This is a genomic window from Streptomyces sp. NPDC042638 (genome assembly GCF_040647235.1).
GTDB classification, from domain to species: Bacteria; Actinomycetota; Actinomycetes; order Streptomycetales; family Streptomycetaceae; genus Streptomyces; species Streptomyces rameus.
The window spans coordinates 55,351-108,555 of the sequence record NZ_JBEZBT010000010.1; the positions used below are offsets into that span (position 1 = coordinate 55,351).

The 53,205-nt window shown below is 73.1% G+C and carries 41 protein-coding genes, 1 tRNA gene and 1 pseudogene (1 of these 43 only partly in view); 26 read left to right on the forward strand and 17 right to left on the reverse strand.

Features of this window, described 5'->3' with window-relative positions:
* On the forward strand, positions 1-107 hold the 3' portion of the coding sequence (gene selA / locus AB0B40_RS11425) for an L-seryl-tRNA(Sec) selenium transferase (protein WP_362263771.1). It extends 1,378 nt beyond the left edge of the window; only the last 107 of its 1,485 coding nucleotides appear in the window; its start codon lies off the left edge, out of view; its stop codon occupies positions 105-107.
* Positions 107-1,795, forward strand: a pseudogene (locus AB0B40_RS11430) (GTP-binding protein); the annotation flags it as partial. The gene selA and the pseudogene AB0B40_RS11430, both read left to right, overlap by 1 nt.
* 83 nt (positions 1,796-1,878) lie before the next feature.
* Here AB0B40_RS11430 and AB0B40_RS11435 read toward each other — a convergent pair.
* Positions 1,879-1,971 (reverse strand) — tRNA-Sec (locus tag AB0B40_RS11435).
* 37 nt (positions 1,972-2,008) lie between these two features.
* Between AB0B40_RS11435 and selD the strand changes: the two genes are divergently transcribed.
* The gene (selD, locus tag AB0B40_RS11440; RefSeq protein ID WP_345059908.1) at positions 2,009-3,022 is read left to right on the forward strand and encodes a selenide, water dikinase SelD; all 1,014 of its coding nucleotides are present in this window, start codon (positions 2,009-2,011) and stop codon (positions 3,020-3,022) included.
* Between the two features lie 6 nt (positions 3,023-3,028).
* On the opposite strand, the gene fdh is transcribed toward selD, so the two are convergent.
* Positions 3,029-6,289 (reverse strand): formate dehydrogenase, encoded by a 3,261-nt coding sequence (gene fdh / locus AB0B40_RS11445; RefSeq protein WP_362263772.1) that lies wholly within the window; start codon positions 6,287-6,289, stop codon positions 3,029-3,031.
* A gap of 214 nt (positions 6,290-6,503) precedes the next feature.
* On the opposite strand from fdh, the gene AB0B40_RS11450 reads away from it, so the two are divergent.
* Complete coding sequence (locus AB0B40_RS11450; RefSeq protein WP_362263773.1) at positions 6,504-7,094, forward strand: DUF4232 domain-containing protein; 591 nt, start codon at positions 6,504-6,506, stop codon at positions 7,092-7,094.
* Between the two features lie 91 nt (positions 7,095-7,185).
* On the opposite strand, the gene nrfD is transcribed toward AB0B40_RS11450, so the two are convergent.
* Both nrfD and AB0B40_RS11460 read right to left on the reverse strand, forming a co-directional pair.
* A complete protein-coding gene (gene nrfD / locus AB0B40_RS11455; RefSeq protein WP_345059899.1) occupies positions 7,186-8,118 on the reverse strand; it encodes an NrfD/PsrC family molybdoenzyme membrane anchor subunit in 933 nt (310 codons plus the stop codon).
* Between the two features lie 218 nt (positions 8,119-8,336).
* On the reverse strand, positions 8,337-9,350 hold the full coding sequence (locus tag AB0B40_RS11460; protein ID WP_362263774.1) for a 4Fe-4S dicluster domain-containing protein: 1,014 nt from the start codon (positions 9,348-9,350) through the stop codon (positions 8,337-8,339).
* A gap of 580 nt (positions 9,351-9,930) precedes the next feature.
* Here AB0B40_RS11460 and AB0B40_RS11465 point away from each other — a divergent pair.
* On the forward strand, positions 9,931-14,190 hold the full coding sequence (locus tag AB0B40_RS11465; protein ID WP_362263775.1) for a HAMP domain-containing protein: 4,260 nt from the start codon (positions 9,931-9,933) through the stop codon (positions 14,188-14,190).
* Between the two features lie 157 nt (positions 14,191-14,347).
* Positions 14,348-16,714 carry a SpoIIE family protein phosphatase gene (locus tag AB0B40_RS11470; RefSeq protein ID WP_345060094.1) on the forward strand — a complete coding sequence of 789 codons (2,367 nt, stop codon included), beginning with the start codon at positions 14,348-14,350 and terminating at the stop codon, positions 16,712-16,714.
* Positions 16,715-16,732: 18 nt separating this feature from the next.
* On the opposite strand, the gene AB0B40_RS11475 is transcribed toward AB0B40_RS11470, so the two are convergent.
* Complete coding sequence (locus tag AB0B40_RS11475) at positions 16,733-17,182, reverse strand: ATP-binding protein (protein WP_345059890.1); 450 nt, start codon at positions 17,180-17,182, stop codon at positions 16,733-16,735.
* A 272-nt stretch (positions 17,183-17,454) separates the two neighbouring features.
* Positions 17,455-17,628 (reverse strand): CsbD family protein, encoded by a 174-nt coding sequence (locus AB0B40_RS11480; protein ID WP_345059887.1) that lies wholly within the window; start codon positions 17,626-17,628, stop codon positions 17,455-17,457.
* A 159-nt stretch (positions 17,629-17,787) separates the two neighbouring features.
* Between AB0B40_RS11480 and AB0B40_RS11485 the strand changes: the two genes are divergently transcribed.
* Positions 17,788-18,210 carry a MarR family transcriptional regulator gene (locus AB0B40_RS11485; RefSeq protein WP_345059884.1) on the forward strand — a complete coding sequence of 141 codons (423 nt, stop codon included), beginning with the start codon at positions 17,788-17,790 and terminating at the stop codon, positions 18,208-18,210.
* Positions 18,211-18,263: 53 nt separating this feature from the next.
* Positions 18,264-20,015: an MFS transporter gene (locus tag AB0B40_RS11490; RefSeq protein ID WP_345060092.1), complete on the forward strand. Its 1,752-nt coding sequence runs from the start codon at positions 18,264-18,266 to the stop codon at positions 20,013-20,015.
* On the opposite strand, the gene sph is transcribed toward AB0B40_RS11490, so the two are convergent.
* From sph to mgrA, 4 genes are all read right to left on the reverse strand, one after another.
* Positions 20,012-20,995 carry a sphingomyelin phosphodiesterase gene (sph, locus tag AB0B40_RS11495; protein WP_362263776.1) on the reverse strand — a complete coding sequence of 328 codons (984 nt, stop codon included), beginning with the start codon at positions 20,993-20,995 and terminating at the stop codon, positions 20,012-20,014. The genes AB0B40_RS11490 and sph overlap by 4 nt on opposite strands.
* Before the next feature lie 129 nt (positions 20,996-21,124).
* A complete protein-coding gene (locus tag AB0B40_RS11500; protein ID WP_345059878.1) occupies positions 21,125-21,748 on the reverse strand; it encodes a DedA family protein in 624 nt (207 codons plus the stop codon).
* Between the two features lie 95 nt (positions 21,749-21,843).
* The gene (locus tag AB0B40_RS11505) at positions 21,844-22,026 is read right to left on the reverse strand and encodes a hypothetical protein (RefSeq protein WP_345059875.1); all 183 of its coding nucleotides are present in this window, start codon (positions 22,024-22,026) and stop codon (positions 21,844-21,846) included.
* 124 nt (positions 22,027-22,150) lie between these two features.
* Positions 22,151-23,194, reverse strand: coding sequence for an L-glyceraldehyde 3-phosphate reductase (gene mgrA / locus AB0B40_RS11510; protein ID WP_362263777.1), 1,044 nt, complete (start codon positions 23,192-23,194; stop codon positions 22,151-22,153).
* A gap of 209 nt (positions 23,195-23,403) precedes the next feature.
* Between mgrA and AB0B40_RS11515 the strand changes: the two genes are divergently transcribed.
* The 3 genes from AB0B40_RS11515 (at position 23,404) to pgm (ending at position 27,687) form a co-directional block, all read left to right on the forward strand.
* Positions 23,404-24,936, forward strand: coding sequence for an MFS transporter (locus AB0B40_RS11515; RefSeq protein ID WP_362263814.1), 1,533 nt, complete (start codon positions 23,404-23,406; stop codon positions 24,934-24,936).
* 158 nt (positions 24,937-25,094) lie between these two features.
* Complete coding sequence (locus AB0B40_RS11520) at positions 25,095-25,934, forward strand: chitosanase (RefSeq protein ID WP_345059869.1); 840 nt, start codon at positions 25,095-25,097, stop codon at positions 25,932-25,934.
* Positions 25,935-26,046: 112 nt separating this feature from the next.
* Positions 26,047-27,687, forward strand: coding sequence for a phosphoglucomutase (alpha-D-glucose-1,6-bisphosphate-dependent) (pgm, locus tag AB0B40_RS11525; protein ID WP_362263778.1), 1,641 nt, complete (start codon positions 26,047-26,049; stop codon positions 27,685-27,687).
* A gap of 45 nt (positions 27,688-27,732) precedes the next feature.
* On the opposite strand, the gene AB0B40_RS11530 is transcribed toward pgm, so the two are convergent.
* From AB0B40_RS11530 to AB0B40_RS11540, 3 genes are all read right to left on the reverse strand, one after another.
* A complete protein-coding gene (locus tag AB0B40_RS11530) occupies positions 27,733-28,650 on the reverse strand; it encodes an SGNH/GDSL hydrolase family protein (RefSeq protein WP_362263779.1) in 918 nt (305 codons plus the stop codon).
* Positions 28,651-28,817: 167 nt separating this feature from the next.
* Entirely contained in the window at positions 28,818-29,087 is a 270-nt protein-coding gene (locus AB0B40_RS11535; protein ID WP_345059862.1) for a DUF5133 domain-containing protein, read from the reverse strand.
* Between the two features lie 167 nt (positions 29,088-29,254).
* The gene (locus AB0B40_RS11540; protein WP_362263780.1) at positions 29,255-29,818 is read right to left on the reverse strand and encodes a putative immunity protein; all 564 of its coding nucleotides are present in this window, start codon (positions 29,816-29,818) and stop codon (positions 29,255-29,257) included.
* Positions 29,819-29,975: 157 nt separating this feature from the next.
* On the opposite strand from AB0B40_RS11540, the gene AB0B40_RS11545 reads away from it, so the two are divergent.
* The 13 genes from AB0B40_RS11545 to AB0B40_RS11605 all read left to right on the forward strand — a co-directional run bounded on the left by AB0B40_RS11545 (position 29,976) and on the right by AB0B40_RS11605 (position 46,737).
* Positions 29,976-31,592 (forward strand): adenosine deaminase, encoded by a 1,617-nt coding sequence (locus tag AB0B40_RS11545; protein WP_362263781.1) that lies wholly within the window; start codon positions 29,976-29,978, stop codon positions 31,590-31,592.
* Between the two features lie 413 nt (positions 31,593-32,005).
* A complete protein-coding gene (locus tag AB0B40_RS11550; RefSeq protein ID WP_345059856.1) occupies positions 32,006-32,530 on the forward strand; it encodes a hypothetical protein in 525 nt (174 codons plus the stop codon).
* A 398-nt stretch (positions 32,531-32,928) separates the two neighbouring features.
* Positions 32,929-35,061 carry a hypothetical protein gene (locus AB0B40_RS11555; RefSeq protein WP_345059854.1) on the forward strand — a complete coding sequence of 711 codons (2,133 nt, stop codon included), beginning with the start codon at positions 32,929-32,931 and terminating at the stop codon, positions 35,059-35,061.
* A gap of 140 nt (positions 35,062-35,201) precedes the next feature.
* Complete coding sequence (gene pelF, locus AB0B40_RS11560; protein WP_345059852.1) at positions 35,202-36,713, forward strand: GT4 family glycosyltransferase PelF; 1,512 nt, start codon at positions 35,202-35,204, stop codon at positions 36,711-36,713.
* On the forward strand, positions 36,710-38,104 hold the full coding sequence (locus AB0B40_RS11565) for a hypothetical protein (protein WP_362263782.1): 1,395 nt from the start codon (positions 36,710-36,712) through the stop codon (positions 38,102-38,104). The genes pelF and AB0B40_RS11565 overlap by 4 nt, the downstream gene beginning before the upstream one ends.
* Before the next feature lie 53 nt (positions 38,105-38,157).
* Positions 38,158-39,159, forward strand: a complete 1,002-nt coding sequence (locus tag AB0B40_RS11570) for a GDP-mannose 4,6-dehydratase (RefSeq protein WP_345060498.1) — start codon at positions 38,158-38,160, stop codon at positions 39,157-39,159.
* Between the two features lie 40 nt (positions 39,160-39,199).
* Positions 39,200-39,913, forward strand: a complete 714-nt coding sequence (locus AB0B40_RS11575; RefSeq protein WP_345060496.1) for a sugar phosphate nucleotidyltransferase — start codon at positions 39,200-39,202, stop codon at positions 39,911-39,913.
* A 6-nt stretch (positions 39,914-39,919) separates the two neighbouring features.
* Entirely contained in the window at positions 39,920-40,819 is a 900-nt protein-coding gene (locus tag AB0B40_RS11580) for an NAD(P)-dependent oxidoreductase (RefSeq protein WP_362263783.1), read from the forward strand.
* Positions 40,816-41,487 carry a spherulation-specific family 4 protein gene (locus AB0B40_RS11585; RefSeq protein WP_345060492.1) on the forward strand — a complete coding sequence of 224 codons (672 nt, stop codon included), beginning with the start codon at positions 40,816-40,818 and terminating at the stop codon, positions 41,485-41,487. The genes AB0B40_RS11580 and AB0B40_RS11585 overlap by 4 nt, the downstream gene beginning before the upstream one ends.
* Before the next feature lie 38 nt (positions 41,488-41,525).
* Positions 41,526-42,179, forward strand: coding sequence for a 1,4-alpha-glucan branching protein (locus AB0B40_RS11590; RefSeq protein ID WP_345060490.1), 654 nt, complete (start codon positions 41,526-41,528; stop codon positions 42,177-42,179).
* Between the two features lie 857 nt (positions 42,180-43,036).
* Positions 43,037-44,893 carry a M1 family aminopeptidase gene (locus tag AB0B40_RS11595; RefSeq protein ID WP_362263784.1) on the forward strand — a complete coding sequence of 619 codons (1,857 nt, stop codon included), beginning with the start codon at positions 43,037-43,039 and terminating at the stop codon, positions 44,891-44,893.
* Between the two features lie 85 nt (positions 44,894-44,978).
* Positions 44,979-45,821: a lysozyme gene (locus AB0B40_RS11600; protein ID WP_345055455.1), complete on the forward strand. Its 843-nt coding sequence runs from the start codon at positions 44,979-44,981 to the stop codon at positions 45,819-45,821.
* Between the two features lie 364 nt (positions 45,822-46,185).
* The gene (locus tag AB0B40_RS11605; protein ID WP_345055457.1) at positions 46,186-46,737 is read left to right on the forward strand and encodes a molybdenum cofactor biosysynthesis protein; all 552 of its coding nucleotides are present in this window, start codon (positions 46,186-46,188) and stop codon (positions 46,735-46,737) included.
* Positions 46,738-46,832: 95 nt separating this feature from the next.
* Here AB0B40_RS11605 and AB0B40_RS11610 read toward each other — a convergent pair whose 3' ends face one another.
* The 3 genes from AB0B40_RS11610 to AB0B40_RS11620 form a co-directional block, all read right to left on the reverse strand.
* A complete protein-coding gene (locus AB0B40_RS11610) occupies positions 46,833-47,963 on the reverse strand; it encodes an aromatic acid exporter family protein (RefSeq protein ID WP_362263785.1) in 1,131 nt (376 codons plus the stop codon).
* 173 nt (positions 47,964-48,136) lie between these two features.
* Positions 48,137-49,312, reverse strand: coding sequence for an AI-2E family transporter (locus AB0B40_RS11615; RefSeq protein ID WP_362263786.1), 1,176 nt, complete (start codon positions 49,310-49,312; stop codon positions 48,137-48,139).
* 421 nt (positions 49,313-49,733) lie between these two features.
* Positions 49,734-50,195, reverse strand: coding sequence for an ANTAR domain-containing protein (locus AB0B40_RS11620; RefSeq protein ID WP_345055463.1), 462 nt, complete (start codon positions 50,193-50,195; stop codon positions 49,734-49,736).
* A 244-nt stretch (positions 50,196-50,439) separates the two neighbouring features.
* On the opposite strand from AB0B40_RS11620, the gene AB0B40_RS11625 reads away from it, so the two are divergent.
* A complete protein-coding gene (locus AB0B40_RS11625; RefSeq protein ID WP_362263787.1) occupies positions 50,440-51,177 on the forward strand; it encodes an MgtC/SapB family protein in 738 nt (245 codons plus the stop codon).
* A gap of 40 nt (positions 51,178-51,217) precedes the next feature.
* Here the strand turns inward: AB0B40_RS11625 and AB0B40_RS11630 are convergent, their stop codons facing one another.
* Positions 51,218-51,712, reverse strand: coding sequence for a DUF1360 domain-containing protein (locus AB0B40_RS11630; RefSeq protein ID WP_362263788.1), 495 nt, complete (start codon positions 51,710-51,712; stop codon positions 51,218-51,220).
* A 157-nt stretch (positions 51,713-51,869) separates the two neighbouring features.
* On the opposite strand from AB0B40_RS11630, the gene AB0B40_RS11635 reads away from it, so the two are divergent.
* A complete protein-coding gene (locus AB0B40_RS11635) occupies positions 51,870-53,147 on the forward strand; it encodes an FAD-dependent oxidoreductase (RefSeq protein ID WP_362263789.1) in 1,278 nt (425 codons plus the stop codon).
* Positions 53,148-53,205 lie beyond the last annotated feature (58 nt).

The window sequence follows — 53,205 nt, forward strand, 5'->3', positions numbered from 1 at the left end:
GCGGCCGCGACCGGCCGCCCGGGGACGAGCAGGCCCCGCGGGGCGGGGGCGAGCGGTCCGCGGGGAGGACGACGGCGGACCGGCGTCCCGCGGAACGGCGGGCGTGATGCGCGTCCTCGCCACCGCCGGCCATGTCGACCACGGCAAGTCCGCCCTGGTGCGCGCCCTCACCGGCATGGAGCCCGACCGGCACGAGGAGGAGCGCCGCCGGGGTCTCACCCTCGACCTGGGCTTCGTGTGGACCAGCCTCGCCGGAGACCGGCTCGCCTTCGTGGACGTACCCGGGCACGAGCGGTTCGTCGCCACCATGCTCGCCGGTGTCGGACCCGTCCCCGCCGTACTGTTCGTGGTCGCCGCCGACCAGGGCTGGCAGCCCCAGTCACAGGAACACCTCGCCATCCTCGACGCGCTCGGCGTCCGCCACGCCGTCCTCGCGGTGACCCGCAGCGACCTCGCCGACCCCGAACCGGTACGCGCCGACGCCCTCGAGCGCCTGGCCGCCACCTCCCTCGGCACGGTCGCGTCGGTCGCCGTCAGCGCGGTCACCGGCGCGGGACTGGACGAACTCCGTGCCGCACTCGCCGGCCTGGCGGGCGAACTGCCCGACCCCGACACCGGGGCCGACATACGCCTGTGGCTCGACCGGGCCTTCACCGTCCACGGCCACGGCACCGTGGTGACCGGCACCCTCGGCGCCGGCACCCTGCGCGTCGGCGACCGGTTGGTCACCGCGGACGGGTCGGCCGTGCTGCGGGTGCGCGGCCTGCAGAGCCTGCACGAGGAGCGGACGGCCGTCGGCGCGGTCGCCCGCGTCGCCGTCAACGTGCACGGACCCGGAGCCGACACCCTGCGCCGCGGGCAGGTGCTGCTGACCCCGGACCGCTGGCTGCGCACGGAGGTGGCCGACGTACGGATCACCGGAGAGCCGGCGGCCGACCTGCCCCGGTGCGTCACCCTGCACATCGGGACGGCCGCCGTGCCGGTGACCGTCCGCCCGCTCGGCGAGGACACCGCCCGGCTGACCCTGAGCCGGGGACTGCCGCTGCGGACCGGCGACCGCGCCGTGCTCCGGGAGCCCGGCGGCAGCCGCACCCCCTGCGGGGTCACCGTCCTGGACGTACGGCCGCCCCGGCTGGCCCGCAGAGGCGCCGGGCGGGCCCGCGCGGCCGAGCTGGACGCCATGGACGGCCGTCCCGACGGCCTCGCCGAACTGCGCCGTCGCAGACTCGTCCGGTGCGCCGACCTGCGGGCGATGGGGATCCCGGCGCCCGGGGACCCCGTCGCGGGGGACTGGCTGGCCGACGCCGCGCACTGGAGCGACCTCCAGGACCGGCTGGCCGACCGGGTCGACGAACACGCCCGCGCCCACCCGCTGGAGCCCGGCCTGCCCACGGAGGCGGCCCGCCGGCTGCTCGGGCTGCCCGACCGCGCCCTGGTCGACGCGCTGGCGGCGGCACAGCCCCGGCTCCGCGCCCGCCAGGGGCGCCTGTACCCGGCTGACGCACTCCGGCCCGCCCTGCCCGCACCCGTCGGCGCGGCCGTGGACGCCCTGCGCCGGGACCTCGCCCGCACCCCGTTCCGGGCCCCCGAGGCCGGGCGCCTCACCGAACTGGGGCTGGACCGCAGGGCGCTGGCCGCCGCGGCTGCCGCCGGGGCCCTGCTGCGGATCGCCGACGGGATCGTGCTGCTGCCCGGCGCGGACGCCGACGCCGCCGCCGTCCTGCGCACACTGCCCCAGCCGTTCACGCTCAGCGAGGCCCGGCACGCGCTGGACACCACCCGCCGGGTGGCCGTACCGCTGCTGGAGTTCCTGGACGCCCGGGGACACACGGAGCGCGTCGACGACCAGCGCCGCCGCTGCCGTACGGCGGAGGGGAACGGAGGCGGACGGGAATCGAACCCGCCTGCCCGAGATCCTCGGGCACCTCGGTTTTGAAGACCGGGAGGGCCACCAGGCACCCACACGCCTCCACCGCTCGCCAGACTAGTGCCCCGGGAGACCGCCGCCATGACATCGACACCGGCCCGACAGACCTCCGTACGGCTCACCCAGTTCGCCCACGGCGGCGGCTGCGCCTGCAAGATCCCGCCCGGCGAACTGGAGGACGTGGTCGCCGGACTGACCGTGCCGCCGCTCGCCGGCGGTGACACCCCGCTGCTCGTCGGCCTCGCCACCGGCGACGACGCGGCCGTGGTCACCCACCGGGGAACCGCCCTGGTGTGCACGGCGGACTTCTTCACCCCGGTCGTCGACGACCCCTACGACTGGGGCCGGATCGCCGCTGCCAACGCCCTGTCGGACGTGTACGCGATGGGCGGCCGGCCCGTGCTCGCCGTCAACCTGCTCGCCTGGCCGCGCGACCGGCTCCCGTTCGACCTCGCCCGCGAGGTGCTGCGCGGCGGACTCGACGTCGCCACACAGGCGGGCTGCCACGTCGGCGGGGGACACAGCATCGACGACCCCGAGCCCAAGTACGGCATGGCCGTCACCGGCATCGCCGACCCCGAGCGGCTGCTGCGCAACGACGCCGGCCGGCCGGGGCTGCCGCTGTCCCTGACGAAACCGCTGGGCCTCGGCGTCCTGAACAACCGCCACAAGGCCACCGGCGAGCGGTTCGAGCACGCCGTAGCCACCATGGCCGCCCTCAACCGGGAGGCGTCCCTGGCCGCGCTGGACGCCGGGGCCGAGTGCGCCACCGACGTCACCGGATTCGGTTTCCTCGGCCATCTGCACAAGCTGGCCCGGGCCTCCGGTGTGACCGCCGTGGTCGACACCGCCGCCGTCCCCTACCTGGAGGGCGCCCGGGAGGCCGTACGCGACGGGTACGTCAGCGGAGGCACCCGGCGCAACCTGGAGTGGGTCACGCCGTTCACTGACTTCGGGGACACCGACGAGGACACCCGGCTGCTCCTCGCCGACGCGCAGACCTCCGGCGGGCTGCTCGTCGCCGGGGAGGTGCCCGGAGCGCCGGTGGTGGGAGAGCTGGTGCCGCGCGGGCCGCACTCCGTCGTACTCAGGTAGTCCCGCTCACGGCTGCGTCCCGGTGTGCTCGTCGATGCCCGCCCGGATCCGGTACGCCCGCACCAGCGCCACGCTCGCCGGGCCCCGTGGGCGTCGTCCCGGGCGGATGTCGACCGCGAACGCCTTCGTCTCCTGGATGTGCGTGTTCGGGTCGAGGGACAGATGCAGCAGCTCGTTGGCGGCGTCCCCGGTGCTGTAACCGTTCGGGCCCCAGTGGTACGGCAGCCCCACCTGGTGCAGCCGGCGCCCTTGCACGGTCAGCGGGATCATCCGGTCGGTGACCAGCACCCGCGCCTCGATCACACCGCGCGCGCTGACGATCGTCGCCCACCCCGTGTGCGCCAGCCCCCGCTCGGCGGCCAGTTCCGGCGACACCTCGCAGAAGAACTCCGGTTGCAGTTCCGCCAGATACGGCTGCCAGCGGGACATACCGCCCGCCGTGTGGTGCTCGGTGAGCCGGTAGGTGGTGGCGACGAACGGGAACACCTGGGAGCCCGGCTCGTCACCGCTCGGCTGGTAGCGGTTGTCGGGGTGCGGTCGCAGCAACTGCCGTACGGGGTTGCGCTGCTGCTCGTGGACGAGGTTCCGGAACGGGGAGTCCTGCGGCTCGTAGTGGGCCGGCAGCGGACCGTCGGTGAGCCCGGACGGCACGTACAGCCAGGCCTTGCCGTCGGCCTGCATGATGAACGGGTCCGTACCGGACAGGGCCTCGGGCCCGGTGGCGTCGTCGGGCGGCTCGTGGTCCGGCGTCTTGTCCTTCTTGAAGTCCGGGACGTCGTGCCCCGTCCACTCCCCCTTCTCCGCGTCCCACCACACCAGCGCCTTGCGCTCACTCCACGGCCTGCCCTCGGGGTCGGCGGAGGCGCGGTTGTACAGGATCCGGCGGTTGGCCGGCCAGGCCCACGCCCACTCTGCCGCCACCCAGTCCTGCTCCCGGCCGGGCTTGCGGCGGGCCGCCTGGTTGACCCCGTCGGCATAGACACCGCAGTAGATCCAGCAGCCGCAGGCCGTCGAGCCGTCGGGCCTCAGCTGCTCGTAGGAGGAGAGCGGAGCGCCCCCGGCGTCCCGGCCGTTGATCTCGGCGAGCACCGCCTCCGCGTCGGGTTCGGCGATCCTGCCCTTCGTCGGGTAGTCCCAGGCCAGGTCGAGCACCGGCCGGTCCATCTCGTCCCGCGACCCGGCCAGCCTGTCCCGGATGATCCGCCCCAGGTGGTAGGCGAACCACAGGTCGCTGCGTGCCTCGCCGGGCGGCTCGACCGCCTGGTGGTGCCACTGGAGCATGCGCTGGGTGTTGGTGAAACTGCCGTCCTTCTCGGTGTGCGCGGCGGCCGGCAGGAAGAACACCTCGGTGCGGATGTCCTCGGTGCGCAGCTCGCCCGTCTCGGTCTCGGGGCCGTCCTTCCACCAGGTCGCCGACTCGATGAGCGAGAAGTCGCGGACGACCAGCCAGTCGAGGTTGGCCATGCCGAGCCGCATCAGCTTGGCGTTCGCGTTGCCCACCGCCGGGTTCTCGCCGACCAGGAAGTAGCCCTTGCAGACACCTTCCAGCTGGGCCATCGTCGTCTCGTACGTCGAGTGGGAGCCGGTCAGCCGGGGCAGGTAGTCGAAGCAGAAGTCGTTGTCGGCCGTCGCCGCGTCACCCCAGTACGCCTTGAGCAGGCTCACCAGGTACGCGCGCATGTTGCCCCAGTAGCCCTTGTGCGCCGCCTCGGCCCGGACGTAGGCGTCCAGGTCCTCGTTCTGGTGGGCGTGCGGCATCGGGATGTAGCCGGGCAGCAGGTTGAACAGGGTCGGGATGTCCGTGGAGCCCTGGATGGAGGCGTGCCCGCGCAGGGCGAGGATGCCGCCGCCCGGCCGGCCGATGTTGCCGAGCAGGGTCTGCAGGACCGAGGCCGCCCGGATGTTCTGCACGCCCACCGTGTGCTGCGTCCAGCCGACCGCGTAGGCGAAGGCCGTCGTCCGGTCGCGTCCGGAGTTCTCCGTGACCAGCTCGCACACCTGCCGGAACAGATCCCGCGGCACCCCGCAGACCTGCTCGACCAGCTCCGGTGTGTAACGGGCGTAGTGCCGCCTGAGCACCTGGAACACGCAGCGCGGGTGCGTGAGCGTCTCGTCCCGCTCCGGCTCGCCCTCGCCGATCACCGGGCCGCCGGAACCATGGGCCTCGCCCCGCGCGGCCTCGGTCAGGGAACCGGCGCCGCCGGTGCGCGCCCCGTACTCCTCGTCGCGCTCGCCCGAGGCGGCCTGGATCTCGGTGCCCTCGTACTGCCAGCTGGTGTTGTCGTAGCTGCGGCTGTCGGGGTCGAGGCCGGAGAAGACACCGGCGAGGTCCTCGGTGTCCCGGAAGTCCTCACGCAGGATCACCGGCGCGTTGGTGTAGGCCACGACGTACTCACGGAAGTACTTCTCCTGCTGGAGCACGTAGTTGACGATCCCGTTGAGGAAGGCGATGTCCGTGCCCGCGCGCAGCGGCACGTGCACGTCGGCGAGCGCGCTGGTGCGGGTGAACCGCGGATCGACGTGGATCACCTTCGCACCGCGGGCCTTGGCCTCCATCACCCACTGGAACCCGACCGGATGGCACTCGGCCATGTTCGAGCCCTCGATGAGGATGCAGTCCGCGTTCTGCAGGTCCTGCTGGAAGGTGGTCGCGCCGCCGCGGCCGAACGAGGTTCCCAGACCGGGAACGGTGGAGGAGTGTCAAACACGCGCCTGGTTCTCGATCTGGATCGCTCCCAGCGCGGTGAAGAGCTTCTTGAGCAGGTAGTTCTCTTCGTTGTCGAGCGTCGCCCCGCCGAGGCTCGCGATGCCCAGGGTGCGCCGGGTGCGGGCCTGGTCGACCTCCCACTGCCAGCCGGCCCGGCGGGCCTCGATCACCCGGTCGGCGATCATGTCCATCGCCGTGTCCAGGTCCAGCCGCTCCCACTCGGTGCCGTGCGGACGCCGGTAGAGGACCTGCTGCTCGCGGGCGTCGCCGGTGGTCAGCTGGAGGCTGGCCGCGCCCTTGGGGCACAGCCGCCCGCGCGAGACGGGGGAGTCCGGATCGCCCTCGATCTGCGTGACCCGGCCGTCCTGGACGTACACGTTCTGGCCGCAGCCGACCGCGCAGTACGGGCAGACGGATTTCACCACCCGGTCCGCCGTGGCCACCCGGGGCGTCAGCCGCGCGCTGCGCCCGCTCTTGGCGGCGGCGCCCCGGCCGAGCGGATCCGTGCCGGTGAGCTGGCGGTACACCGGCCAGGAGTCGATCCATGTGCGCACGCCCACGACTCCTCCTTCCGCTCGCCTCCCCGATTTTCCCGCACCCGCGGGATCTCGGCATCTCCTGCCGCGGACGGGAGTACCCCCGCCGGGTGTGGCCAAACAGCCACGGTGGGGCGGGCCTTTCCCGTTCCGCCGCGAACTTTTCCGGCACGTCCCGCATCTCACCCGATGTGCAAGGCGAGCCATGGAGTCCAGACCGAAGGGAAGAACGCTCACCATGACCCATCAGGACCAGACCCACACGACCGGGGCCGCCGCCGTCCGGCGGTCCGACCGCCGCCGGCGCCTCGCGCGGGCGGCGCTCGCCGTGACCACCGTGGCCGGACTCGGGACCGCCGGTGCCGGGGTGGCACAGGCCGCCGGCGCCGCGTCCGCGACGCCCACCTGCTCCGTGGCGGGGCTCACCGCCTCGTTCGGCCGGACACTGGGCGGCGGCATGAACCACCAGGGCGTGGTGGTGCGGCTCAAGAACACCGGCTCCCACACCTGCCTGCTGCGGGGCTACCCGGGCCTCGGGCTGGAGAACTCCGCCCACCGGACGCTGCCCTCGACCACCCACTGGGGCGACACCTGGTACGCGAAGAGCCCCGCCAAGACCACCCTGACGCTCCGCAAGGGCCAGAGCGCGGAGGCGGTCATAGCGTGGACGCACGCCAACACCGGAACCTCCGGCGCCGTCCACGCCGCCTACCTCCAGGTCACGCCGCCCGCGGCGACCAGCCACAAGACGCTCAAGTTCCCGGAGTGGGTCGACCACGGCGACCTCCGGGTCACCGCGCTGGCGTACCGGATCCACGTCAACCCCTGACCACGACGGCCGCGTGAACCGGACGTGTGCCACGCCCCGTGCCGCGACGCTCGCGGCACGGGGCGCGTGACCTGGCCGCCCCGCGTCGTCGTCAGGTGCTCCGGCTGTCGCCCGGTGGGCGCGTGACCTGGCCGCCCCGCGCCGTCAGGCGCTCTCGCTGGGGTGTGACGGTGTACGCGGGGTCTTCGGCCGAGGCGACGCCGGCGTGGAAGACGCCGAAGCGCAGGGCCGCCGAGCCCGCGAGCAGCGCGCAGCCCGCGGCCACGGCGAGGCGCCGGTCCCGCCCGCCGGCCACGGAGAGCACCGCGCCGCCCGTGGTCAGCAGTTCCGCGGCGCGCATCAGCAGACCCGGGCCGCCCTGCTCCAGGGGCTCGGCGGCCAGGCCCATCCGCCGCTTCATCGTCCGGACGGCACCCAGCTCCAGGGCGGCCCCGAGGACCGCCAGCCGGCGGGCGGGCCCCGCCTGAGCGGGCGGGGCCGCGGCCAGGGCCAGGCCCGACGCCGCGGTGGCGGCCGAGCCCGCGAAGACGAACGGCAGTTCGCGGTAGCCCTCGTGCCAGGACGGCACCGCCGTGTCCGCCAGCAGCACCGCGGTGTACGTCGCCACGGCCGGGCCGAGGACGGCGGAGGCCAGTGTGGCGGCCGAGCCCAGCGGCCGGTACCGCCCCGCCACCTCGGTGGCCGCGGCGGTCAGCGCCAGCGGCGCGTACCCCGCCACCAGCCACGAGCCGACGCTCATCGGGGACGTCGGCTTGAACACCCGGAGCATGTTCAGGAACCGGGAGGGCCGGCCCAGGTCGTGGACGAGCGCCGCCAGGGACAGCGAGATGGCCCCGGCCGCCCCCAGTTTCGCCGGCACCGCGAGCCCCGGCCGCCCGGTCAGCTGACCCCCGGCCGCCAGCAGCGAGGACGCCCCGGCCAGCCCGCCGAGGTACAGGTACCCGGCGATGTCCAGCGGCTTCCACGTCGGCTTCTTGAGCACGGGTGCGCCGTAGTACGACGAGAACTCGGCGTCCGGCACCATGGACCGCTCGCCCCTGCGGCCCCGGCCCCCGCGACGCTTGCCGGGGGCACCGGTCACCGCCTCCCGGCCGGGCCGCGCGCCCCCCACGCCGTCCCGGGCGACGTCCGACCCGGGGGCCGCGGTCCCCTCGCGGAACGGGCGGGAGCCGTCGCGGTCTCCTCGCGCCACCGTCCGGAGCCGTCGCGGACTCCTCCAGAACCCTCCGGAACCGTCCGGTGTCATCGCGGCCTCCTCACGAAGCTCCCGACCGCCAGGGCCACCAGGGAAGCGGCGGCCACGGCCGCGTGCCGCCACATGCCGGGCAGGTCCCGCGTGGTGACCACCGGGTCCGGGGGCAGGCCGTAGACCTCCGGCTCGTCCAGCAGCAGGAAGAACGCGCCGGCGCCGCCGACCCCGTCGTCGGGGCTCTCGCCGTACAGGCGGGCGTCGGTCACCCCGGCGGCGTGCAGCTGCGTCACCCGCGCCCGCGCCCGCTCCCGCAGCTCCTCCAGCGGGCCGAACTGGATGGACTCCGTCGGGCACGACTTGGCGCAGGCCGGCTCCAGACCGACGCCGAGCCGGTCGTAGCACAGGGTGCACTTCCACACCCGGCCGTCGTCCTTGCGCTGGTCGATGACGCCGTACGGGCAGGCGGGCACGCAGTAGCCGCAGCCGTTGCAGATGTCCTCCTGGACGACGACCGTGCCGAACTCGGTGCGGAACAGCGCCCCGGTGGGACACACGTCCAGGCAGGCGGCGTGCGTGCAGTGCTTGCACACGTCGGAGGACATCAGCCAGCGCAGTTCGGTGCGGCCGTCGGGGGAGACGGGGGAGATCTGCCCGGCGGGCGCCTCCACCGCGGGAGCGGGAGAGGCGGAGGCCGCCGGGGAGCCGGGGGAGGCGGCATCGGTGCCGAGCCGGGAGGCGGCGGCGAAGATGTCCACGTCGTCGTGCGCGACACCGGGCTCCTGCCCGCCCAATGGCTTGCGCTGCTCCACGAAGGCCACGTGCCGCCAGGTGTCGGCGCCGAGACCGCGCGTGTTGTCGTAGGACATACCGGTCAGTTCGAGGCCGTCCTCCGGGACCGCGTTCCACTCCTTGCAGGCCACCTCGCAGGCCTTGCAGCCGATGCACACGGAGGTGTCGGTGAAGAAGCCCACCCGGGGCGGGGCGTCCGGGTAGCCCGACGCCCCGGCCACGTCCGGCTGGGGGCCGTACAGCGCGTTGCCCCGTCCGTCCTCGGCGTCGCCCATGCCGTCCCTCCTCGTTCCCGGCCGCTCGGCCGCCCCGGGCACCGGCCCCTCCGGATGTCCGGAGGAATGAGGAATGAGGAGACGTCGGCCGGACGCCCTCGGCACGGGCGTGGTTTCCGCCGCTTCGCCGAGGCACCGGGCGTTCGCCCTCCGCCGGTGTCGGATCCCTCACTCCGTGTGCCCTGTTCCGAGCCTGGCACGGGTGCCCCCGCTCCGCGCGCCCGAAACGGCGATCGCGCACCGGCACCGCACCGCACCCGCCCGGCCGGGCCCGGGGGCCCACCGGCGGAGCGCACCGCGGTGCCTCCCGACTCCCCGGTAACCGTCCGCCAAACCCAGGCGCCTACCCCGCCGACGCGACCTCACACCCGCCCCGGGCGTTGAAATCCCGCGGGCGCGGAGGGTTGGCCGATTGCTTTGTCCCAGGCCGCGAGGGTGGGTTAACCTGCGGCGTATTTTCTCATCATGCAAATCCGTGAACTGCGGAAATGCACACACCAACGGTCGGGCGCAGTCTGCTCCCGGCCGCGGTTCCGAGTCCTCGCGGCGGGGGCTCCTGGGGAGTGGATCGAGGGTGCGCATGGCCGGCAAGGCGACCGGGACGATCGAGGCCGTTCCGGGTGACCACGAACTGAGAAGACTGCTCGCGGGCCTGACCGCGGTGCGCGACGGAGACTTCGGCACCCGGCTGCCGGACGACTCCACCGGGCTCATGGGCGACATCGCCACGGTCTTCAACGGCATGGTCGACCAGTTGTCCGTGTTCACGTCGGAGGTCACCCGCGTGGCCCGCGAGGTGGGCACGGAGGGCACCCTCGGCGGTCAGGCGCAGGTGCCCGGCGTCTCCGGCACCTGGGCCGACCTGACCGACTCGGTCAACGCGATGGCGGGCAACCTCACCACCCAGGTCCGCGACATCGCGCAGGTCGCCACCGCCGTGGCCAAGGGCGACCTGTCCCAGAAGATCGACGTGCCCGCCCGCGGCGAGATCCTCCAGCTGAAGGAAACCGTCAACACGATGGTGGATCAGCTCTCCGCGTTCGCGGACGAGGTGACCCGGGTGGCGCGCGAGGTGGGCACCGAGGGCCGCCTCGGGGGCCAGGCGCAGGTGCCCGGCGTCGCCGGTGTCTGGCGGGACCTGACGGACTCGGTCAACTTCATGGCCGGGAACCTGACGGCGCAGGTGCGCAACGTCGCCCAGGTGACGACCGCGGTGGCGCAGGGTGATCTGTCGCAGAAGATCACGGTGGACGCGCGGGGCGAGATCCTGGAGCTGAAGAGCACCATCAACACGATGGTCGGACAGCTGTCGGCGTTCGCGGACGAGGTGACCCGGGTGGCCCGCGAGGTGGGCACCGAGGGCCGGCTCGGCGGACAGGCGGACGTCAAGGGCGTCAAGGGGACCTGGCGGGACCTGACGGACTCGGTCAACTTCATGGCCGGGAACCTGACGGCGCAGGTGCGCAACGTCGCCCAGGTGGCCACCGCGGTGGCGCAGGGTGACCTGTCGCAGAAGATCACGGTGGACGCGCGGGGCGAGATCCTGGAGCTGAAGAACACCATCAACACGATGGTGGACCAGCTGTCCGCGTTCGCGGACGAGGTGACCCGGGTGGCCCGCGAGGTGGGTACCGAGGGCCGGCTCGGCGGACAGGCACAGGTCCGCGGGGTCGCCGGCACCTGGAAGGACCTCACCGACAACGTCAACGTGATGGCCTCCAACCTCACCGGTCAGGTCCGCTCCATCGCGCAGGTCGCCACCGCCGTGGCCAAGGGCGACCTCTCCCAGAAGATCACCGTCGAGGCCAAGGGCGAGGTCGCCGCGCTCGCCGATGTGATCAACACCATGGTCGACACCCTGTCGGCGTTCGCGGACGAGGTGACCCGCGTGGCCCGTGAGGTGGGCACGGAGGGCCGGCTCGGTGGCCAGGCGCACGTGCCCAACGTGGCCGGCACGTGGAAGGACCTCACCGACAACGTCAACTCGATGGCCAACAACCTCACCGGGCAGGTGCGCAACATCGCCCTGGTGACGACGGCCGTGGCCAAGGGCGACCTGTCCAAGAAGATCGACGTCGACGCCCGCGGGGAGATCCTCGAACTGAAGACGACCATCAACACGATGGTCGACCAGCTCTCCGCCTTCGCCGACGAGGTCACCCGCGTGGCCCGCGAGGTGGGCACCGAGGGCCGGCTCGGCGGACAGGCCGAGGTCGAGGGCGTCTCCGGCACCTGGAAGCGGCTCACCGAGAACGTCAACGAACTCGCCGGCAACCTCACCCGGCAGGTCCGCGCCATCGCCGACGTCGCCAGCGCCGTCGCCGAGGGCGATCTGACCCGCTCCATCACCGTCGACGCCTCCGGCGAGGTCGCCGACCTCAAGGACAACATCAACTCCATGGTGGAGTCCCTGCGCGAGACCACGCAGGCCAACCAGGAGCAGGACTGGCTCAAGACCAACCTCGCCCGGATCTCCGGCCTGATGCAGGGCCACCGCGACCTGCCCGTCGTCGCCGAACTCATCATGGACGAGCTGGTGCCGCAGGTGTCCGCCCAGTACGGCGCCTTCTACCTCGCCGAGGACGGCGCCTCCGGGCCCGAGCTGCGGCTCGTCGGCTCCTACGGCCGGCCCGAGGAGGACAGCCGGCCCGTCCGTATCGCGTTCGGTCGCTCGCTGGTCGGCCAGGCCGCGCGCAGCCGCCGTACCATCGCCGTCGACCAGCTGCCGCCCGGCTACGTCACCATCTCCTCCGGGCTCGGGCGGATCGAGCCGACCGAGCTGTTGCTGCTGCCCATCGTCTTCGAGGACCAGGTCCTCGGCGTCATCGAGCTGGCCGCCGTCACCCCGTTCACGCTCGTCCAGCGGGACTTCCTGCAGCAGCTGGTGGACACCATCGGCGTCAACGTCAACACGATCGTCGCCAACGCCCGCACCGACGAGCTGCTCGAGGAGTCGCAGCGCCTGACCAGCGAACTGCAGTCCCGCTCGGCGGAGTTGCAGGCGCGACAGGAGGAACTGCAGAGCTCCAACGCCGAGCTCGAGGAGAAGGCGTCCCTGCTGGCCGACCAGAACCGGGACATCGAGGCGAAGAACCTGCAGATCGAGCAGGCCCGGCAGGAACTGGAGGCGCGTGCCCAGCAGCTGTCGCTCGCCTCGAAGTACAAGTCCGAGTTCCTCGCCAACATGAGCCACGAGCTGCGCACCCCGCTCAACAGCCTGCTCATCCTCGCCCAGCTGCTGGCCCAGAACCCCTCCCGCAACCTCACCCCCAAGCAGGTCGAGTACGCGGGCATCATCCACTCGGCCGGCTCCGACCTGCTCCAGCTCATCAACGACATCCTGGACCTGTCCAAGGTCGAGGCCGGCAAGATGGACGTCACGCCGGAACGGGTCCCGCTGCGGCAGCTGATCGAGTACGTCGAGGCCACCTTCCGGCCGATGACCTCGCAGAAGAGCCTGGAGTTCACCGTCGCCACGGCGCCCGGTGCCCCCGCAGACCTGCTCACCGACGACTCCCGGCTCCGGCAGATCCTGCGCAACCTGCTGTCCAACGCGGTGAAGTTCACCGAGCAGGGCAGCGTCGAACTGAGTGTCGAACCCGCCGCCGACGACGACGTGCCCCGCGGTGTCGTGCGGGGCGGCGCGATCGTCGCCTTCCGGGTGAAGGACACCGGGATCGGCATCCCCGAGCAGCAGCTGGAGACCATCTTCGGCGCGTTCCAGCAGGCGGACGGCACCACGAGCCGCAAGTACGGCGGCACCGGGCTCGGCCTGTCCATCACCCGGGAGATCGCGCACCTGCTCGGTGGTGCCGTCACCGTGGACAGCACTCCCGGCAAGGGCAGCACCTTCACCCTCTACCTGCCCGTGGCCCGGCCGGACTTCGAGGAGCACGTGCGCGGCGGACGCCCCGCCCTGAAGGCCGAGCGGGAGCGGACGGACGGCACGCTGGGGCACGGCCTGCCCCAGGAGCTGCCGCAGGCCACCGCCAAGCGGGCGCGCCCGCGCCGCCTGCTCGTCGTGGAGGAGCGCCCGCGCGGGCTGCTGACCCTGGTCGCCGAGAGCGTGGTCCGGGATCTGGAGCACTCCCACGCCGACGGCGGCACTCCCGTGGACATCATCACCGCCGTCGGCGCCCAGGAGGCGGCCGGCGCCCTCGCCGCCGAACCCTGCCACTGCGTCGTCGTGGAACTCGGTATGCCGGACGGCGAGTCGGCCCGCTTCCTGGAGGCCCTGCGCGGCGACTCGGCCCTGAGCAGCGTCCCGGTGCTGGTGCACGGTTCGCAGCGCACCGAACCGCTCACCGAGGACACCGCGGGCGGTTCACCGGAGTACCTGTTCAGCCTGGACGAACTGCGCGAGCGGATCGCCCTGCACCTGTCGGCCGAGGAGCCCGGTGAGGTGCTCACCCTGGTCCGCGGCGAGGAACTCCCGCGCACCGCGCCCCACCTGATCGACGAGCACACCCGCGGCCGTACCGTCCTCGTCGTCGACGACGACGCCCGTAACCTGTTCGCGCTCAGCGGCATCCTCGAACTGCACGGCTTCCGCGTCCTGCACGCGGAGAACGGCCGCAAGGGCATCGAGACGCTGGTGAACAACCCGGACGTCGAACTCGTCCTGATGGACGTGATGATGCCCGAGATGGACGGCTACACGGCCACGGCCGAGATCCGCGGGATGCCGCAGTACGCCGAACTGCCGGTCATCGCGGTGACCGCCAAGGCCATGCAGGGGGACCGGGAGAAGAGTCTGGCCTCCGGAGCCAGCGACTACGTCACGAAACCGGTGGACACCCATGACCTCATCGCCTGTGTCCGGCGCTGGCTCCCGGCATGAGCACGGCACAGTGCCGCCGCCCGTCCGCAGGCCGAGGAGTACGGATCCGGTGAACCCCCACGAACCGCCCGCCGGACCCCACGAGCCGCCCGACGGACCCGACGCGCCGGCCGGCGCGCCCGACCTGCTCCCGTCCGTCGACGCCGCGCTGTCCGACGTGCCCGCCACCATCGACGCCGTGCTGCCCGACGTGCCCGCCACCACCCCGGTGGGCAGGCTCGCCGCCACCGTGGAACGGCTGCGCCGGGAGGTACGGGCGGCACAGGCGGAGGCGGAGGGCCGGGCGCTGATCGAGCTGGCCAAGGGCATCCTGGTCGAACGCCTCGGCTGCGGCCCCGCCCAGGCCGCCCGGCAGCTCGCCGAACTCACCGAGCAGGCGCAGGTGACCCCGCTGGAGTTCGCGGTGGACGTCATCAACCAGGCGGCCCGGGACCGCGTCTCGGAGGTCACCGAGGCGTTCCTGTCCGTCGCCGCGGACCCGGCCGAGCCCGCCGAGGACTCCGCCGCCGTACGGCTGCGTGCCGCCGAGAGCGGTGTGCTGGCCGCGCCCGACACCCAGGCGATGGCCGACTCGCTGCTCGCCCACGCCCTGCGCCCGCTGGGCGCGGCCGCCGTGGCCATCTGGTCGGCCGGCCCGGACGGCTCGCTGAGCCTCGCGGGCAGTGCGGGGTTCCCGCCGGGCGAAGCGGCCCGGTGGCGCTATGTGCCGCCCGACGTGGCCACGGTGGCGCGGCGCGGGCTGACCGAACCCGACGGCGAGTGGCTGCCCTCGCTCGCCGAGTCCGGGCTGCCGACGATCGGCCGGCGCGAGTACGCCGAGGGCGCGCGGATCGCCGTACCGTCCGGGACCGGGGGCCGGATCCACGGCGTTCTGGAGATCGCCTGGCCCAAACCGGAGGGCCCGTTGCCACGCCCGGTCGTCCGGCAGGTGGAGGCCCTGGCCGAGCTGTGCGCGCACACCCTGGAGACGCACGCGCCGCCGCACGGCACGGAGGCCGAGTCCGTGCTGCCCGACGTGGTCGAACTGATGGACCTGGCCGACGGGCTGCACGACCCGGCCCTGGTGCTGGTGCCGCACCTGGACGACTCCGGTCAGCTGGTCGACTTCCGCATCCAGCACGTCAACAGCCGGTTCCTCGACCCGGCGGGCCGCCCGCGCGCGGTCGTGGGCGGCGCCCTGCTGCTGGAGGCCTACCCGATGGCCGCCGGGGTCAGCGAGCTGTTCCAGCGCGTGGAGCGGGTCCACGCCACCGGCGAGCCCTTCCGCGCCCAGCGGATGCGGCTGACCGCCCTGGTCGACCAGGTGCCGCTGTCCGCCGTCGCCGACATCAGCATCAGCCGGCACGGCGCCGCGGTGCTGCTCATCTGGCGCATCGAGGACGAGACGGCCCGCCTCGCCAGCCTGCTCCAGCACGCCCAGCGGCTCGGCCGGATCGGCGGGTTCGAGGAGAACCTGCTCACCGGCGAGATCACCTGGAACGGCCAGTTGTTCAGCCTGTACGGCCGCCCGGTCAGCAGCCCCCCGGTCGCCCTGCAGGACCTGCCGGCCCACACCCACCCCGACGACGCCGTCACCCTCGGCCGCTTCCTGCGCACCGTGATGCACCACCGCAGGTCGGCCTCCGCCGCGTTCCGGCTGCTGCGTCCGGACGGGGTGACCCGGCACATGCGGGTGGTCGCCGAACCCGTGCTCGACACCGACGGGCAGCTCTTCGGCGTCCGCGGCGCCTACCAGGACATCTCCGCCCAGCACTGGACCGAGGTCGCCCTCGCCGCCACCCGCGACCAGCTCGCCCACACCGAGCAGCAGGCCATGGAGCGCAACCGGCTGGCCCTCCAGCTCCAGCACGCCATCATGCCCCCGGCCCAGGCCCCGCTGCGGGTGCCCGGTCTCCAGGTGGCGGTGCGCTACCGGCCCGCCGAGACCGAACACCTGGTGGGCGGCGACTGGTACGACGCCGTCGTGCTGCCCTCCGGACTGATCCTGGTCTGCGTCGGCGACGTCGCCGGGCACGGCATCGAGGCTGCCACCAGCATGGTCGTCCTGCGCAACGCGCTGCGCGGGCTCGCGGTGACCGGGGCCGGCCCGGGGCAGCTGCTGTCCTGGCTGAACATCGTCGCCCACCATCTGACGGGCGCCGTCACCGCGACCGCCGTCTGCGGCCTGTACGACGGCGAGCGGCGGATCCTGCGCTGGGCGCGGGCCGGCCATCTGCCGCCGGTGCTGGTGCGGGAGGCGGACGCCGAGGCGCTGCCCCCGGTCAGGGGGCTGCTGCTGGGCGCCGTGCCGGAGGCGCGCTACGAGGAGACGGAAGTCCAGCTGGCCGCGGGGGACACCCTGCTGATGTACACCGACGGCCTGATCGAGCGCCGGGACCGCTCGGTGGAGGAGTCGCTGTCCCACCTGCTGGACACCGCGCGGGCGGCGCCCAGCACCCTGGACCAGCAACTGGACCGGCTGCTCACCTACAGCAGGTCGGACACCGACGACGACACCTGCATCATCGGGATCAGGGTGGCCTGACCGGCACCGCCCGGAGGCTCAGCCCGCTGCCGCGGGCAGGAGGGGAACGGTCGCCGTGACCTCTTTGCCCCGGGCGAGCCAGGTGACCTCGAGACCGTGGGACAGCATGGCCACGAGGTGCAGGCCGTGTCCTCCGATCCGCCGGGGGTCGGGACGGCGCCGGCGCGGCGGCTGCCGGGAGGTGTCCGTGACGGTGATGCGCAGCGCGGTCGCGCCGGGCAGCAGTTCCAGAGCCAGCGCGCAGGGACCGGGTGCGTGCTTGGCCGCGTTGGTGACGAGTTCGCTGACGACGAGCTGGGCGTCCTGCACCGGGCGCCGCCCGGGTGCCGGCCGTGCCTGGGCGAGCAGGGCCGCGACGGCGTCTCTCGCCTCGGCGATGCCGGATACGCCGGCGTCCCAGGTGCGGCTGTAGCGCAGGAGCGCCGGGCGGGCCTGGGTGGTCGCGTGGGTCCTGAGCGGGATGTCCATACGTCGTTGCCCTTTTCCTCTGGGGTCAGGGGCCCTTCCTGTGCACAGGGGGGTCGTGCCGTCCCTGCTCGGCTACCCGCTGGGCCGCCGGTCAAAGGGCGGTCCGGGAGGAATCCTCCGGTTGCGCACGAACGCCTGCCGAACGCCTGCTCGGGGGCGGCGCGGCGGAACGGACGCGGGTACAGCACAACGGGTCCGGAAATCCGCTTCCGCTGGATTTCCGGACCCGTCACGTGGCCGAACCGGCACAAACCTCAGTGCCGGCACAAACCTCAGTGCTTGAAGACGTCCTTCGCCTTCTCCTTGGCCTGGCGGGCATCTCCCTCAGCGCCCTCCATACGGCCCTCGGCCTCCATGCGCTCGTTTCCGACGGCGCGGCCCACGGCCTCCTTCGCCTTGCCCTTGGCCTGCTCCGCCTTGCCCTTGGCCTTCTGACTGCCAGCCATCGCGTGTCACATCCCAACATCGACGCGGTCTCTGGTCCCCCTCCGGATTGCCGCTCTCCCACCGTCCAAACCCGAAATCCGCAAACGCCGTGTGCCGGAGGCCGGCATTACCCAGTCTTGGTTGAACAGTCCAGACTGATAAACCTACTGTTAGCAAACGTGGACAACACTGCACTCGCGGGTGCGCTGCGGCTGGCCATGGGCCGGATCGTGCGCCGACTGCGCCAGGCACACACCGTCGGGGACCTGTCCCTGTCCGGTGTCTCGGTACTCGCCCGGCTGGCCCGCACCGGCCCGGACTCACCCGGCGCGCTCGCCGATCTGGAGCGGGTGCGGCCCCAGGCGATGGCCAGTACGCTCGCCGGACTCACCCACCGCGGGCTGGTGAGCCGCAGCCCGGACGCGACCGACGGGCGCCGGGCCGTCGTCAGCATCACCGAGGAGGGCCGGGCCGTGCTGGAACAGCGCCGATCCGAGTCCGTCAGCCGTCTCGCCCAGGCACTGGACGGGTTCACCCCGCGGGAACGGCAGGCCCTGCACGAGGTCCTGCCCCTGCTCGACCGATTGGCGGAACACCTGTGACCGGCCAGGCCCCCGCACCCCGCACCCCCGCCGCCGAAGGCGTCCGGGCCCGGCTGCTCGCCCGCTCGGCCCGCCTCGCCGACACGCCCCCGGGCCCCGGCTACAAGTGGGTCGCCCTGTCCAACACCACGCTCGGCGTGCTCATCGCCACGATGGACGCCTCCATCGTGATCATCTCGCTGCCCGCCATCTTCCGCGGCATCGGCCTGGACCCGCTCGCGCCCGGCAACATCGGCTACCTGCTGTGGATGATCCTCGGCTATCTGCTGGTCTCGGCCGTGCTGGTGGTCGTCCTCGGCCGGCTCGGCGACATGTTCGGCCGGGTCCGGATCTACAACCTGGGCTTCCTCGTCTTCGCGGTCGCCTCCGTCGCGCTGTCCCTGGATCCGTTCCGGGCCGGCGCGGGCGCCCTCTGGCTGATCCTGTGGCGCATCGTGCAGGCCTTCGGCGGCTCCATGCTGACCGCGAACTCCGCCGCGATCCTCACCGACGCCTTCCCGGCCCGCCAGCGCGGCACGGCCCTCGGCATCAACCAGATCACCGCGCTCGCCGGGCAGTTCCTCGGTCTGCTCGCCGGCGGCCTGCTCGCGGCCGTCGACTGGCGGGCGGTGTTCTGGGTGAGCGTCCCCATCAGCGTCACCGGCACCATCTGGTCGTACCTGAGCCTCAGGGAGACCTCGGCCGGCGCCCGCGGCCGGGTCGACTGGCTCGGCAACCTCACTTTCGCCTCCGGCGCCGGCATCCTGCTGGCGGGCATCACCTACGGCATCCAGCCCTACGGCGGCCACCCCACCGGATGGACCAGCCCCTGGGTGCTCGGCGGGCTGTTCGGCGGCGTCCTTCTGCTGCTGGTGTTCTGCGTCGTCGAGACCCGGGTCGCCGAGCCGATGTTCCGCCTGTCACTGTTCAAGGTGCGGGCGTTCGCCGCCGGCAACCTGGCCGCCCTGCTCACCGCCATAGCCCGGGGCGGGCTGCAGTTCATGCTCATCATCTGGCTGCAGGGCATCTGGCTGCCCCTGCACGGCTACGACTTCGAGGACACCCCCCTGTGGGCCGGCATCTTCATGCTGCCGCTCACCGTGGGCTTCCTGATCGCCGGCCCCGTCTCGGGCTATCTGTCCGACCGGTTCGGCGCCCGCCTGTTCTCCACCGCCGGACTGGTCCTCGTCGCCGCGTCCTTCGTCGGACTCCTCGCGCTGCCGGTGGACTTCGACTACACCGCCTTCGCCGGGCTGCTGCTGCTCAGCGGAGTGGGCCAGGGCATGTTCTCCGCGCCCAACACCTCGTCCATCATGGGCAGCGTGCCCGCCCGGTACCGGGGCGTCGCCTCCGGGATGCGCTCCACCTTCCAGAACTCCGGTACGGCCCTGTCGATCGGTGTCTTCTTCTCCCTGATGGTCTCCGGGCTGGCCTCCTCCCTGCCGTCGACGCTCGGCAACGGACTCCAGGCGCACGGGGTGCCCGCCCAGACCGCTCAGGAAGTGGCCACGCTGCCGCCCGTCAGCACCCTGTTCGCGACGTTCCTGGGCGACAACCCCATCGGCCATCTGCTCGGCGGCGACGCCCTCGGCCATGTGACCGAGGCCCAGCGCGCCACCCTGACCGGACACAGCTTCTTCCCGGAACTGGTCTCCGGTCCCTTCCACCACGGCCTGAGCATCGTCTTCGGCGTCGCCGCCGGGATGGCCCTGGTGTCCGCGCTCGCCTCGGCGCTGCGGGGCGGCCACGAGCGCGCCGACGACGGCGCCCCGCCGCGCGGGCCGGCCCCGTCGGCGGAGGGCCGGCCCACGCGGGCCTCGCGCTAGCCGGCGTACGCCCGCAGCGGATAGTGGTCGGAGAGGTCCGTGTACGTGTACGACGTGCCCCAGCTGCTCACGGTCCAGGGGGCCGAAGGCTGCTGGATGACCTCGTTGGTCCAGCGCGCCGGACGGGCGTGACCCGCGCGGGCGAGGACGTGGTCCAGATCCTCGCGCGGGTCGTCCGGGTAGCGGTAGCGGGCGATGGAGTTCTCCTGGGTGTCGAACGAGTACGGGTGCCCGGTGCGCGCGTCGGCGCCGGTCAGGTCCGCGTCGGCGAGCATCGAGGTGAACTCGCCGCCGCGCGAGTCGACGTTGAGGTCGCCCGCGACCAGGACCTCCTCGTTCGCGGGGATGTTCTTCGCGTCGAGGAAGGTGTCGATCGCCTTGAACTGCCGGCTGCGGTCCTGGACGGCCTCGCCCGCGCCGCACCCGGAGTCCGTGGACTGCGTGTGGGTGCCGATGACATGCACCTTGGTGCCGTTGACATTCAGCACCACATAGGCGAAGCCCTTGTTGGACCACCGGTCGGAGCCGCACGCGTCCTTGTAGACGTACTGCTCCTTGCGCAGCACCGGCCACTTGCTCAGCACGGTGACGCCGCCGTCCTCGGGCGTGCTGGCGGAGTACGCCCCGCCGGTCGCGTCCCAGCCGTCACGGCCGCGCCCCACCACCGGGGTCTGGTACGGGTACCGGTCCGCCGCCGCGCGCTTCAGCGCGTCCGAGGAGGAGTTGTCGAACGCCTCCTCCAGGACCACCACGTCGTTGTCCTGGAAGAAGGACGCCTTGGGTATCTCCGCGGCGCGGTGGTCCTGTCCCCAGTTCGGGTACAGGTTCCGGCTCATGAGGAACACGTTGTACGTCAGGACCCGCAGGCCCGGTGCCGGTTCGGCCGCGGCGGCCGGTGCGGGGCCGGCGAGCGCCGCCGTGGGCAGGGCGAGGGCGAGGGCCGCGGCGGCGAGGGCGCGACGTGGTCCGAAGGGCGTCACTGGATCTCCCTGTCGAGGTAGGGGCTGAGTGGCGCCGCACATCAAACCACTTGGGATTACTCACAGGTAACACCCAGGAGCGCATCAGATGGCGCCCAGCGGAGGAACAGGGAGCCGGGGCCGCAGGGGTCAGCGCCGACGGCGCCGCCGTACCAGGTGCCGTACGGCGAACCCCGCGACGACGAGGGCGAAGGCGGCGACGACGTACAGCTGGTAACGCCTGATCTCGTCGTACACGGCGGTGATGTGACTGCCCGCCAGATAGGCCAGGGTGGTCCACAGGCCGACCCACAGGGCCGCGCCGAGGGCGTTGAAGGCGAGGAACCGGCGCCAGCGCATGCCGGTCGTGCCCGCGATGATGCCGTTGGCCTGGCGCAGGCCTTCCACGAACCGGGCCACCGTCACGATCTTGCCGCCGTGCCGGGCGAAGAACGCCTCGGCGGCTTCCAGCCGCTTCGGCGTCAGGAAGACGTACCGTCCCCACCGGTGGACGAACGCCCGGCCGCCGGACCGGCCGATCAGATAGCCGAGGTTGTCCCCGGCGACGGCCGCGGCGAACGCGATGACCGCCACGGCGGCGATGTCCAGCCGTCCCGCGCCCGCGTAGACACCCGCCGCCAGCAGCATCGTCTCGCCGGGCGCGGGGACCCCGAAGTCCTCCACGAAGACGACGGTCCCGACGGCCCAGTAGCCGTAGTGGCCGAGCAGGGGCTCCAGATGGGCCAGCGGTCCCGGGAGGGGAGGCGACGACATGCCTCCACCGTACGTCGGTGCCGCCGGGCGGCGGCCCCGGGCCAGGACCGGGCGACGGGAGCCTGGTCCTGCGCGGGTGGTGCGGGGCGAGAGCGCTATGGGCGGGAGCCGGCCCCGCCCTCGTCGTCGGCGGGGTCGGGCTGGCACGCGTGGCACAGCTCGTGCTCCCCGTCGCGCGTGACGACGGTGCCCCAGCCGAGGCACTGCTCGCAGTCGCGGGCGAGGGTCAGGTCGGGGTGGGGAGGCAGCAGGGGGCTGCGGTGGGCTCCGTACGCCATACGGTGAGCGGCTCCTTGGATTCGCGGGGGTGTCGCGAGAGAAGGGGTGACAACGCTGTCCGAATGGCTTCCATTATGTCCTACTTTTGCCTTATGTCTGTGACCTGCGTCACATCCGGGAGGGTCAGTCGAGGTTTCCCAGCCGGGCGTCCCGCCACAGGTCCACGCCGCCGTCGGTCGCGTACTTGTCGATCTCGGCCAGCTCCTCGTCGGTGAAGTCGAGGTTCTCCAGCGCGGCGACGTTCTGCTCCAGCTGCTCGACCCGGGAGGCGCCGATGACGAGGGACGTCACCCGCTCGTCCCGCAGAGCCCAGGCCAGCGCCAGCTGGGCCAGGCTCTGCCCGCGCCGGGCCGCGACGTCGTTCAGGGCGCGCAGCCGGCTCCGCATCCCGTCCGTCAGCCAGGACGTGTCCAGCGAGGTGCCGCGGGCCGCCCGCGAGTCCTGCGGGACGCCCTCCAGGTAGCGGCCCGTGAGCAGCCCCTGGGCGAGCGCGGTGAAGCCGATGACCCCGAAGCCCTCGTCCCGGGCGGCGTCCAGCAGGCCGTCGGTCTCGATCCAGCGGTTGAGCATGCTGTACGACGGCTGGTGGATCAGCAGCGGGGTGCCGAGGTCGCGCAGGATGGCGGCGGCCTGCCGGGTGCGCTCGGCATCGTAGGACGAGATGCCCACGTACAGGGCCTTGCCCTGGCGGACGGCGGTGTCGAGCGCGCCCATGGTCTCCTCCAGCGGCGTGCTCGCGTCCAGCCGGTGGGAGTAGAAGATGTCCACGTAGTCCAGGCCCGTCCGGCTGAGCGACTGGTCCAGTGAGGCCAGCAGGTACTTGCGGGAGCCGCCGCCCTGCCCGTAGGGGCCGGGCCACATGTCCCAGCCGGCCTTGGTCGAGATCACCAGCTCGTCCCGGTAGGGCGCGAGGTCCTGCTTCAGGAGCCGCCCGAAGTTCAGCTCGGCCGCGCCGTACGGCGGGCCGTAGTTGTTGGCCAGGTCGTGATGGGTGATCCCGAGGTCGAAGGCGCGCAGTGCGATCTCGCGCTGGGTCTCGAACGGGCGGTCGTCGCCGAAGTTGTGCCAGTAGCCCAGGGACAGGAGGGGCAGGTCCAGTCCGGAACGGCCGGTGCGCCGGTAGCGCATGGTGCCGTCGTAGCGAGCGGGGTCCGCGACGTACGTCATCGGGTCTTCTCCGGGGTGGTGCCGTAGGGGTGCCCGTGCGTGTGCGTACGGGTCCGTCCACCCTGCTCCGTGCCGCCCCGCAAGTCCAACCGCCGTCCTGGATGGGATTGAGCGGTTCCGTTTCTGAATCGAAAGACACGGGCAGGCGGTGATCACGAGGCGAGAGGAAGGAGGCGCTCGTGAGCGGTACGACGTCCGGCGGGAGCGCGATGTCCGGTCAGGAACGGCAGACGCGGAGCAGGCCGCGGGTACCCGGGGCCGTGGCGCGGCTGCCGCGCCAGGTCCGGGAGGAGCTGACCCGCAGGCTCCGCCGCAACCGCGGGGCCTTCGGCGCGGACGACGTCCAGGTCGTCGAGCCCCCGCTGCTCAGGCGTGCCGTCGGCGCCTCCGCGCTCGGCAACTGCATGGAGTGGTTCGACTTCGGCGTCTACAGCTACCTCGCCGCCACCATCGGCAAGGTGTTCTTCCCCGGCGCCTCCCCGGCCGCCCAGGTCATCTCCTCGTTCGCGACGTTCGCCGCCGCCTTCGTCGTCCGTCCGCTCGGCGGGCTGGTCTTCGGCCCGCTCGGCGACCGGATCGGCCGGCAGAAGGTGCTCGCCACCACCATGATCATGATGGCGGCGGGCACCTTCGCCATCGGTGTCATCCCCGGTTACGCCACCATCGGCATCGCCGCGCCCGTGCTGCTCCTGCTGGCCCGCATGGTCCAGGGCTTCTCCACCGGCGGGGAGTACGGCGGCGCCACCACCTTCGTCGCCGAGTACTCGCCGGACCGTCGGCGCGGCTTCCTCTCCAGCTGGCTCGACTTCGGCACCTTCGTCGGCTACGCCCTCGGCTCGGCCCTGGTCACCGCGTTGAACCTGGCCCTGACGGACGACCAGATGCTCTCCTGGGGCTGGCGCATCCCGTTCCTGATCGCCGGACCGCTCGGCGTGATCGGCCTCTACATGCGGCTGAAACTGGAGGAGTCCCCGGCCTTCCAGCAGCAACTGGACGAACACGAGAAGTCCCTGGCGCAGGAGTCGGCGGGCGGCGAGTTCAAGGACATCGTCCGCAACCACTGGCGACCCCTGCTGGTCTGCATGGGTCTGGTCCTGCTCTACAACGTCACCAACTACATGGTCACCGGCTATCTGCCGACCTACCAGACCCAGACCCTGAACCGCTCCAGCGGTTCCGCCGACCTCCTGGTGCTCGTCGGCATGGTGTGGATCGTGGTGCTGATCACCTTCCTGGGGCGGCTCAGCGACCGGGTGGGCCGCCGGCCGCTCTACGCCGTCGGAGCCGCGGCGATGGTCGTGCTCGCCGTACCGTCGTTCCTGCTGATCAAGGCGCACGGCACCTGGCCGCCGATCCTCGGGGTGCTGCTCCTGTCCACCCTGCTGGCCTGCTTCGCCGCGCCCAGTGCCGCCACCCTGCCCGCCCTCTTCCCGACCGCCGTCCGCTACGCGGCCATGGGCATCGGCTTCAACATCGCCGTCGCGGCGTTCGGCGGCACCACGCCGCTGGTCACGGCCGCGCTGGTCGACGTCACCGGTGACGACCTCATGCCCGCCTACTACCTGATGCTGGCCGGCGTCATCGGACTGCTCACCGTGAAGTTCCTGCCGGAGAGCGCCCAGGTGCCGCTGAAGGGCTCGCAGCCGATGGTCGGTTCTGGCGAGGAGCGGCGCGAGCTCATCTCCACCTCGAAGGAGCTGTACGCCTTCGCGAAGGAGCGGGACGAGACCCGGCACGGCTGAGCCGCCGGGCGGAAGGGGCTCGGGTCCCGGGGGAGTTGTCCGATCCTACGAACTTCTGGTCTGCCGGGTTACGGGCGTCCACCGCGTTTGATAGGAAACTTTCCTACCAGTATCGGTACGGACCATCCCGCCACCCCCCACTCCCACTTGGAGCCCCTGTGGTGTTCGCAGACCGCGCGACAGCGTCCCCCGCCCCTCTCTCCCGCCGGGCGGTCGTGGCCGCGCTGGGCGCAGCCGCCTCCGGCGTCCTGCTCGGCGTGGCGCCCGCCACCGCCGCCCGGGCCGCCGCCCCGGGCCTGGACGACCCGGCGAAGAAGGAGATCGCCATGAAGCTGGTGTCGAGCGCGGAGAACTCCTCGCTCGACTGGAAGGCCCAGTACAAGTACATCGAGGACATCGGCGACGGCCGCGGCTACACCGCCGGCATCATCGGCTTCTGCTCCGGCACCGGCGACATGCTCGACCTCGTCCAGCTGTACACCGACCGCAGGCCCGGCAACGTCCTCGCCAAGTACCTGCCCGCCCTGCGGAAGGTCAACGGCACCGACTCGCACTCCGGCCTGGACCCGGACTTCCCGAAGGACTGGCGCACGGCCGCCCAGGACACCGCCTTCCAGCAGGCCCAGAACGACGAGCGGGACCGGGTGTACTTCAACCCGGCGGTCGCCCAGGGCAAGGCCGACGGACTGCGCGCCCTCGGACAGTTCACCTACTACGACGCCATCGTCATGCACGGCGACGGTGACGACCCGACCAGCTTCCGCAACATACGCAAGCGCGCCCTGCGCAGCGCCAAGCCGCCGGCCCAGGGCGGCGACGAGACCACCTACCTCAACGCCTTCCTGGACGCCCGGGTATGGGCCATGAAGCAGGAGGAGGCGCACAGCGACACCAGCAGGGTCGACACCGAGCAGCGGGTCTTCCTGCGCAAGGGCAACCTCGACCTGAACACGCCGCTCGACTGGAAGGTGTACGGCGACAGCTACCACCTCGGCTGAACCGCCGCCGCGCGGTGCGTCCCGGCCGGTGGGGCGCACTCGCACGGCACGCCCCTGACGAGGAAAGATGGGCGGTGAGCGAACGAACCCACCGATGCGGAGGAATGGACTCATGCCGCACGAGCGAGCCGGCCGGCCGGCCGGTCCCCAGGACCTTGTCGACGTGCCCCGGCTGGTCACGGCGTACTACACGCTCCACCCCGACCCGGCCGACCCGGGGCAGCGGGTGGCGTTCGGCACCTCGGGGCACCGCGGTTCGTCCCTGGCGAGCGCCTTCAACGAGGACCACATCGCCGCCACCAGCCAGGCCATCTGCGAGTACCGCGCCGCCCAGGGCACGGACGGCCCGCTCTTCCTGGGTGCCGACACCCACGCCCTGTCCGAACCGGCGAAGGCCACCGCGCTGGAGGTCTTCGCCGCCAACGAGGTGACCGTGCTCATCGACGCCGCGGACGGCTACACGCCGACCCCGGCCGTCTCGCACGCGATCCTGACGTACAACCGGGGCCGCACCTCCGGCCTCGCCGACGGGGTGGTCGTCACCCCGTCGCACAACCCGCCCGCCGACGGCGGCTTCAAGTACAACCCGCCGAGCGGCGGACCGGCGGCCTCCGACGCGACCTCCTGGATCCAGGACCGCGCCAACCAGATCATCACCGGCGGTCTGAAGGACGTACGCCGGCTGCCGTACGCCCGCGCGCTCGCCGCGGACACCACCCAGCGGTACGACTTCCTCGGCACGTACGTCGCCGACCTGCCGAGCGTGCTGGACCTGGACGCCGTCCGCGGCTCCGGTGTGCGCATCGGCGCCGACCCGCTCGGCGGCGCCTCCGTCGCCTACTGGGGCCGCATCGCCGAGCAGCACGGCATCGACCTGACGGTGGTCAACCCGCACACCGACCCCACCTGGCGGTTCATGACGCTGGACTGGGACGGCCAGATCCGCATGGACTGCTCCTCGCCGTACGCGATGGCCTCCCTCATCGAGCAGCGCGACCGCTTCCGCATCGCCACGGGCAACGACGCCGACGCCGACCGGCACGGCATCGTCACCCCGGACGCGGGCCTCATGAACCCCAACCACTACCTCGCGGTCGCCATCTCCTACCTGTACCGGCACCGCGAGCAGTGGCCCGCCGACGCCGGCATCGGCAAGACCCTCGTCTCCTCCTCCATGATCGACCGGGTCGCCGCCGACCTCGGCCGGCGGCTGGTCGAGGTGCCGGTCGGGTTCAAGTGGTTCGTGGACGGACTGGCCGGCGGCGACCTCGGGTTCGGCGGTGAGGAGTCGGCCGGCGCGTCCTTCCTGCGCCGTGACGGCTCGGTGTGGACCACCGACAAGGACGGCATCATCCTCGCCCTCCTCGCCTCCGAGATCACGGCCGTCACCGACAGGACCCCCTCGGAGCACTACGCCGGCCTCACCGCCCGCTTCGGCGCCCCCGCGTACGCCCGCATCGACGCTCCCGCCACCCGAGAGCAGAAGGCGCTGCTGGGCAAGCTGTCGCCGGCCCAGGTCACCGCGGACACGCTGGCCGGGGAGGCGGTCACGGCCGTCCTGACCGAGGCCCCCGGCAACGGCGCCCCGATCGGCGGCATCAAGGTCACCACCGACAACGCCTGGTTCGCCGCCCGGCCTTCGGGCACCGAGGACGTCTACAAGGTCTACGCCGAGTCCTTCCTCGGCCCTGACCACCTGGCCCGGGTGCAGGAGGAGGCCCAGGCGGTGGTCTCGGGCGCGCTCGGTTCCTGACGGGCCCGCGGGGCGGCCTCCCGGAGACGGGGGCCGCCCGCCGGCTCAGCCGCGCCCGTGCCCCCGCTCCAGCCGGGCCCGCACTGCCTGCGCCATGGCCGCCTCTCCCGTGGCGTTGGGGTGCGCCGGGGCCGCGGGGGAGGCCGGCTGGAGCGGCTCGATCCAGCGGTCCGCGGGTGCCTGGCACATGTCGTGGCCGGCCGTGGGGCCGTACGTGTCCACGTACTCGGCCCGGTTCACGGCGGCGACCAGCCGTAGCATCAGGTTCAGCCGCTTCTCCGTGTCCCGCAGGTAGGGGAAGTCCCGCCGGGCGAACGGCACCTGCGGGAAGCAGCCGCTGCCGTCGTCGGGCAGCAGGTCCGGGTAACCGACGACGAGTACCCGGGCGTGCGGTGCCCGGGCGCGTACCGCCCGCAGCACCCGGTCGACCTTCGGCGCGGTCCGCGCGATGTCCAGGATCAGCTGGTCGTGTCCGGAGGCCTGATAGGAGCGCTGGCAGGGGTTGCCCTCCGGGTCCTGCGCGGCGAGCCGGGCGCAGGTGCCGATGATGGTGCCGAAACCGACGTCGTTGCCGCCGATCTGCAGGGTGACCAGGTCCGTGTGCCGGTTCAGGGCGTCGAGCTGCGGCGGATGGGCGCCCTGTGCCCGCCACATCTCGGCGGTCGTGGCCCCGCCACAGCTCACGTCCGTGAGCGAGGCCGTCCCGCGCTGGGCGGCCACGAGCGAGGGGTAGTTGTGGTCCGAGCGCCCGCACGCGGCGTCGACCTGCGTCGGTATGCCGGGACCCGAGGTGTAGGAGTCGCCGAGCGCGGCATAGGCGACTTCGCGGCCGTGCCCGGCGGGGTGTGCCACGGCCGGCGCGGTGCCGGACACGGCCAGGGCGCAGGCGCTCAGCGCGGCCCCCAGCACGGCGGCCCGCCGCCGTCCTCCCACCCGGTCCGCCGGACGTCTCCGGTGCGTCATGGATCCTCCCCCTGAGCCCGCTCCATCGCGCGGTGGCGGCCCTGGGGCGGCGGCCCTCGCGCGTTCGACCGGGCCTGTATACCGTCCGGCAGGTCTCGCCGACCAGAAGCGGGGAGCAACGAGTTCAGGGGGAGGGGGCGGGCAACCCCGCCGGGGCGAACGACGGTTCAGACCGTGGCCACCTGCTCGGCGGAGGCGGAGGCGGAGGCGGAGGTCTGGAGCAGGGAGTCGTCCTCCGGCCGGGCCCCGGACAGACGGTGGCGGGCGGCGATCAGGGCCATGTCGATGTCCCGGGTGCCGGTGGCCACGCACAGGGTGTAGGAGACGTCCGCGAGCCGCTGCCGGGCCTGGGGAGTGCTCTCCTCGGCTCCGAGCAGGGTGAGGGCCTCGTACTGGGCGATGAGGTCCTTCAGTACCGCGGGGTGTGCCATGAGCATTGCGTTCCGCCTCCCTGGTGCGCTGCGCCGTCCGAAATCGGAGCCCGAATACCCGCGTCGACGCCGGGCATGCCCCGCCGCGGTACGGGTTGCGGCGCCGAGCCCTACGCGGGGTCCGCCCCCCTCACCCGCGCCTCCGGCAGGAAGAGCTTCGCCCTCCCCGGTCGTCAGCCGCGTTCCTCGGCACTCGCGCAGGTGAGTGAACGAAGGTCGGCGTCCAGCATCCGGATCAGCTCACCGACCCGTCCGCCGCCGGCGGGCGGCGCCGGGAAACGTCTGAGCACGTCGACGACGACCGGAGTCACGCGACGCACCGCCGGTCGAAGGTGTGCGGGACCGACGCTCCGGTCGTCGCCGGCGACGAGTTCGGCCGCTCTGGCCGCGTAGGCGGCGGCTCCGAGGATGTGCTTGACCTGCGTGGCCTTGGCCAGCGGATGCAGATAGGCGGCGCCCGCCGCGGACATCGCCGCCCACGCCGCCTCGCGCGCAGCCGGAGTGCCCGCGTCCTTGGCCGCCTTGAGGGCCGCCGACGCCGTGTCACGCAGGGACTTCCCGCGCTCGCCGCCTCGGGCGAACTCCCACGCCGCACCGACGGCGTCCCGAGGCCGGGAGTCGTCCGGCTGATCGGCCTCGAAAATTCCGAGCGCCCCTTCCGCGCACGCCGCGGCGAACGCGGTGACCTCACGCAGGTCTTGTCTACTCAGAACGATCTCGCTCGCCTCACCCGTCATACATCCATCTTCGACCACTGCACTGAGCGCTCACACCCACCGCCAGGGCCGGGCGGCCCGGCGGTGGTGTGCCGATGTGTCACCCGCACGGGTGCTCTCCGGGCGGTATCCGTCCGATCGGCGCATGTCGTCGTGACCTTTCCGTGATCATGCCCCTGTGAGTCTGCAACGTCGAAGTGACCTGAGCCGCCGTGTCGTTCCGGCCGCGCTGGGCACCCTCAGTGTCCTGTCCCTGCTGTCCGCCCTGCCCGCCGCCGCCCAGCCGGCGCACCGGGACGACCGGCCCGCCGCGCCGCCGCCCCGGCAGATCACGGCGGCGGAGGCGCGCACGGACGGCTACCTCCGTGCGCTGCGCGACCGGCCCGCCGCCCTGCGCGACTTCTTCCGGCAGCTGCCCAAGGGCGGAGACCTGCACAACCACCTCTCCGGCGCGGTGTCCACGGAGTACCTGATCGAGCTGGCCGCCGAGGACGGCCTGTGCATCGACACCGCGACGCTGACCGCCGTCGCCCCGCCCTGCGGTGCCGGCACCCGCCCCGCCGCCGACGCGCGCACCGACCGCGCCTTCCGCGCCGCGCTGATCCGCGCCTGGTCCATGGAGGACTTCCCGCCCGACGAGAGCGGACACGACCACTTCTTCGACACCTTCGGCAAGTTCGGCGAGGTCACCTGGCGGCACCGGGGCAAGCTGCTCGCCGAGGTCGCCGACACCGTCGTCCGCAACAACCAGTTCTACCTGGAGACGATGGTCACCCCCGCCTCCGACGGCGCGAAGAAGCTCGCCGCCCAGGTCGGCTGGGACGACGACCTCGCCGCCCTGCACCGGAAGCTGGTCGCCGGCGGCAAGCTGGACAAGCTGGTGGCCGAGGCCCGCGGGGAGGCCGACGACGGCGACGCCGAGTTCCGTGCCACCGAGCACTGCGGCACTCCGTCGGCGCGGCCCGCCTGCGGCCTCACCGTCCGCTGGATCTCCCAGGCGTCCCGGGGCAGTGCGCCGGAGCGGGTCTTCACCCAGCTCGCCCTGGGCATGCGGCTGGCCGAGGCCGACCCGCGGTTCGTCGCCGTGAACCTCGTCCAGCCCGAGGACGCGGACAGGTCCCTGCGCGACTACAGCCTGCAGATGCGCATGGTCGGCTACCTGCGCACCCAGTACCCGAGGGCCCATGTCACCCTGCACGCGGGCGAGTTGTGGCCCGGTCTGGTCAAGCCCGAGGACCTGACCTTCCACATCCGGGAGGCCGTGGGTGTCGCCCGCACCGAGCGGGTCGGACACGGTGTGGACCTCGTCCACGAGGACGACTGGCAGCGCACCGCCCGCACCATGGCGGACCGCGAGGTGGCCGTGGAGGTGCCCTTCTCCAGCAACGCCCAGATCCTGGGCGTCAAGGGCGCCGACCACCCCTTCACCACCTATCGCCGCTACGGCGTCACGGTCGTCCTCGCCACCGACGACCCCGGGGTGTCCCGGATCGACATCAGTCACGAGTACCGGTACGCCGCCGCCACCTACGGGCTGCGCTACCCCGAGTTGAAGGACCTGGCCCGCGCGTCCCTGGAGTACGGCTTCCTGCCCGGCGCGAGCCTGTGGCAGGGCAACCCCACCGCCACCGGCTACCGTCCGGTCGCCGCCTGCCGTGCCGAACGCCCCGGCCTGCCCGTGCGCGGCGCGACCTGCCGGCACCTGCTCGTGGAGAGCGCCAGGGCCCGTCTCGAATGGCGTCAGGAGACCGCTTTCGCCGCCTTCGAACGAGCGCACGCCCTCTCGCCCCGCTGACGGCACCCGCCACGCCGGGACGGCCGGTCACGGTCCGTCCCGGCGCCGGCCGCCGGCTCGGCGGGGATCACGACGGCACCACGCGGGCATCCCGAAGCCGACGGGGAGTCCCCGATTCCCGGCCGATAGTCACTCTTTGGCCGAGAGTGATCCCACGGCACAAACGGACACCTTCATTCCGGCGCCGTGGGCCCGTCTCGTCCGAGCCAATGAAGGGGGTTGCCCACCGGTCCGACGGAACCCGTGGTTCCCTTCCGTCACCCCGGCTCCGGCGTGCGGACATGCGAGGTATGACGGACCGACACGACATGCCCGCAGGTTCTTCACAGGGTGACCGCTTTCAGCCGTTCCGGGACCGCGCCCGACGCGGTGGTGCAGACGCCGTGCCGGGCCCGTGCCTAGCCTCCCGGGCCATGCGATCTTCTCTGCCGAGACGCCTCGGTCTCACCGCCGTCCTCGCCTTCCTCCTCGCCGTCTTCGGTCTGGCCCCGAGCGCGAGCGCCGACCCCGCGCCGGCCGCGCTGACCTTCACCACCGATCACGCCACCACCACCCCCGGCGGCGCCGTGAACCTGTCGATGACGATCACCAACAACAAGACCTACGACATCTGGTTCGTCTACCAGACCATCGACCCGACCTGGCTGACCACCCAGCGCCCGGACCTGAAGTACAGCTTCACCGGCTGCAGCCTGGCGACGGCGAGCGGCAGCACCCCCTGTTCCGGCACCGGCCCGAGCAACCTCGGCGGCAACTACGGCGCCACCGTCCCGCCCGGCCAGAGCCGGACGGTCACGCTGACCCTCCAGGTCGCCGCCGACTCCGGCTGTAACGGCAACATCGGCTTCTACTCGTACTTCTACGCCGAGTTCAGCGACAGCACCAACACCAGCGGCGGCCCCGTCTACACCCCCGAGACCCGGGTGCTCTGCGCCTGACGGACCCCCGGTTCCGCGGCCCGGATGACCGGAATAGGCTTCCGAACACATGTCCAGCGCGGAACGGACCACGACTCGTCGCCCGGCGGACCGCCACGGTCCGCCGGTGCGTCGAACGGCTCCCGGACCCGGCGGGACCCGGCCTTTCATCGCGCACCCCGGTGCGGGGGCCGACGGGAAAACGGCCTTCCGGGTTGCCTCGCGCCGCCGCCGAACACCTGCGCTTTTCCGTCAGGTTTCGTAACTCGACCACGAAAGCTACACAGAGGCCTCACCATATGTGACGCGACGAACGCGTCGACGACCGGCTTCTGAGGGGGACGCCGGCGTCACGCCAGGGGGTGCGTCCGCTCCACGGGAGCCGTGCTCACCCCTGCCCGGGGAGGGGACTTCACCGCATGAAGCGGACCATACGCACCACCGCGCTGACGGTGGGCGCGCTCATCGGCGCGCTCGGCCTGCCGGCCGGCCCGGCACAGGCCGACACCACCGCACCGCGCGTCGACCTCAGAGTCCTGGTGGTGAGCGACGGTGGTCCGGCCACCGACGCCATCGCCGCCGAACTCGACGCCGCCGGAACGCCGTACACGAAGGTCGACCTCACACGCTCCGACCGGCCCGCCATCGACCCGGGCTTCCTCGCCGACACCGTCGACGGCCGGCCGCGCGCCAGGTTCCAGGCCGTCGTCCTGCCCAACGACAACCCGTTCGCGGCCGGTTCGAGCGAGATGACCGCCCTCACCGCCTACGAGAAGACGTACGCGATCCCGCAGGTCGACGCCTACACCTACGCCCGGCCCCAGGTCGGCCTCCAGGTCCCCACCTCCGGCGGCTACTCGGGCAGCGTCGACGGCACCCGGGCCCAGGTCACGGCGGCAGGGCGGTCCGGGCCCTTCGGGTACCTCGACGGCGCGGTGCCGTTCGAGGACAACTCGCCGACGGTGGGCGAGAGTTACGCCTATCTGTCCGCGCCCGTCGCCGGCGCCGACTTCACCCCGTACGTGCAGGCCACCGTCCCGGGCACCACCAGGCAGGGCTCCCTGGTCGGCGAGTACCGGCACGACGGCCGGCGCGAACTGGTCGTGACCTTCGTCTACAACCAGTACCAGCAGCAGTTCCGGCTGCTGGCCCGCGGCATCGTCGAGTGGATGACCGGCGGGGTGCACCTCGGCGCCTCCCGCAACTACTTCGCCGTCCACGTGGACGACGTGTTCGCCGCCGACGACCGCTGGGACACCCAGCTCAACTGCACCCCCGGCGACGTCGACTGTGCGGGCGGCGCGGGCACCCCTCACCCGATCCGGATGACCCCGGCGGACGTCGACTACGCCACCGCCTGGCAGAACAGCCACGGCTTCACCCTCGACCTGGTCTACAACGGCGCGGGCAGCGTCGACCAGCGTGAGGACGACAACGGCGCCGACCCGCTCTCCGACAAGCTGATCGCCGACCGGGACCAGTTCCGCTGGGTCAACCACACCTACTCGCACGCCTTCCTCGGCTGCGAACAGAACGTCACCGTCGTGCCGTGGACCTGCCAGACCAACGCCGACGGCAGCACCAAGTGGGTCAGCCGCGCCACGATCGACTACGAGATCGCCACCAACCGCGCCTGGGGCCAGTCCGTCGGACTCCCGCTGCAGACCGAGGAGTTGGTGACCGGTGAGCACTCCGGGCTGAGGATCCTGCCGCAGCAGCCGCAGGACAATCCCAACCTGGCTCCCTCGCTCGCCGACGACGGCGTCAAGTGGCTCGCCTCCGACAACTCCCGCGACCCCGAGCAGCGCCAGGTCGGCCCGGCCACCACCCTCTCCCGCTACCCGATGAACGTCTTCTACAACGCGGGCCGGACCGCCGAGCAGGTCGACGAGTACAACTGGCTCTACAGCAGCCGCGCCCAGGGCGGCAGCGGCGTCTGCGAGGACAACCCGGCCACGACCACCTGCCTGCCGGCCCCGCTGAACACCGCCACCGGCTACAGCGACTACATCGTGCCGCTGGAGACCCGGATCGCCCTCGGACACGTGCTGTCCAACGACCCCAAGCCGCACTTCATCCACCAGTCCAACCTCGCCGAGGACCGCATCGCCTACCCCGTCCTGAACGGCGTACTGGACGGCTACGACGCCCTGTTCGCGGCCGACACCCCGGTGGTGAACCTGCGGATGAAGGACATCGGCACCGAACTCCAGCGCCGCGCCGCCTGGAAGAGCGCCGTACAGGCGGGCCGGATCACCGCCTACCGCATCGGTGACACCGTCACCGTGCAGAGCCCGGGCGGCACCGCAGTCCCGGCGACCCTGCCCAGCGGCAGCACCTACGTCGGCAACGCCTTCGGCACCGCCTACGCCGGCGCGCTGTCCGGCTGGACCGCTTCCTCCGGCACCGCGCTCACCTTCACCCTGCCGGCGTCCGCGACCGCGGCACCGGCCGTGCCCGCGGCCACCGCCACCGCCACCGCCGCCCCGGCCCCGGACACCGAGGTCCCGACGGGCGTGACCGAGCAGGTGCCGTACACCCCGGACAGCTGAACGACGCACCGATCCCAGGGCCCGCCCGCGTCTCCCGCCCGTCGTCGACGGAGGGCGGCCGGACGGGCCCGGGTCCCTGCCGTCCAGCGGCGGCCGGGACCCGCACGACCACCCCACACCTCGGCCGTGGAGCCCCATCGATGCACGTTCACCACGGCGCCCGCCGCACCGGCGCGGCGCACGTCACCCTGCTCACCGAAGGCACCTACCCGCACAGCCACGGCGGCGTCAGTGTCTGGTGCGACCAACTCGTCCAGGGCATGCCCGACCTCGACTTCGACGTCGTCGCCGTCACCGGCACCGGACGCGAACCCGTCGTCTGGGAGCTGCCCGCCCACGTCCACAGCGTGCTCTCCGTGCCCATGTGGGGAGCCCCGCCCGAGGGCCGTCCGCCGCGCGGCCGGGCACTGGGCCGGCTCGCCGCCGCCCACGAACGCTTCCTGACCGCGCTGCTCGATCCGCACGCCGAGGACCTGTTCCCGCCGGCGCTGTACACGATGGCGAGGGCCGCCGCCGACGGCACGCTCAGCCCGTTCCTGCGCGGCGACCGGGCCATCACGATCCTCGCGGGGGTGTGGAACCGGCCGGGGCTGGCCGTCCGGGAGGCCCGGCCCACCCTGCACGACGCGGTCACCGCCACCGCCCTGCTGGAACACGCCCTGCGCCCGCTCGCCGCACCCGTGCCCCGGCACGGCGTGGCCCACGCGGTCAGCGGCGGGGTGGCGGTGCTGCCCGGCCTCGCCGGCCTCGAGCGGTACGGGGTCCCGCTGTTGCTCACGGAGCACGGTGTCTACCTGCGGGAACGTTACCTCGGATACCGCACCGCGCCCTACCGCTGGCCGGTGAAGGCCGTCGTCCTCGGCTTCTTCCGGCTGCTGGCCGAGGAGAGCTACCGCCGGGCCGCCCTGATCACCCCCGGCAACCGCTACAACCGGCTCTGGGAGGAACAGGGCGGCGCCGCCCCCGAGGCCATCCGCACCGTCTACAACGGCGTGGACCCCACCGCCTTCCCGCCGGCCGGACCCGAGCCCGAGGTGCCCACGCTCAGCTGGGCCGGCCGGGTCGACCCCATCAAGGACCTGGAGACCCTCATCCGCGCCTTCGCCCTGGTCCGCAAGGAGATACCGGAGACCCGGCTGCGGCTCTTCGGCGGCACACCGCGCGGCGGGGAGGCGTACCGGGAACGCTGCGAGGCCCTCGCCGCCGAACTCGGGCACGCGGACGCCGTCACCTTCGAAGGCCGGGTCGACGACATCAAGGACGCCTACGCGGCCGGGAACGTCGTGATGCTCTCCAGCATCAGCGAGGGCTTCCCCTTCACCCTCATCGAGGCCATGTCCTGCGGCCGGGCGACCGTCTCCACGGACGTGGGCGGGGTACGGGAGGCCGTCGGCGACACCGGCCTCGTCGTCCCGCCGCGCGATCCGGCCCGTATGGCGGCGGCGGCGCTGGAACTGCTCGGCGACGCCGGGCGGCGCGCGGCCATGGGAGAGGCGGCCCGGCTGCGCGTCATCGATCAGTTCACCCTCCGCCAGACCATCGACACCTTCCGCGCCATATACCTCGAACTGCCCACCCACGCCCGGCCGTTCGCCGTACCGGCCGCGCCGGGCCAGGAGCTGCGGGTCGCCGCCGGGAGCCTGGCCGGATGAGCGGGCCCATGGCGCTCGAACCGGGCGGCGCCGAACAGGACACCCTCGCACTGCGGCTCGCCGGGACGCCCGCCCGCGGCGACGACCGCACCCTGGCCCTGCGGCTGCCCGGATTCGGCACCGACCCGGAGGCGGTGAGCCGGCTGGCCGCCGACCTGGCCGACCGCATCGGCCCCGCCGTCCACCCCTACGAGGTCGCCGCCCTGCTGGAGGCCGAGGGCCTGACCGCCGAGCAGATCACCCAGCGGTACGGCCACCCGAACCTCTTCTCCCTCGCCACCGCGCTCTACGAACAGGTGCCCCGGACCTTCCCGGAACCCGCGCCGGCGGCCGACCCCTGGCGCCCGGACACCGTCCGCTGCCTGCTGCGCGGGCTGCTGTTCGCCCTGCCCGGCCTCGCCTACCCGCTCACCGCACCGCTGTGGCACCCCGGCCGGCACGCCGCCGCACTGATCGTCGCCGGCCTCGTCTCCTGGGCCTGGGGCCAGGCGCTCGGCCACCGCGCCCACCTGCGGATGGCGGCCGGCCGCCGGGAAGCCGCCCGCGCCCTGCTGACCGGCGCGCCGCTGGGCGCGGCCCTCGCCACGGGCGCCGCGGCCCCGCTCACCGGCGGCGGCCCGGTGCTCCTGGCCACGGCGGCGCAGTCGCTGTACCTGGCGGCGGCCGGCGTCCTGCTGGTGCTGGCCCGCGAACGGCTGCTGCTGGCCGCGCTCACCCCGCTGATCGCGGGGGCCGCCGTACTGCCCTGGTGGGAACCCGGCACCCCCCTGCGTGCCGGACTGGCACTGCTGGCGCTGCTCGCCACCCTCGCCGGCACCGGTCACGCCCTGCGCGGGGCCCTCGCCGCCCCGGCCGCGGCCGGCGCCGCTCCGCCCCGGCTGGTGTGGTCCCTGCCCTACGGGCTGTTCGGTCTGGCCGCCGGTGTACTGGTGCTGCTGGAAGGGCGCCGCGAACCGTACGCGGTGATCGTGCTGACGGTCAGCATGGGCCCCGCCGAATGGCTGCTGTACCGCTACCGCGGCCTGTCCGTGTCGGCCCTGCGCGCCACCGCCACCCCCGCCGGATTCCTGCTGCGCTCCGCGGCCGTCCTCGGCGGCTGCCTGGCCGCCTACCTCCTGCCGCTGCTGCCCGCCGCCTGCCTCAGCGGCGCCGCACCGGCCACGCTGCTGCTGCTCGCGGCCACCCTGTGGACCGCGCTGCTCCTGCAGGCGTTCGGGACCGCCTGGCCCCCGGCGGTGATCTGTCTGGCCGCCGCCGCGGTGGCGGGCGCGGTCCAGGCGCTCGGCCTGCCGCCCGGCCCCGTCGTCCTGCCGCTGTGCTGCGGCACGGCCGTGCTGGGCCTGGTGACGTACGCGCTGCTGCTGCTCGGCCGGCCCTCCCGGCACGTCTGATGCCGTCCCCGATCCGCCCACCGCTCCGCCAACCCATCGGAAGGACACCTGAGTTGACCTCAGCACCGCTCGCCGCCGTCACCGGAGCCGAGGGCTTCATCGGCTCCCACCTCACCGAGGCCCTGGTCGCCTCCGGGCACCGGGTCAGGGCCATGGCCCAGTACAACTCCTTCTCCTCGTACGGCTGGCTGGAGACCCTCGCCCCGGACGTCCTGGACCACGTGGAGATCGTCCTCGGTGACGTCCGCGACCCCGGCTCGGTCCGCGGGCTGCTCGACGGTGCCGACGTCGCCTACCACCTGGCGGCGCTGATCGCGATCCCGTACTCCTACCAGGCGCCGCACAGCTACGTGGAGACCAATGTCACCGGCACCCTCAACGTCCTGGAGGCGGTACGGGCGCTGGGCACGCCCCGGCTGGTGCACACCTCCACCAGCGAGACCTACGGCACCGCGCGGACCGTGCCGATCACCGAGGACCACCCCATCAACACCCAGTCCCCCTACGCCGCTTCGAAGGCCGGCGGCGACCGGCTCGCCGACAGCTACCACGCGAGCTTCGGCACCCCGGTCGTCACCCTCCGGCCGTTCAACACCTTCGGGCCGCGCCAGTCGATGCGCGCGGTGATCCCCACCGTCATCGGCCAGGTCGCGGCGGGGGAGCGGACCATCACCCTCGGCGATCTGCGGCCCACCCGGGACTTCACCTTCGTCAAGGACACCGCGCAGGCGTTCCTCGCCGTCGGCGGCGCGCCCGCCGAGCGGGTCGCCGGCCGCACCTTCAACGCCGGTACGGGCGGCGAGATCTCCGTCGGTGACCTCGTCGCGCTGATCGGCAAGGTCATGGACACCGCCCTCGACGTCCGCGAGGACCCCGAGCGCATCCGCCCGGCCAACTCCGAGGTCATGCGGCTCGTCGCCGACGCCACCCGGCTCACCGAGGCCACCGGCTGGGCGCCCGCCCACACCTTGGAGCAAGGCCTCGCCCACACCGTGGAGTTCTTCCGCGACCCGGTCAACCTGGCCCGCTACAAGACCGGCATCTACAACATCTGATCCGTCCGGTACGGCCCCGACCCAACGAAGGAGGAGCCCCATGCACGCAGTGATCCTGGCGGGAGGCAAGGGTGTCCGGCTGCGGCCCTACACCACCGCGCTGCCCAAGCCGCTCGTCCCGATAGGCGACCAGCACGCCATCCTGGAGATCGTGCTGCGCCAGCTGTCGGCCGCGGGCTTCGACCGCTGCACCATCGCGATCGGCCACCTCGGCGAGATCATCCGCGCCTACGTCGGCGACGGCTCCCAGTGGGGCATGAGCGTCGACTACGCCACCGAGGAGAGTCCGCTCGGCACCATGGGCCCGCTGCTCAACCTCAGAGACCGGCTGCCCGAGACGTTCCTGGTGATGAACGGCGACATCCTCACCGACCTCGACTACGCCGACGTGCTGCGCAGCCACCGGGAGTCGGGCGCGCCGCTCACCATCGCCACCTACGCCCGCAAGGTGCACATCGACTTCGGCGTGCTCACCACCGACGCGAGCAAGGTCGTCGCGTTCACCGAGAAGCCCAGCATGGACTACCGGGTCTCCATGGGTGTCTACGGCCTCAGCCGCTCGGCCCTGGACGGCTACACGGCGGGCCTGCCGCTCGGCTTCGACGAACTCGTCCTCGACCTGCTGAGGATCCAGAACCCGCCGCACGCCTACGACTTCGACGGCTACTGGCTGGACATCGGCCGGCCCGACGACTACGACCGGGCCAACGCCGAGTTCACCAGCCGCAAGTCCCTGCTGCTCAAGGGAGCCTAGTACCGCATGCGCATTCTCGTCCTGGGCGGCTCAGGGTACCTGGGCCGCCATGTGGCCGAGCGGCTGCGCGCCCTGCCGGGCGCGCACGTCCTCGCCGCGGGCCGCTCCGCCACCGCCGCATTCACCGTCGACCTCGCGGCCGACCGGCCGGACCGGCTCGCCCGGACCCTGGCGGCGGCGGCCCCCGACGCCGTCGTCAACTGCGCGGGCGCCACCGGCGGCGACGCCGTGACCCTCGCCGAAACCAACGCCCGCGGGCCCGCCGCGCTCTGCGCCGCGCTGCGCGAGGCGGCCCCGACGGCCCGCCTGGTGCACCTGGGCTCGGCCGCCGAGTACGGGCCGGGCACCCCGGACGTCCCGGTCACCGAGTCGGCGCCCACCTGCCCAGTCACGTCCTACGGCGCGACCAAGCTGGCGGGCACGCTCGCGGTGACCTCCGCCGCCCTGGACGCGGTGGTACTGCGGGTGGGCAACCCGGTCGGTCCGGGAGCGCCCGTGGCGAGCCTGCCGGGGCGGCTGGCCGGCCTGCTCCGGCCGGCCGGCGGGGACCCGGAGGCGGTGCTGCGCCTCGGGGACCTCTCCGCCCACCGCGACTTCGTCGACGTACGCGACGTGGCCCGGGCGGTCGAGTTCGCGGCCACGACCCCCGGACCGCTTCCGCCCGTGGTGAACATCAGCGGTGGACGCGCCGTACCCGTACGCGAGCTGGCGCACCTGCTGGCCCGGCACGCGGGGTTCCGGGGGAAGCTGGAGGAGAGCACGGGCGGCTCGGCGCGGTCGGCGCAGGTGTCCTGGCAGTGCTCGGACATCTCCGCCGCGGCCCGGGCCCTGGGCTGGCGGCCGGTGCACAGCCTCGACGACTCCGTCGCCGCGCTGTGGGCGGCCACGCCGGAGCGCGTGCCGTGAGCCTTCTGGTACCGCTGTACGTGCACCCGGCGGAGGATCCGGGTGCCTGGCACCGGCTGATCGCGGCGGCGGCCCGCACCCGCGCGGTGGTGCTCAACCCGGCGAGCGGGCCCGGCACCGCTCCCGATCCCGCGTTCACGGCCGCCGCCCGGGCCCTCAGCGCGGCCGGGGCCCGCCTGCTCGGTTACGTCGACACCGACTACGGCGTCCGGGACCGGTCCCGGATCATGGAGGACATGCGCCGGCACCAGGACTGGTACGCGGCCGACGGCTGTTTCCTGGACCGGGTGACCGCCGGCCCGGAGGGGCTTTCCGACTGCCGCCGGCTGGTGCGGGACCTGCGGCGGTCGGGCGCCGGTACGGTCGTCCTCAATCCGGGCGTCCATCCGGATCCCGGTTATGTCCGTCTCGCCGACCTGACCGTCACCTTCGAGGGGCACTGGACCACGTACGTCTCGTCGTTCACCCGGCCGCTGTGGACCGCCAGGTACCCGCCGGACCGGTTCTGCCACCTCGTCTACGGCGTCCCCGAGGCCCTCGTCCCGCTCGCCGTCCGCACCGCGCACGAGCGGGGCGCGGCGGTCTGCGGGCCCGTGACGGGCGAACCGCCCAACCCCTGGGCGCTGTTGTCCCCGGCGCTGTGCGGCGGGGACGGTGTGGAAGGCTGAGGAGATCCACATCCGCGCAACGGGAGGCAGCAACGCACATGGCCGTCATCCACAACACCACTCTGAAGCCGACCAAGACCGAACTGCTCACCGGCTGGCTCCCCACCCGCCCGTGGTACCGGGGCGGCCCGGACCCGGTGCTGGAGAAGTCCGGCGGCTTCCGGCTGGACGACCCGGAGGGCGAGGTCGGCATCGAGTTCATCGTGGCCACCGACACCACGGGCCCCGGGCGGACGGCGTACCTCGTACCGCTCACCTACCGCGGGGCGCCGCTGGAGGGCGCCGAGCGCGGCCTCATCGGCACGCTGGAGCACGGGGTGCTGGGCACGCGCTGGGTCTATGACGGCTGCCACGACCCGGTACTGGTCACCGAGTTGCTGGCGCTGATCGAGGGCCGGGCGCAGGCGATGGCCCAGAGCGTCAGCGACACGCCCGACCACGAGGTGAGCCGCTCCTACAGCGGCGCCCCCCTGGCGCCGGACGGCTCCACGCCCGTGCCGGCCGACGACGCGGACGGCACCCGCCTGCCCGCACCCCACGGCGCGGCCCTCCACGTGCACCGGGTCCTCACCCCCGTGGCGGACACCCCACCGCTGCCCGCCCAGGGAGCCCTCGGCCATGTCGCCACCGGCTGGCCGGGCCCGGACGGCTCCCCCCTGCGGGCGGTACTGATGACGCTACGCCCCGCCTGACCCCGACTCCGCCTGACCCCGACTCCGCCTGACCCCGACTCCGCCTGACCCCGGCGCCGCCCGATCCCGGCCCCGCCTGACTCCGGCGCCGTCGGGACCAGGCGCCGTCCGGACCCGGCGCCGTCAGTCGGCCGGCGGGCGGCGCCTGCGGGGTGTGCTGGGCCCGCGGTGCCTGCGGGATCTGCGGTGCCCGTGAGGCTTGCGGGTGCCCGCGGCGCCTGTGTCGGCCGCGGCACCCGCCGGGCCTGTGGCGCCCGCAGCGCCTGCGCACCTCCGACATCCGCGGCGCCTGGCGCTCACGGGCCCGCGGCACCTGTGGCGCCTGCGGTGCCTGCGGGATCTGCGGCGCTCGTGCGACTGCGGTGCCCGTGGGGCGTACGGCGCCCGCAGCGCCTGTGTCGGCAGCGGCACCCGCCGGATCTGTGGCGCCCGCAGCGCCTTCGGCACCTCCGGCATCCGCGGCGCCTTGCGCTCACGGGCCCGCGGCGCCCGCGTCGGCCCCGGCACCCGCCGGACCTGTGGCGCCCGCGGCGCCTGCGGCACCCCGGCACCCCGCGGCCCCCCGGGCACCCCGCGGCACCCCGGGCACCCCCCGGCACCCCGGGCGCCCCCCGGTACCCGTGGCGCCCAAGGCACCCCCAGCACAGGCCCGGGCACACGCCCTTGCCCCCCTTCTGGCATGAACCCGTCAGATCTGTCACTCTTTCGGCAGTCGCCGCCCTGACCCCAGAAGGGCGCGACGGGCTCCTCCGTACAGCGATCGCGCAAGCCCCACCCCCGGCCGTCCTCGGCGCACCCCGGCCGACCGGCGGCCTTCGAGCAGGCCGGGATCCCGGCCGCCGCAGAAGGAGTAGCGTGTGAGATCGACCCCCCACAAGGCCCTCGGCGCCGGTGCGCTCACCGTCGCCGCGGTGGCCGCCCTCGTCCTCCCCGGCACCCCCGCCGCCGCCCGGCCGGCCGCGGCCCCAGCCGCCTGCACGCCGGCCCAGGTGGTCACCAACGGCGGCTTCGAGAGCGGGACATCACCGTGGACGGCCTCCTCGTCCACCGTGATCACCAACCGGTCCGGACAGACCGCCCACGGCGGCAGCTCCTACGCCTGGCTGGACGGCGTCGGCAGCACCCACACCGACACCCTCGGCCAGAGCGTGACGATCCCGTCCGGATGCAGCACCGCCACCCTCACCTTCTGGCTGCACATCGACACCGCGGAGACGACCTCCTCCGTCGCCTACGACAAGCTCACAGCCAAGGTCGGCACCACGACACTGGCCACCTACTCGAACCTCGACAAGAACACCGGCTACGTACAGAAGTCCCTCGACGTGACCTCGTTCGCGGGCCAGACCGTGAACCTGTCCTTCACCGGCACCGAGGACTCCAGCCTCCAGACGAGCTTCGTCCTCGACGACATCGCCCTGGACACCTCCGGCGGCACCACACCTCCGCCCGCCGACTCCACCCGCACCCCGGCGGCACCCGCGTACACCGTCAGCCTCAGCAGCGACACCGGCGGCACCGTCTGGAACGGCCACGAGAGCGCCACCTTCACCAACGCCTCCGCCACCGCCCTCAGCGAGGTCTACCTACGGCTGTGGGACAACTACCACGGCACCTGTGACGCGATGCCGATCAAGGTCACCAACGTCACCGGTGGCACCGCCGGCGCCCTCTCCGTGGCCTGCACCGCCCTGAAGATCACCTTGCCGTCCCCGCTCGCCCAGGGCCAGAGCGCCACCATCGGCTTCGACCTCGGCATCACCGTGCCCAGCGGCGCCGACCGCTTCGGCCACGACGGCGCCTTCAGCTTCATCGGCAACGCGCTGCCCGTCCTCGCGATCCGCGACGCCGCCGGCTGGCACCTGGACCCCTACACCAACAACGGCGAGTCGTTCTACTCCCTGGCCGCCGACTTCAAGGTGACCCTCGACCACCCCAGCACCCTGCTGGTCCCGGCCACCGGCACCTCGACCGACACCCCCGGCTCCAGCGGCCGTACGGTCACCACGGCCACCGCCGCCAAGGTCCGCGACTTCGCCTGGGCCGCCGGCCCCTTCAGCAAGATCTCCGGCACCTCGGCCGCCGGTGTCCCGGTGAACGTCTACTCCGTCTCGGGCATCAGCTCCTCCAGCGCCCAGTCCATGCTCAGCACGGCCAAGACCGCCGTGGACGCCCACGCGGCACGCTTCGGCGCCTACCCCTACGGCGAGCTGGACGCGGTCATCGACAACAACTACTGGTTCGGGGGCATGGAGTACCCCGGGTTCGTCCTGGACCTCGTCAGCACCACCGCCCTCACCCATGAGATCGGCCACCAGTGGTGGTACGGCATCGTCGGCGACGACGAGTACAACAGCCCCTGGCTGGACGAGGCCTTCACCGACTACTCCACCGACCTCGCCCTCGGCAGCACCGGCAGCAACTGCTGGAGCGGCGTCTCCTGGGCCTCCAGCGCCGAGAAGATCACCAACTCGATGGCCTACTGGGACGCCCACTCCTCCCGCTACTCCACCGTCGTCTACGGCTACGGCAAGTGCGCCCTGCACGACCTGCGGCGCCTCATCGGCGACACCGCCATGACCAAACTGCTGAAGGACTACGCGACCGCCCACTGGTACGGCGTGTCGACCACGGCCGAGTTCAAGGCGGCGGCCCAGGCCGCCACGAGCACGGACCTGACGTCCTTCTGGACCCAGCACCGCATCGAGGGGTGACGGACACCCACATGGGCTAGACACCGGCCGCGGATGGCTTCGTTGGGCCGAACCCGGGGTGCGCGACGACCCGGCCCCGGGTCAGATGGACTTCGTGCGAAACTCCATATCCCGTATCCGCGGCCGGTCCCGCCGGTGCCTGCTCACCGGCACCCTGACCGGCCTGCTCCTGCTCCTGTCCGGCTCCCCGGCCCTCCCCGACCCGACCGGCGGCGCGCTCGCGCGCGGCAGCGCCTACATGGGCATCGGCGTCCTCGCCCACGACGGCACCTTCGACACCGCGCCCCCGCCGCCACGCGCCTCCCAGATCGAGGGTGTGGACGTCTCCAGCTACCAGGGCGACGTCGACTGGCCCGCGCTGTGGGGTGGCGGCACCCGCTGGGCCTACACGAAGGCCACGGAGGGGACGTACTACACCAACCCCTACTTCACCCAGCAGTACGACGGTTCGTACAGCAGCGGCATGACCCGTGGCGCGTACCACTTCGCCACCCCCGACACGGCCGGCGGCGCCGCCCAGGCCGACTACTTCGTGGCGCACGGCGGCGGCTGGTCGAAGGACGGCAAGACCCTCCCCGGCGTCCTGGACATCGAGTGGAACCCCTACGGCGACGCCTGCTACGGCAAGTCCAAGAGCGCGATGGTCAGCTGGATCCGTGACTTCCTCGACCGCTACAGGTCCCGCACCGGCCGGGACGCGGTCATCTACACGGCCACCAGCTGGTGGACCCAGTGCACCGGCAACCACGCCGGCTTCGGCACGACCAACCCGCTGTGGATCGCGCGCTACGCCTCGACGGTGGGCACGCTGCCGGCCGGCTGGTCGTCGTACACCATGTGGCAGTACACCTCCACCGGCAAGACGGTCGGTGACCACGACCGCTTCAACGGCTCCCAGGAGAAACTGGAGGACTTCGCCACCGGCTGAGTGCCGTGGCCGTCCCCGGCCGGCCCCGATGCCGTCGTACAGCGCGTGTGTCCACGCGGTACCGGGACCGCGGTGCGGACCGTGCCGCCCTCGTCGACGCCCGCGACGACGGGGCGGCCGTCCGGGCGGCGGTGACCGGGATCACCGGGACGCGGCCGACGGCGGCCGGCGGCGCGGGCCCGGGGCGCGGATCCCGCGTGGCGGCGTCGGTGCCGCACAGCGGCAGGGCCGCCGGCGAAAGCGGACGTCCGCGTCGCATGGTGAACCCCCTGACGGAGTCGCACGGTGAACCCCCTGACGGGAGAGGCGCCGGGAGCGCCGGCCGGCAGCGCCGTGTGCGGCAGGTGCCGGTTAGGCTCGACGCGTGCCGCACGTCGAGGTCCTTCAGCTGCTGGTCTCCCCGGTGCACCGGCTCGCCGGCCGCCCGGGCGACGGTCTGCCCGAGCTGCCGCCCGGGGAACGGGTGACGAGGGCCGAGGTGCGCGCGGGCCTCGGCATCGTGGGGGACCGGTACTTCAACCAGCCCGCCCACCGCAACGCGTCGATCACCCTCATGGCGGCCGAGCGGCTGCCGGGGCCGTACCCCGCCGATCTGCTCCGCACCCGGCGCAACGTCCTGCTGCGCGGGGTCGACATCGACGCCTGTATCGGCGCGACGGTCTTCCTCGACTGCGGTTTCGGACCGGTGGAACTGGAGGTCCGCCGCGCCGCCCGTCCCTGCGCCTGGATGGACACCACTCTCGGCGCCGGTGCCCAGCGCGCCCTGCGCGGCGGCGGGGGAGTGCGCTGCCGGCCGCTGACCGACGGCATCCTCGCCGTGGGTCCCGCCGAGTTCGGCATCCGGGAGCCGGGTGCCACACCGTCCACGGCGCGTGGAGCCGACGACGCCGCACGCGCCGTACCCCCGAGCTCCTGAGAGCAGCGGACCGGCGGTCAGCAAGGGCGCCGGGGACGCGGAGGACGAGGAGGGCGCTCGCGCCGGACCCGGGGGGTGACCGGCCGGGACCGTGCTCACGTTCCCGAGGCGAGCAGCTGGCCGGCCAGCCGCTGGGCCTGGGCGAGCAGCGCGCCGTAGGTGGCGACCTCGTCGGGGTCGTCCGTCGTGGAGCGGACCAGGTCCCGGCGCAGCTCCGCGAGCGTGTCGCGCAGCTCCGACACGGCCTCGCGCATCTCGTCCTCGCAGGCGTCGGAGAACCGGCTGTGGCTGTAGAGCCGCAGCGCGCGGGCGGTCTGGCAGAGGAACTCCGCGTACCGCCGGGCCGGCTCGGAGTGCGGCCGGGACGCCGGGCGGTCGTCGCTCGCCGCCTCCAGCACCGTGCGGGTCACCCCCGCGGTGTGCACGGCCGCGTAGTCGAGTACGACGAGCGCGTCGTCGTAGCCCCTGCCGGAGACGGGTGCGACGCCGGTGCGGCGACGCAGGTTGCCGCGCATGCTCTCCCGGCTCCACTCGACCGCCGACCGGGCCCGCTCCACCTGCCGGTGCAACCGCAGGGCGCGCTCGTGCCAGGCGCCGGCCTCCTCGGCGTCCCAGCGGTCCGCGGCGAGCCCCTCGGCCACGTCCCGCAGGATGTCGTGGGCCTCCTCGGTGGCCTCGCGCAGCACGGCCTCGGTGTCGCGCAGGTACAGCGGCGGCCGGATCAGCGCGTTGACCGCGATGCCCACCGCCGCTCCGAACAGGGCCTCGCCGAGCCGGGCCGCGGAGGTGGTCACGCTGACCGATCCGTTGGTCAGGACGAACAGGGCGCCGGTGGCCGCGCAGATGCCCTGGCTGCCCAGGCGCCGCCACTGGCCGAGCAGCATCGCGAGCGGAAGGACGACCGCCATGGCGGCCACCGTACTGTGCAGGAGCAGTCCGACCGCGGTGGCCGCGACCGTACCGGCCGCAATCGCCCCGAGCTGCTGCAGGCCGTGCGCGATCGACCGGTACACGGTCGACTCGACCAGCACCACCGCGACCCATGGCGCGACGAACGCCACCGGCGCCCGCAGCCACCAGCCCGCCACCGCCCAGGCCACCCACGCGGCCAGCGCCGCCTTCAGTGCCTGTACCGCCAGGTCCCGTTCCCGGCCCGGCTCCGTACAGGCCCGCCGCGCCGCGTGCGCCGCGGCCGACAGGCCACGCCGTACGCCCCGCCAGGTCATTCGTATCCCACACACGCCGATGCGGGTGCCACGCGAGCACCACCTCATGCCCCCGGGGACCGGATCCGGGGGCTCGGCGCCGCCGTACTCCGTCGCGCGGTACGACGGCGGCGGCACCGCATGGATCACGGGTCGCCCTCTCCGCGGTGCGGCGAGGGAGTCGGTGAGGGGCGTCAGGGGGGCGCCGGGCGCAGGGCGTTCAGCACCGCCCAGACGACCGAGACCAGCGGCACCGCGACGACGGCGCCGATGACACCGGCGACGATGCTGCCCGCGATGACCGACACGGCCACGACGAGCGGATGCAGGCGCACCGCCCAGCTCATCACCAGCGGATGCAGCACATGCCCCTCCACCTGGCCGATCACCACGATCAGCACCAGCACGCCGACCGCCGTCAGCGGACCCCGCCCGGCGAGCGCGACGACCGTGGCCACCCCGAGCGCCACCGGCGAGCCCACCAGCGGTACGAACGCGGCGAAGAACTCCAGCAGTGTCAGCGGCAGCGCGAGCGGCACCCGCAGCACCAGCAGGCCGATGCCCACCAGGACCGCGTTCGTGGCGGCCACGATGATGATGCCGCGCGTGTACCCCGCGAAGGTCCGCCAGGCCGCCCGCCCCGCCCGGTCCCACACCGGACGGGCACCGGCCGGCAGCAGCCGGTCACGCGCCCAGCCCCACAGACGCTCGCCGGAATGCAGGAAGAAGACCGAGGCGAACAGGGCCAGCGCGCCGCCCGTCACCAGCTCCACCACCCGGCCCAGCTCGTTGACCGCGCTGCTGAGCAGCGACGCCCGGTGCGCGGAGATGTACTGCGTCACCTGGCGCTGCAGGGCGGATAGCGCGTCGGGACCGAGCCGGAACGGCGGTCGCCGCAGCCACTGCTCGATACGGTGCACACCGCCGCGGAACTCGCCCGCCAGTTGTGCCGACTCGCCCGCCACCGAGCTGCCCACCAGCGCGAGCAGGGTCAGCAGGAGCAGCAGGCTGCCCACCAGCGCCACGGCCACGCCCAGCGGTCTCGGCAGGAACCGGCTGAGCAGATCGGTGACCGGGCGCAGCACGGAGGTCACGACCAGCGCGAGGAACAGCGCGACGGCGATGAGCTGGAAGCTGCCGAGGACGATGAACACGCCGTAGACGACGACGCCGACCAGAATCAGCCGCCAGGCGTAGGCCGCGGCCACCCGCAGCCAGGGCACCGTCCGCTCGGCCGACGGCACCGGTGGTTCGGGGCGTGGCGGGGCGGGCAGCCGCACGGAGTACGCCGGCCGGCTGCCCAGCACCACGCCCGCGGCCCGGCGCCGGCCCGGCCGCCCGGCCACCCGTCGGCGCGCATCGCCCACCACCGCTCCCGCCTCCTCTCCGCCACCCCGGCTGACGGCCGGTCACCTCCACAGCACCGTAAGCACAAGGCGTACAGGGGGCGCGCCCAGTGCGGCCGCGTGCGGCTCCCCGGCGGGTGACACCCCGGTACGGCGGTGCCCGCGGCCGACGGGCCGGGGGGCCCGGGCGCCAGGCGCGGCGGCGCGGCCCCGACGGGCGGAAGCCGGCGCTGCCGACCGGAGCCGGACGGGTGACGCCCGTGCCGCGGGAAGCTCCGGACGGCCCGGGGGTCGGCGCGCCCCGCCCACGCGGCACACGCCGTAAGTCACAGGACCTTCACAGCCGCCGAGGGTGGACACACGGCGTCAGGGGGACCCGCCCGGTGTCGTCAGCAGGGGGGAGCCCCTCCAGTGATCATCGTCGCGGTTCTGCTGCTCCCGGTTGTCAGCGTGCTGCTCTACGGGTTGGACCAGGTCGAGGACCGGTGGGTGCTGCGCCCTTCCCGGGCTCGTCGCCCCCGGCATCGCCGGCCGGCGCGGACAGACCGTCACCGGGCACCGCGGGCGGGCCGCCGCACCGGCGGTACCGCGTGATCGCCTTCCCGAGTTCCAGCCGCTCGGGCTCGGGCAGGTCGCCGCCCTGGGCATAGGCCAGCACGTGTGCGGCGACCGTCCGCAGTTTGACGTTCGTCCGCTGCGAGACGTCCCGCAGCGCGCGCCACGCCTCCTCCGGGGCGATCTGTCCGAGGACGACGACGGCGCCGATGGCCTGGTCGATCACTGTGTGGGAGGTCACGGCGCGCCGCAGCTGCTCGTTCTCTTCCTGCAGCCGGTGGTGTCCGGACGTCAGGTCGGTGACCGAGAGCAGGACGAGTGGCTGCTGTGGGGAGAGTGCGAAGAAGGCCATGAAGCACCTTTTCGAGGTGGGGGGGCGTCACGACCACGCCTGCCCCCGGCGAGCGCTTGCACACGAATTGAACCAGCATCACGGACCCCGGTCACGCCGTGCGACCCCGCACGAGGCCCCTGCGCCGCACCCCGCGCCCGGACCCGGCCACCGGCACCACGAATGCGGCCCGGTCGGCGTCGGCCGTCCGTCGCCGGGGTACGCGTCCGCAGCGGAACATCGGCGACAGACGTGTGAGGTGCGCATGGCAAGCGCGCAGCTGGCGGCCCCGTTGTGGGACCTCCACAACGGGCAGGGCCCGCGGCAACTGGCCGAGCTGGGGCTGGCGCTGCTGCTCTCGAGCCTGATCGGCTGGGAACGCGCGGCTCAGCAGAAGAGCGCGGGATTGCGCACCCACACGCTGGTCGGTGTCGCGAGCGCCCTGATGATGGAGGTTTCCCAGCACGGGTTCACCGCGGTGCTCGGCCTGGAGAACGTCTCCTTCGACCCCTCCCGCGTCGCGGCGCAGATCGTCTCCGGCATCGGTTTCATCGGCGGCGGGCTCATCTTCGTACGACGGGATGCCGTACGAGGTCTGACCACCGCCGCCACGATATGGCTGACGTGTGCGGTGGGCATGGCCTGCGGCGGCGGGCTGCCGGTCCTCGCACTGGTGGTGACCGCGCTGCACTTCCTCGTGGTCCGGGGCTACCCGCTGCTCTCCTCCCGCGTGCTGCCCGGCACGACCACCGCCACCTTCGAGGCCCGCCTGACCTACCGGACCGGGTCGGCGCTGCTGCCGCGTCTGATGCAGATCTGCACCCGGCGCGGCTTTCGCATAGTGCAGGTGAAGGTGGAACGGCTGCCCGGCCGCGCCGATGACGCGGCGCGGGTGCTGCTGCAGCTGGAGGGCACGCAGGACCCCTCCCGGCTGGCGTCGGAGCTGTTCCTGGACGACGGCGTGCTGGACGTGGAGCTGATCACGGCGACGGACGAGGAATAGCCGGACGAGGAACAGCGTCGCGGCGGCGGCCGGCTGCGGCTCAGCCCTCGGTCGTCTGCTGGGTCGCCGTCCAGGCGTACTGGAGCCAGTCCGCCACGGTCAGCGCGCTGAGCCCGCCGCAGACCAGCCGGGTGAGCCGGGGCGCCGCCGCGTAGGAGCACACCAGCGCGCCGGCGACCCAGCCGGCGGTGCAGAACGGGCAGGAGACCAGGTCGCCGACGGCACGCCGGACACCGCTGCCCCGGGGCTCGTCCATGACCTCGCTCCCCTCGCCCGCGCCCGCGCGACGGGTGAACGGTGCCCGGACGAAACTGGTGATCTTGTCCCGGGTCAGCAGCCGGGACGCCTTGTACGTCGCCGTGCCCATCAGCGCGACGTCCCACGGCGGCACCTCCTCCGGCAGCCGCACGCCTCGGCGCCGGGCCAGCAGCGCGAAGGCCCCCGCGCTCCCCGCGAACACCGAAGCGAGGGCGGCATAGCCCCCCAGCGGGACGTCGCCCTGGTCGTCGTAGCGTGCGGCGTCCGTCGTCGTCATGAGACCTCCCACATCTCCCCGGTGTCTGTCGGTCCTGCACCGGGCGGGCGACGGGTTCCCCCGTGTGCGGGGGCGACACGTGACCTTGCGGGGTGGAAGGGAGCGCTATATTATTCATCGCATGATGAATTAATGCTCTCCGGAAGGTGGGACGGCCATGGAGAAGACCACCTGTTGTGTCGTGGGAGGGGGCCCCGCGGGCATGGTGCTCGCCCTGCTGCTGGCGCGGTCCGGGATCGAGGTGACCGTGCTGGAGAAGCACGCCGACTTCCTGCGGGACTTCCGCGGCGACACCGTCCACCCCTCGACCCTGGCGTTGCTGGACGAGCTGGGGCTGGCCGAGCCCTTCGCCCGGCTGCCGCAGCGCCGCGTCCAAACCGTCCAGCTGCCGGTCGGCGCCGGACGTCCGGCCGTCACGGTCGCGGACCTCTCGGTCCTCCCCGGCCCCTACAACTACGTGGCCATGGTCCCCCAGTGGGATCTGCTGGACCTGCTCGCCGAGCAGGCGCGGCGCGAACCGTCCTTCCAGCTGCGGATGAACACGGAGGCGACCTCCTTCCTGGTCGAATCCGGCCGGGTGGCCGGGGTGCGGTACCGCACCTCCGACGGCCGCACCGGCGAACTGCGCGCCGTCCTCACCGTGGCCTGCGACGGCCGCGGTTCGCTGGCCCGCTCCCGGCCGGAACTGGGGCTGCACCGTTTCACCTGCCCGATGGACGCCTGGTGGTTCCGCCTGCCGCGGGAGGACGGCGACCCGTCCGGGCTCGTCGGCGGCGCCGGCGAGGGCTTCCTGACCGCGATGATCGACCGCGGGGACTACTGGCAGTGCGCCGCGCTGATCCCCAAGGGGACCGACGCCGAACGCCGCGCCGCGGGCCTGGACCGCTTCAGGGCCGTCTACGCCGCCGGCGTCCCCTGGGTCGCCGACCGCATGCCCGCCCTGCGGTCGTGGGACGACGTCAAGCTCCTCGACGTACACCTGGACCGCCTGCGCCGCTGGCACCGTCCCGGCCTGCTGTGCATCGGCGACGCCGCGCACGCCATGTCCCCGGTCTTCGGTATCGGCATCAACCTCGCCGTACAGGACGCCGTGGCCACCGCACGCCACCTGGTCGAGCCCCTGCGCGGCGGCACCGTGCGGCTGCGCGACGTACGCCGTGTGCAGCGCCGCCGCCGTCCCACCACGGTCGTCACACAGGCGCTGCAGCGCACGGCCCACGCCCGCTTCATCGCCCCGGTCCTGGGCGGCCGGCCGCCCCTGGGCAGCGCGGAGCGGGCCCGGCGCGTCGCGCACCTGGTCGCCGGCTCACCCTGGCTGCGCCGCCTGCCCGCCTACTTCGTCGCGTACGGCGCCCTGCGGGAACGTCCCCCCACCGAGGCGGTCCGGCGGCGGGCACCGGGTGCGCAAACCGTCACCGGCGGACAGCCTTCGTGACGGCGTGACGGCGTGACGGCGTGACGGCGTGACGGCGTGACGGCGTGACGGCGTGACG

Coding starts and splice junctions, on each gene's coding strand:
- selD (WP_345059908.1), top strand. CDS start 2,009: ATGACATCGACACCGGCCCGACAGACCTCCGTACGGCTCACCCAGTTC.
- AB0B40_RS11450 (WP_362263773.1), top strand. CDS start 6,504: ATGACCCATCAGGACCAGACCCACACGACCGGGGCCGCCGCCGTCCGG.
- nrfD (WP_345059899.1), bottom strand. CDS start 8,118: ATGGTGCCGGACGCCGAGTTCTCGTCGTACTACGGCGCACCCGTGCTC.
- AB0B40_RS11460 (WP_362263774.1), bottom strand. CDS start 9,350: ATGGGCGACGCCGAGGACGGACGGGGCAACGCGCTGTACGGCCCCCAG.
- AB0B40_RS11465 (WP_362263775.1), top strand. CDS start 9,931: ATGGCCGGCAAGGCGACCGGGACGATCGAGGCCGTTCCGGGTGACCAC.
- AB0B40_RS11475 (WP_345059890.1), bottom strand. CDS start 17,182: ATGGACATCCCGCTCAGGACCCACGCGACCACCCAGGCCCGCCCGGCG.
- AB0B40_RS11480 (WP_345059887.1), bottom strand. CDS start 17,628: ATGGCTGGCAGTCAGAAGGCCAAGGGCAAGGCGGAGCAGGCCAAGGGC.
- AB0B40_RS11500 (WP_345059878.1), bottom strand. CDS start 21,748: ATGTCGTCGCCTCCCCTCCCGGGACCGCTGGCCCATCTGGAGCCCCTG.
- AB0B40_RS11505 (WP_345059875.1), bottom strand. CDS start 22,026: ATGGCGTACGGAGCCCACCGCAGCCCCCTGCTGCCTCCCCACCCCGAC.
- mgrA (WP_362263777.1), bottom strand. CDS start 23,194: ATGACGTACGTCGCGGACCCCGCTCGCTACGACGGCACCATGCGCTAC.
- AB0B40_RS11515 (WP_362263814.1), top strand. CDS start 23,404: ATGTCCGGTCAGGAACGGCAGACGCGGAGCAGGCCGCGGGTACCCGGG.
- pgm (WP_362263778.1), top strand. CDS start 26,047: ATGCCGCACGAGCGAGCCGGCCGGCCGGCCGGTCCCCAGGACCTTGTC.
- AB0B40_RS11530 (WP_362263779.1), bottom strand. CDS start 28,650: ATGACGCACCGGAGACGTCCGGCGGACCGGGTGGGAGGACGGCGGCGG.
- AB0B40_RS11535 (WP_345059862.1), bottom strand. CDS start 29,087: ATGCTCATGGCACACCCCGCGGTACTGAAGGACCTCATCGCCCAGTAC.
- AB0B40_RS11540 (WP_362263780.1), bottom strand. CDS start 29,818: ATGACGGGTGAGGCGAGCGAGATCGTTCTGAGTAGACAAGACCTGCGT.
- AB0B40_RS11550 (WP_345059856.1), top strand. CDS start 32,006: ATGCGATCTTCTCTGCCGAGACGCCTCGGTCTCACCGCCGTCCTCGCC.
- AB0B40_RS11555 (WP_345059854.1), top strand. CDS start 32,929: ATGAAGCGGACCATACGCACCACCGCGCTGACGGTGGGCGCGCTCATC.
- pelF (WP_345059852.1), top strand. CDS start 35,202: ATGCACGTTCACCACGGCGCCCGCCGCACCGGCGCGGCGCACGTCACC.
- AB0B40_RS11565 (WP_362263782.1), top strand. CDS start 36,710: ATGAGCGGGCCCATGGCGCTCGAACCGGGCGGCGCCGAACAGGACACC.
- AB0B40_RS11575 (WP_345060496.1), top strand. CDS start 39,200: ATGCACGCAGTGATCCTGGCGGGAGGCAAGGGTGTCCGGCTGCGGCCC.
- AB0B40_RS11580 (WP_362263783.1), top strand. CDS start 39,920: ATGCGCATTCTCGTCCTGGGCGGCTCAGGGTACCTGGGCCGCCATGTG.
- AB0B40_RS11590 (WP_345060490.1), top strand. CDS start 41,526: ATGGCCGTCATCCACAACACCACTCTGAAGCCGACCAAGACCGAACTG.
- AB0B40_RS11600 (WP_345055455.1), top strand. CDS start 44,979: ATGGACTTCGTGCGAAACTCCATATCCCGTATCCGCGGCCGGTCCCGC.
- AB0B40_RS11610 (WP_362263785.1), bottom strand. CDS start 47,963: ATGACCTGGCGGGGCGTACGGCGTGGCCTGTCGGCCGCGGCGCACGCG.
- AB0B40_RS11620 (WP_345055463.1), bottom strand. CDS start 50,195: ATGGCCTTCTTCGCACTCTCCCCACAGCAGCCACTCGTCCTGCTCTCG.
- AB0B40_RS11625 (WP_362263787.1), top strand. CDS start 50,440: ATGGCAAGCGCGCAGCTGGCGGCCCCGTTGTGGGACCTCCACAACGGG.
- AB0B40_RS11630 (WP_362263788.1), bottom strand. CDS start 51,712: ATGACGACGACGGACGCCGCACGCTACGACGACCAGGGCGACGTCCCG.
- AB0B40_RS11635 (WP_362263789.1), top strand. CDS start 51,870: ATGGAGAAGACCACCTGTTGTGTCGTGGGAGGGGGCCCCGCGGGCATG.